This is a genomic window from Brotaphodocola sp., from assembly GCF_983179755.1.
This window is the reverse complement of sequence record NZ_CFAHBC010000013.1, coordinates 1-57,671: the sequence shown is the minus strand read 5'-3', so window position 1 is coordinate 57,671 and position 57,671 is coordinate 1. Positions and strand designations below refer to the sequence as shown.

The 57,671-nt window shown below is 48.8% G+C and carries 53 protein-coding genes and 1 riboswitch (1 of these 54 running past the window's edge); of the genes, 2 read left to right on the top strand and 51 right to left on the bottom strand.

Annotation, left to right across the window (positions count from 1 at the left end; genetic code table 11):
• From AC4EVX_RS06835 to AC4EVX_RS06685, 31 genes are all read right to left on the bottom strand, one after another.
• Nucleotides 1-1,082: the 5' portion of an NCS2 family permease gene (locus AC4EVX_RS06835; RefSeq protein WP_177977563.1), read on the bottom strand. 292 nt of this gene lie to the left of the window's left edge; the window shows 1,082 of its 1,374 coding nt (coding positions 1-1,082); it begins with the start codon at nucleotides 1,080-1,082; its stop codon lies off the left edge, out of view.
• A gap of 489 nt (nucleotides 1,083-1,571) precedes the next feature.
• Nucleotides 1,572-1,856, bottom strand: a complete 285-nt coding sequence (gene eutM / locus AC4EVX_RS06830) for an ethanolamine utilization microcompartment protein EutM (protein ID WP_027640772.1) — start codon at nucleotides 1,854-1,856, stop codon at nucleotides 1,572-1,574.
• 65 nt (nucleotides 1,857-1,921) lie between these two features.
• Nucleotides 1,922-2,581, bottom strand: a complete 660-nt coding sequence (locus AC4EVX_RS06825) for a phosphate propanoyltransferase (protein ID WP_490159850.1) — start codon at nucleotides 2,579-2,581, stop codon at nucleotides 1,922-1,924.
• Between the two features lie 42 nt (nucleotides 2,582-2,623).
• On the bottom strand, nucleotides 2,624-4,285 hold the full coding sequence (locus tag AC4EVX_RS06820; RefSeq protein ID WP_490159849.1) for an acetaldehyde dehydrogenase (acetylating): 1,662 nt from the start codon (nucleotides 4,283-4,285) through the stop codon (nucleotides 2,624-2,626).
• 82 nt (nucleotides 4,286-4,367) lie between these two features.
• Nucleotides 4,368-5,075, bottom strand: a complete 708-nt coding sequence (locus tag AC4EVX_RS06815) for a BMC domain-containing protein (RefSeq protein WP_490159848.1) — start codon at nucleotides 5,073-5,075, stop codon at nucleotides 4,368-4,370.
• Nucleotides 5,076-5,089: 14 nt separating this feature from the next.
• Nucleotides 5,090-5,761: a cupin domain-containing protein gene (locus AC4EVX_RS06810; RefSeq protein WP_490159847.1), complete on the bottom strand. Its 672-nt coding sequence runs from the start codon at nucleotides 5,759-5,761 to the stop codon at nucleotides 5,090-5,092.
• A gap of 71 nt (nucleotides 5,762-5,832) precedes the next feature.
• The gene (locus AC4EVX_RS06805) at nucleotides 5,833-6,099 is read right to left on the bottom strand and encodes a EutN/CcmL family microcompartment protein (RefSeq protein WP_308451318.1); all 267 of its coding nucleotides are present in this window, start codon (nucleotides 6,097-6,099) and stop codon (nucleotides 5,833-5,835) included.
• Entirely contained in the window at nucleotides 6,093-6,398 is a 306-nt protein-coding gene (locus AC4EVX_RS06800; RefSeq protein WP_308451319.1) for a BMC domain-containing protein, read from the bottom strand. Before AC4EVX_RS06800 ends, AC4EVX_RS06805 begins: the two co-directional genes overlap by 7 nt.
• Before the next feature lie 7 nt (nucleotides 6,399-6,405).
• Nucleotides 6,406-7,248, bottom strand: a complete 843-nt coding sequence (eutJ, locus tag AC4EVX_RS06795; protein ID WP_490159846.1) for an ethanolamine utilization protein EutJ — start codon at nucleotides 7,246-7,248, stop codon at nucleotides 6,406-6,408.
• Entirely contained in the window at nucleotides 7,233-7,991 is a 759-nt protein-coding gene (locus AC4EVX_RS06790; RefSeq protein WP_177977588.1) for a hypothetical protein, read from the bottom strand. The genes eutJ and AC4EVX_RS06790 overlap by 16 nt, the downstream gene beginning before the upstream one ends.
• A complete protein-coding gene (locus AC4EVX_RS06785) occupies nucleotides 7,988-9,130 on the bottom strand; it encodes an iron-containing alcohol dehydrogenase (protein ID WP_177977587.1) in 1,143 nt (380 codons plus the stop codon). Before AC4EVX_RS06785 ends, AC4EVX_RS06790 begins: the two co-directional genes overlap by 4 nt.
• A gap of 48 nt (nucleotides 9,131-9,178) precedes the next feature.
• The gene (locus tag AC4EVX_RS06780) at nucleotides 9,179-9,619 is read right to left on the bottom strand and encodes a EutP/PduV family microcompartment system protein (RefSeq protein ID WP_177977586.1); all 441 of its coding nucleotides are present in this window, start codon (nucleotides 9,617-9,619) and stop codon (nucleotides 9,179-9,181) included.
• The gene (locus AC4EVX_RS06775; protein ID WP_177977594.1) at nucleotides 9,616-9,951 is read right to left on the bottom strand and encodes a BMC domain-containing protein; all 336 of its coding nucleotides are present in this window, start codon (nucleotides 9,949-9,951) and stop codon (nucleotides 9,616-9,618) included. Before AC4EVX_RS06775 ends, AC4EVX_RS06780 begins: the two co-directional genes overlap by 4 nt.
• A gap of 43 nt (nucleotides 9,952-9,994) precedes the next feature.
• Nucleotides 9,995-10,924 (bottom strand): choline TMA-lyase-activating enzyme, encoded by a 930-nt coding sequence (cutD, locus tag AC4EVX_RS06770; protein ID WP_490159845.1) that lies wholly within the window; start codon nucleotides 10,922-10,924, stop codon nucleotides 9,995-9,997.
• A gap of 248 nt (nucleotides 10,925-11,172) precedes the next feature.
• Complete coding sequence (gene cutC, locus AC4EVX_RS06765) at nucleotides 11,173-13,734, bottom strand: choline trimethylamine-lyase (protein WP_490159844.1); 2,562 nt, start codon at nucleotides 13,732-13,734, stop codon at nucleotides 11,173-11,175.
• A 51-nt stretch (nucleotides 13,735-13,785) separates the two neighbouring features.
• Nucleotides 13,786-15,162, bottom strand: a complete 1,377-nt coding sequence (locus tag AC4EVX_RS06760) for an aldehyde dehydrogenase family protein (RefSeq protein WP_490159843.1) — start codon at nucleotides 15,160-15,162, stop codon at nucleotides 13,786-13,788.
• Nucleotides 15,163-15,315: 153 nt separating this feature from the next.
• On the bottom strand, nucleotides 15,316-15,624 hold the full coding sequence (locus AC4EVX_RS06755) for a BMC domain-containing protein (RefSeq protein WP_177977582.1): 309 nt from the start codon (nucleotides 15,622-15,624) through the stop codon (nucleotides 15,316-15,318).
• A 59-nt stretch (nucleotides 15,625-15,683) separates the two neighbouring features.
• On the bottom strand, nucleotides 15,684-15,980 hold the full coding sequence (locus AC4EVX_RS06750) for a BMC domain-containing protein (protein ID WP_027640757.1): 297 nt from the start codon (nucleotides 15,978-15,980) through the stop codon (nucleotides 15,684-15,686).
• 95 nt (nucleotides 15,981-16,075) lie between these two features.
• Nucleotides 16,076-16,354, bottom strand: coding sequence for a hypothetical protein (locus AC4EVX_RS06745; protein ID WP_177977581.1), 279 nt, complete (start codon nucleotides 16,352-16,354; stop codon nucleotides 16,076-16,078).
• Between the two features lies 1 nt (nucleotide 16,355).
• The gene (locus AC4EVX_RS06740; protein WP_308451327.1) at nucleotides 16,356-17,351 is read right to left on the bottom strand and encodes a DMT family transporter; all 996 of its coding nucleotides are present in this window, start codon (nucleotides 17,349-17,351) and stop codon (nucleotides 16,356-16,358) included.
• A 29-nt stretch (nucleotides 17,352-17,380) separates the two neighbouring features.
• Nucleotides 17,381-17,665: an ethanolamine utilization microcompartment protein EutM gene (eutM, locus tag AC4EVX_RS06735; protein WP_027640754.1), complete on the bottom strand. Its 285-nt coding sequence runs from the start codon at nucleotides 17,663-17,665 to the stop codon at nucleotides 17,381-17,383.
• A 558-nt stretch (nucleotides 17,666-18,223) separates the two neighbouring features.
• Entirely contained in the window at nucleotides 18,224-19,063 is an 840-nt protein-coding gene (locus AC4EVX_RS06730; protein WP_177977579.1) for a MerR family transcriptional regulator, read from the bottom strand.
• A 259-nt stretch (nucleotides 19,064-19,322) separates the two neighbouring features.
• Entirely contained in the window at nucleotides 19,323-21,398 is a 2,076-nt protein-coding gene (locus tag AC4EVX_RS06725; RefSeq protein ID WP_490159854.1) for an aminopeptidase, read from the bottom strand.
• A 140-nt stretch (nucleotides 21,399-21,538) separates the two neighbouring features.
• Nucleotides 21,539-21,871, bottom strand: coding sequence for a calcium:proton exchanger (locus tag AC4EVX_RS06720; RefSeq protein WP_177977578.1), 333 nt, complete (start codon nucleotides 21,869-21,871; stop codon nucleotides 21,539-21,541).
• A 90-nt stretch (nucleotides 21,872-21,961) separates the two neighbouring features.
• Nucleotides 21,962-22,111: a hypothetical protein gene (locus AC4EVX_RS06715; protein ID WP_177977577.1), complete on the bottom strand. Its 150-nt coding sequence runs from the start codon at nucleotides 22,109-22,111 to the stop codon at nucleotides 21,962-21,964.
• A gap of 11 nt (nucleotides 22,112-22,122) precedes the next feature.
• Nucleotides 22,123-22,803: an orotate phosphoribosyltransferase gene (gene pyrE, locus AC4EVX_RS06710; protein WP_308451330.1), complete on the bottom strand. Its 681-nt coding sequence runs from the start codon at nucleotides 22,801-22,803 to the stop codon at nucleotides 22,123-22,125.
• A gap of 129 nt (nucleotides 22,804-22,932) precedes the next feature.
• Nucleotides 22,933-23,835, bottom strand: a complete 903-nt coding sequence (locus AC4EVX_RS06705) for a dihydroorotate dehydrogenase (RefSeq protein WP_490159853.1) — start codon at nucleotides 23,833-23,835, stop codon at nucleotides 22,933-22,935.
• Nucleotides 23,835-24,602, bottom strand: coding sequence for a dihydroorotate dehydrogenase electron transfer subunit (locus AC4EVX_RS06700; RefSeq protein WP_490159842.1), 768 nt, complete (start codon nucleotides 24,600-24,602; stop codon nucleotides 23,835-23,837). The genes AC4EVX_RS06705 and AC4EVX_RS06700 overlap by 1 nt, the downstream gene beginning before the upstream one ends.
• Nucleotides 24,603-24,693: 91 nt before the next feature.
• Nucleotides 24,694-25,611 carry an orotidine-5'-phosphate decarboxylase gene (pyrF, locus tag AC4EVX_RS06695; RefSeq protein WP_177977575.1) on the bottom strand — a complete coding sequence of 306 codons (918 nt, stop codon included), beginning with the start codon at nucleotides 25,609-25,611 and terminating at the stop codon, nucleotides 24,694-24,696.
• 132 nt (nucleotides 25,612-25,743) lie between these two features.
• A complete protein-coding gene (locus tag AC4EVX_RS06690; protein WP_177977574.1) occupies nucleotides 25,744-26,433 on the bottom strand; it encodes an LrgB family protein in 690 nt (229 codons plus the stop codon).
• A 2-nt stretch (nucleotides 26,434-26,435) separates the two neighbouring features.
• The gene (locus AC4EVX_RS06685; RefSeq protein WP_177977573.1) at nucleotides 26,436-26,873 is read right to left on the bottom strand and encodes a CidA/LrgA family protein; all 438 of its coding nucleotides are present in this window, start codon (nucleotides 26,871-26,873) and stop codon (nucleotides 26,436-26,438) included.
• 453 nt (nucleotides 26,874-27,326) lie between these two features.
• Here AC4EVX_RS06685 and AC4EVX_RS06680 point away from each other — a divergent pair, with 453 nt between their 5' ends.
• Complete coding sequence (locus AC4EVX_RS06680) at nucleotides 27,327-28,280, top strand: GNAT family N-acetyltransferase (protein ID WP_490159841.1); 954 nt, start codon at nucleotides 27,327-27,329, stop codon at nucleotides 28,278-28,280.
• Nucleotides 28,281-28,524: 244 nt separating this feature from the next.
• On the opposite strand, the gene AC4EVX_RS06675 is transcribed toward AC4EVX_RS06680, so the two are convergent.
• A complete protein-coding gene (locus AC4EVX_RS06675; RefSeq protein ID WP_177977571.1) occupies nucleotides 28,525-29,364 on the bottom strand; it encodes a P-loop NTPase in 840 nt (279 codons plus the stop codon).
• Between the two features lie 378 nt (nucleotides 29,365-29,742).
• Between AC4EVX_RS06675 and AC4EVX_RS06670 the strand changes: the two genes are divergently transcribed.
• Nucleotides 29,743-30,447, top strand: a complete 705-nt coding sequence (locus tag AC4EVX_RS06670; RefSeq protein ID WP_177977570.1) for a GTP pyrophosphokinase family protein — start codon at nucleotides 29,743-29,745, stop codon at nucleotides 30,445-30,447.
• Between the two features lie 120 nt (nucleotides 30,448-30,567).
• On the opposite strand, the gene AC4EVX_RS06665 is transcribed toward AC4EVX_RS06670, so the two are convergent.
• The 19 genes from AC4EVX_RS06665 to AC4EVX_RS06575 all read right to left on the bottom strand — a co-directional run bounded on the left by AC4EVX_RS06665 (nucleotide 30,568) and on the right by AC4EVX_RS06575 (nucleotide 57,005).
• Nucleotides 30,568-31,125, bottom strand: coding sequence for a folate family ECF transporter S component (locus tag AC4EVX_RS06665; RefSeq protein WP_177977569.1), 558 nt, complete (start codon nucleotides 31,123-31,125; stop codon nucleotides 30,568-30,570).
• A gap of 66 nt (nucleotides 31,126-31,191) precedes the next feature.
• A riboswitch (THF riboswitch) is annotated at nucleotides 31,192-31,298 on the bottom strand.
• A 131-nt stretch (nucleotides 31,299-31,429) separates the two neighbouring features.
• Nucleotides 31,430-32,785 (bottom strand): MATE family efflux transporter, encoded by a 1,356-nt coding sequence (locus AC4EVX_RS06660; RefSeq protein WP_490159840.1) that lies wholly within the window; start codon nucleotides 32,783-32,785, stop codon nucleotides 31,430-31,432.
• A 93-nt stretch (nucleotides 32,786-32,878) separates the two neighbouring features.
• Nucleotides 32,879-33,463, bottom strand: coding sequence for a M48 family metallopeptidase (locus AC4EVX_RS06655; protein ID WP_490159839.1), 585 nt, complete (start codon nucleotides 33,461-33,463; stop codon nucleotides 32,879-32,881).
• An 80-nt stretch (nucleotides 33,464-33,543) separates the two neighbouring features.
• Nucleotides 33,544-34,845, bottom strand: a complete 1,302-nt coding sequence (locus tag AC4EVX_RS06650) for an amidohydrolase (protein ID WP_177978635.1) — start codon at nucleotides 34,843-34,845, stop codon at nucleotides 33,544-33,546.
• Between the two features lie 105 nt (nucleotides 34,846-34,950).
• Nucleotides 34,951-35,910 carry an ABC transporter permease gene (locus AC4EVX_RS06645; RefSeq protein WP_177978636.1) on the bottom strand — a complete coding sequence of 320 codons (960 nt, stop codon included), beginning with the start codon at nucleotides 35,908-35,910 and terminating at the stop codon, nucleotides 34,951-34,953.
• Nucleotides 35,910-37,058, bottom strand: a complete 1,149-nt coding sequence (locus AC4EVX_RS06640; RefSeq protein ID WP_177978638.1) for an ABC transporter permease subunit — start codon at nucleotides 37,056-37,058, stop codon at nucleotides 35,910-35,912. The genes AC4EVX_RS06645 and AC4EVX_RS06640 overlap by 1 nt, the downstream gene beginning before the upstream one ends.
• A complete protein-coding gene (locus AC4EVX_RS06635) occupies nucleotides 37,045-38,586 on the bottom strand; it encodes an ABC transporter ATP-binding protein (protein ID WP_177978640.1) in 1,542 nt (513 codons plus the stop codon). Before AC4EVX_RS06635 ends, AC4EVX_RS06640 begins: the two co-directional genes overlap by 14 nt.
• A 351-nt stretch (nucleotides 38,587-38,937) precedes the next feature.
• Nucleotides 38,938-40,146, bottom strand: a complete 1,209-nt coding sequence (locus AC4EVX_RS06630; RefSeq protein WP_177978642.1) for a BMP family lipoprotein — start codon at nucleotides 40,144-40,146, stop codon at nucleotides 38,938-38,940.
• 317 nt (nucleotides 40,147-40,463) lie between these two features.
• The gene (gene mtnA / locus AC4EVX_RS06625) at nucleotides 40,464-41,552 is read right to left on the bottom strand and encodes an S-methyl-5-thioribose-1-phosphate isomerase (RefSeq protein WP_490159838.1); all 1,089 of its coding nucleotides are present in this window, start codon (nucleotides 41,550-41,552) and stop codon (nucleotides 40,464-40,466) included.
• A gap of 219 nt (nucleotides 41,553-41,771) precedes the next feature.
• Nucleotides 41,772-42,743: an MDR/zinc-dependent alcohol dehydrogenase-like family protein gene (locus AC4EVX_RS06620; protein ID WP_490159837.1), complete on the bottom strand. Its 972-nt coding sequence runs from the start codon at nucleotides 42,741-42,743 to the stop codon at nucleotides 41,772-41,774.
• Nucleotides 42,744-42,856: 113 nt separating this feature from the next.
• The gene (locus tag AC4EVX_RS06615; RefSeq protein ID WP_490159836.1) at nucleotides 42,857-43,501 is read right to left on the bottom strand and encodes a class II aldolase/adducin family protein; all 645 of its coding nucleotides are present in this window, start codon (nucleotides 43,499-43,501) and stop codon (nucleotides 42,857-42,859) included.
• Nucleotides 43,502-43,910: 409 nt separating this feature from the next.
• Nucleotides 43,911-44,231: a cyclic-di-AMP receptor gene (locus AC4EVX_RS06610; protein WP_177978648.1), complete on the bottom strand. Its 321-nt coding sequence runs from the start codon at nucleotides 44,229-44,231 to the stop codon at nucleotides 43,911-43,913.
• 207 nt (nucleotides 44,232-44,438) lie between these two features.
• Nucleotides 44,439-47,642 carry a carbamoyl-phosphate synthase large subunit gene (gene carB / locus AC4EVX_RS06605; RefSeq protein ID WP_490159835.1) on the bottom strand — a complete coding sequence of 1,068 codons (3,204 nt, stop codon included), beginning with the start codon at nucleotides 47,640-47,642 and terminating at the stop codon, nucleotides 44,439-44,441.
• The gene (locus tag AC4EVX_RS06600) at nucleotides 47,642-48,733 is read right to left on the bottom strand and encodes a carbamoyl phosphate synthase small subunit (protein ID WP_177978629.1); all 1,092 of its coding nucleotides are present in this window, start codon (nucleotides 48,731-48,733) and stop codon (nucleotides 47,642-47,644) included. The genes carB and AC4EVX_RS06600 overlap by 1 nt, the downstream gene beginning before the upstream one ends.
• A 383-nt stretch (nucleotides 48,734-49,116) precedes the next feature.
• The gene (locus tag AC4EVX_RS06595; RefSeq protein ID WP_177978627.1) at nucleotides 49,117-50,601 is read right to left on the bottom strand and encodes an AAA family ATPase; all 1,485 of its coding nucleotides are present in this window, start codon (nucleotides 50,599-50,601) and stop codon (nucleotides 49,117-49,119) included.
• A gap of 92 nt (nucleotides 50,602-50,693) precedes the next feature.
• Nucleotides 50,694-52,352: a YecA family protein gene (locus AC4EVX_RS06590; protein ID WP_490159834.1), complete on the bottom strand. Its 1,659-nt coding sequence runs from the start codon at nucleotides 52,350-52,352 to the stop codon at nucleotides 50,694-50,696.
• Between the two features lie 404 nt (nucleotides 52,353-52,756).
• Complete coding sequence (gloA2, locus tag AC4EVX_RS06585; RefSeq protein ID WP_490159833.1) at nucleotides 52,757-53,149, bottom strand: SMU1112c/YaeR family gloxylase I-like metalloprotein; 393 nt, start codon at nucleotides 53,147-53,149, stop codon at nucleotides 52,757-52,759.
• 97 nt (nucleotides 53,150-53,246) lie between these two features.
• Entirely contained in the window at nucleotides 53,247-55,418 is a 2,172-nt protein-coding gene (locus AC4EVX_RS06580; RefSeq protein WP_490159832.1) for an N-acetylmuramoyl-L-alanine amidase family protein, read from the bottom strand.
• A 348-nt stretch (nucleotides 55,419-55,766) separates the two neighbouring features.
• Entirely contained in the window at nucleotides 55,767-57,005 is a 1,239-nt protein-coding gene (locus AC4EVX_RS06575) for a nucleotide sugar dehydrogenase (protein WP_490159831.1), read from the bottom strand.
• Nucleotides 57,006-57,671 lie beyond the last annotated feature (666 nt).

Sequence of the window (57,671 nt, the reverse complement as noted above, 5' to 3'; positions counted from 1 at the left end):
GGAGATAAGAACAGGGACAATCCAAACAGGATTCCTGCGACAGTCGCTGTCAGACCGGTGCGTCCTCCCTCTGCAACTCCGGAAGCACTCTCCACGAAGGTCGTTACCGTGGAAGTACCAAAGATTGCACCTGCGGTCGTTGCAAGTGCATCCGAGAGCAGAGCTCCGCGAATCTTCGGAAGGCGACCTTCCTTATCAAGCATATCTGCCTTTGATGCCACTCCGATCAGGGTTCCAAGCGTATCAAACAGATCGACAAACAGAAATGCGAACACGATTGCAAAGAAGTCCAGAGAGAACACCTTGCTGAAATCGAGCTTCATGAATGTCGGTGCCATGCTCGGAATCGCAATTCCGTTTGAGAAATCCGGCAGAAGACTGTATGCGCCTGCATCCGGATTGACCTGATAGATTCCGGTCAGCTGGCAGATGATTCCGAGAATCCAGGTGATCAGAATTCCCCAGAGAATGTTTCCCTTTACCTGCTTAACCAGAAGAATCGCACTGATGAGGATGCCGATCAGCGCAAGAAGCACGGTGATTCCCTCGCTCGAGAACGTTCCGTTCTGAACGGATGCCTTAAACGAATAGAAAGATACCAGCGTCGTGCTGTCCACAACAATCTTTGCATTCTGCATGCCGATAAATGCGATGTAGATACCGATTCCTGCAGATACCGAATGTTTGAGGTTCATCGGAATCGCATTGAAAATCCGCTCACGCACATTTGTCAGAGACAGAATGATGAAAATAATACCCTCCGCAAAGACTGCGGTCAGAGCCATCTCCCAGCTGTATCCCATCTGCAAAACAACTGTGTAGGCAAAATAGGCATTCAGACCCATTCCCGGCGCAAGAACAAACGGATAGTTCGCCATCAGCGCCATACAGAGAGTTCCGAGCAGGGCAGACACTGCTGTCGCAGTGAACACCGCTCCGCTGTCCATTCCTGCTGCACTCAGAATGCTCGGATTGACCGCCAGAATGTACGCCATCGTCATGAACGTGGTGACACCCGCCAGAACCTCGGTCTTTACATCCGTGTGATTCTCTTTGAGATGAAACACTTTTTCCAGACTCATAAATTTCCCTCTCTTCCCATATCTATCCTGATTTTCCAAAAATCAAGTCGATCGTCAAGTCAAGGTTCAAGAAGATTTCGCTCATGACTTGCCTCGTGATTAACTCTTGATTAACTCATAACCGACCCATGATCTGATTTCAATCAGGCACTTATCGTTTTGCGCAATTTTTCTGCACAACGTTTTTATTGTAGCATTTTATAAGAAGAAATACCAGTGTCAATTTCAGTCAGAATTGTACTTGTACCATTTTATTCGTTGCTGTTCACGCATTGCGCAAACAGCAACAAAAAGAGACAGATGCTCGTTTGTGGGGAAGCACCTGTCTCTTTTCAGTCAATTTTTACATAGCAGTGTTTGATTAGTTTGACATCACGTCAGTTAAAAATATATAGATTGGTTGAAGGAATTGTTTTTTAGTTTATATGAGATTTTATTTGTCACAGAAACGAAACGTTTTCGCGTATTAGTGTCTTTGTATTGGAGAGATTAGTTCTCGCTTACATGCGGAAGAATGGTCTCTACCTCTGCGTGCGGACGCGGAATGACATGTACGGAAACCAGCTCGCCAACTCTCTGAGCTGCTGCTGCGCCTGCATCGGTTGCTGCCTTTACTGCTCCTACATCACCGCGAACCATAACGGTTACCAGACCACCACCGACAAACTCTTTGCCGATCAGGGTTACGTTTGCTGCCTTTACCATTGCATCAGCTGCCTCAATAGATCCTACCAGTCCCTTTGTCTCGATCATTCCCAGTGCATCGTACTTCATCTTTGTTTCCTCCTGATTTTCTTTCAAATTTTATTGTTTCATATTTGTAATAAAACAAACATTTTTTAGCGCACAATTCTGACGGTTGAAGAAGAGCCAAGTCCCATTGCATTTGCCTCTTCCATATCCAGATGACATTCCAGTCCGGACTGATCCGTTACACGGATCACCGTATTTTTCAGAATACCTCCGCGCACTCCGTCCACCTCAAGGCAGACGCTCTCTCCATCATGCACACCGAAACGCTCTGCGTCGGACGGCAACATGTGAATATGGCGCTGTGCGATCATCACACCGTTTTTCGTCTGAACCGAGCCCTTCGGTCCGACAAGGGTGATTCCCGGAGTTCCCTCAAGATCGCCGGAGAGCTTCACCGGAGCCTTAACTCCAAGTTTGAAGCAATCTCCTGCAAGAATCTCTATCTGACTTGCCTTGCGGACAGGTCCAAGAATCCGGACTTTCTCGATTGCTCCCTTCGGTCCACACACGGTCACCGTCTCCTTGCAGGCGAACTGTCCCGGCTGGGAGAGATCCTTGAGCTTTGTCAGCTCATATCCTGCGCCGAAGAGCTTCTCGAGATCTCCGTCAGAGAGATGGACATGACGGTTGGAAACGCCGACCGTGATTGCTCCGCTCTCCGGCTTTTCCTCGGAAGCCGTCTTCGCGTCTGTGCCATTCCTGACTGCTTCCATAATAAGTTTCATAAGTGCTTCGCACTGATCCATGGATGACTTCCTCCCTGTATTTTTTCTTTCTTGCTTATTTCCTTATTTATTCATAGAGGAGATCAGCTGACGAACAAGATCTGCCAGATGAGCATCGTCTGTGAATCCGGCACTTGCCTGCTCCAACTGGTTCTGGCTGGTCACGGTCTGCTCCACAGAAGCTCCGCAACTGCCTGCGCAGTGGCTCTGCTTCTTCTCAAAGGATGCGACAATATCTGCCGGGCTGAACTCATGTGCACAGGATGAGGTTGCCGGTGCAGATGTGGTCTCACAGCAGGATACCGATGCAGTTGCCGTGTTTCCGGTTACCTCCGGATGATGGAAGGTGCGGTCATCCTCGATCAGAGTTGCGCAGTTCTTCAGTCCGTATGCGACTTTCTTGATGTTGATCAGATTTAACGGGCTGACATTCTCGGAAACAGAGCTTCCGCCACAGGTACCGCAACCCAGAGTGAAGGCTACATTCAATCCGGTGCTGATTCCGGTTCCACCCATGCTTCCACCGGTGTTGACCAGAATTCTGGATGCCGGTTTTACAGCGAACTTGCGGACAATCTCGTCATCCTTCGTGTGAATGCTCATCGTGTGACCGATACCATTCTGTAACAGATCCATGCTCAAATGGCAAGCCTCCTGCCAGTCCTTTACGGTGTAGAATGCGAGAACCGTTGTCAGCTTTTCATAGGAGAGCGGGTAACCGTCGCCAACGCCGTCCTGTCCACCGATCAGAACCTTTGCAGTCTCCGGAACGCTGATCCCTGCCGCCTGTGCGATTACCTGCGGGGTACGTCCAACAAACTTTGCGTTCATTGCATGACCTCCGTTCTTGAACAGCAGACGGCAAACCTTCTCGGTCTCCTCACGGGTCATGAAGTATGCTCCCTGACGCTGAAGCTCTGCGACAACCTCGTCGTGGTTGCACTCCTCACAGATGATCGACTGCTCGGAAGCACAGATCGTACCGTTATCAAAGGTCTTGCTCGCCATGATTGCGGATACGGCAGACTTCACATCAGCCGTTCTCTCGATGTATGCCGGAGAGTTTCCTGCTCCAACACCGATTGCCGGCTTTCCTGCGGAGTAAGCTGCCTTTACCATACCCGGACCACCGGTTGCGATGATCAGAGCCACTTCCTTGCAGTACATCAGCTCGTTCGTTGCTGCCATCGTCGGGGTGGAGATACATCCGATCACGCCCTCCGGAGCGCCTGCCTTCAAAGCAGCCTCCTTCATCAGCTCTGCTGCGCGCAGAGTACATTTTGCAGCAGACGGATGCGGGGAGAAGACAATCGCATTTCCTGCCTTGATCGCGATCATCGACTTATAGATAACCGTGGAAGTCGGATTCGTGGACGGAACGATTCCCATGATCAGTCCAGCCGGTGCTGCAACCTCAAGAATTCCTCTCGCCTTATCCTCTGAGAGAATTCCGACGGTCTTCATGTCTCGGATATCCTCGTAAAGCAGGGTGGATGCTGCATGGTTCTTGTAAGTCTTATCGAGAACCTTTCCAAATCCAGTCTCTTCCACTGCCATCTTAGCCAGACAGGAAGCGTGCTCCTCTGCTGCCTCAATCATACTGCGCAGAATCTTGTCAATCTGCTCTGCTGTCATACATGCCATCTTTTTTGCTGCCTCAGCACCCTGACGCGCCAGATTTCTTGCTTCCTGAACGGAACGCAAATCCAGATCAAAATTTTCCATTGTTTTATCCTTTCCTCTCACATTTTCTATCACAAATCCCCGTTAAGAGATTCTATATCTGATATCACTATATCTGATACCACTATATCTGATACCACTGTCTCAGCTCTTCCATCAGCTTTGACTTGTTCGCTCTCGAGATCTCTCTGCCCGCGATTCCAAGCTCCGGGTAATTTCTTGCCAGACTGCGAAGTTTTGTCACATGGGTCCTTTCAAGCTCCGAGAGAAGTGCCCCTTTGCCTTCCTCCTTCACGAGCCAATCACAGTACTCCCGGCTCAGCTCCCCATTTTTTCGCTCTGGAGCGGGTTTCTCTTCCGAATCACTCTCCGTTCCCGGTTCATCTGCCTTTGATGGCTTAAAATCTTCTGTTTTCTCTTCTGTCTCCTCAGAACCTTCTAAATTTTCTGAAGTTTCCGAGCTCGCCAAGTTTTTTAACTCTCCCAGATTCTCTAAGCCCTCAAATTTGACTTCTGCTTCTGCGGTTTCTTCCTGATCATCGGAAGGATCAGACGGATCTCTCGGATCGAACATCCCTGTCACTTCCTCATGCGGTCGTGCAATGATGTGACTTGTCACCAGATGTCCCTCCCCGAAACGCTCCACCGATGCCGTACCGGCATCGACTGCTGAATGAACCGCCGATACATCGCCAGTCACCGTGATTGTCACGAGACCGCCTCCGATTATCGTCTTTTCCACAAGAGTCACATCCGCACTCTTGAGCATCGCATCAAGCGCCTCAATCGCCGGAACCAGACCTCTCGTCTCAATCATTCCAAGTGCCTGCATGTGCTACATCCTCCTTACAGAAGATCTGCCCAGTTTGCCGGGTACGTGGAATAGAAGACTCTCGCCTTGTCCGGAGATCCCCAGACCACCTTTGATCCGGACGGAACAAAGAGAACATCACCGGCATTTGCCGTATATTTCTTTCCGTCAATCGTGACCGTCAGAGTTCCTTCTATTACATAGTCAATCTCTTCATACGTCAGCTCCCAGGCAAACTCTGAGTGATCGATCACAAGGAAGCCCGCACTCATGTGAGATTCCTCCTTGCTCACCAGCTCCTGATAGTAAGCGGTCGCATTCGGATCTCCGGTATCAAATACATCCATCTTGACAGTCTTTCCGCGAACGACTTTCAATCCATTCGCATGGGACTCGGACTCATACAGCTTGTTGTTACAGCACTTTAACAGCTCTCCAAGTAACCCCTTATCCATCAAAACTTTCAGCATCTGGTAGATCTGATCGCTCGTAATTCCATCTGCCCCACAGATCTCTGCCGGCGCCTTCTCAGATGAAACTGCCTTTACCGGCTCTGCCTTCGGTTCCTCATCACAGAAGGTAATGCCAAATGTATCTGCCGCATCCCGTGCTGCCGGTGTCACAATCGTCTGCGGTCCTACCACACAGACCTTTTTTCCCTCATTGCTCAGAGCCTCAATATCTCCGGCGCAAATCAGACGCTTCATGACTTCACTCCTCTCCATCTATCTCCCTGCCCTTTTAGGATTTATTTTTCAAAGATTCACTCTCTAAAGAATTATTCTTCAAAGGTACAGTCCTCATCGATAATTCCTGTTACCACCGCATCGACCGGACTCTCATCATTCTCCATCATGCGTCTCGCGGATGATCCGGTTGTCACGAGGACCCGGTCTCCGATTCCGGCACCGATCATATCGACGACGACAAGTCGCTCTCCGGCTCTCGTTCCGCCGATCATCTCGGCTAACATCAGCTTGCATCCGTTCAAGGCTTCCGCCTTTCGCGTCGCCCAGATGTTGTCTATCAGTCTCGCCGTTACCATTCCTCCCGGCCCTCCTTCTCCCGTCTGCGGATCTCCTCGATTGCCGCTTCCACCGAAGCGGTATCTCCAAAGATCGCAAGCATAATCATACTCTGGGGGCAATTTCCGCGAATATCCTCCACGGTCACGCCCACGGCTTTTTCCGCCACATCCGCCGCACAGACCATGTCGATCAGTCTTCCCTGAACAAGTCCGATGGCATCCACGCACTCAAGCGATTTTGCCATTCCGCTTCCCTTTCTCCTCGAGAGAATTTCCAAGGTGCCCTGACCGGGCGATTTGATGATCCGGTACTCCATACGGTTCTCACTCCATTTCCTGATCGGTACAGCTCATTGCAATTCCAAGCGGGGTTACAAACATCGGATTCTCCGGCTTGTATGTCGGGATTCCGGTCTTTTTCTCAATCACCGTCTCGATTCCGGACAGACAGCAGGTTCCGCCGACGAGGTAGAGACCATGAATCTCATAGCCCTGTACCTGACGGCTGATGATTGATGCCACCTTCTCAATGACCGGCTTTAAGACCGGAAGAATCTCCTTGTGATTTTTCGGATTTCTCTTGTAGATCTCCGCCTCTGAAAAAGGAAGTTTGTACGCCCCTGCCAGAACCAGGGAAAAATGCGTTCCACCTGTCGCCTCATCGTCGACGTTCACAACCTTCCCGTCCCTGAGGATGGAAATTCCGGTTGTTCCGCCTCCGATGTCGACGACAGCGCCATTTTTGATCTTCAGAATCTGGTTGGCTGCGGTCGGCTCATCGAGCAGGGCTGTGATCTCAAATCCCGCTCCCTGTACGACATTCTTGATTGCTCCTCCATCAAGTGCATCAGTTCCCGGAGGAATCGCCGCTGCCGCATAGATGAGTTCGGTTCCGAGTTTCTCCTCGAGTTCCTCCTTCATCTCGCGCACTAAGCGGATCGCACCGATGTAGTCGACAACCATGCCGTCCTTCACCACATCTGCATACCGGTAAGCACCCGCCACAGGACGGCGGTTTTCATCCAGAACGGCGAGTACCACACAGGCTGTTCCGAGATCCACGCCGGTATAATAAATAGAAGATTTCTTTTTTATCGGCTTTTTTACCACCTTTTCAAAGTCCCGCACCAGACGGTCACACTCTGCAAATGCTAATTCTTCTGACATATTTTTCCTCCAAATGTCTGGCATATCATCTGTGACAGCCTGTTGATTACCTGATTGGCTGTCCTCTTTTTCTCATCTGGCAGACGGATCGCAAACTCCCTCAGCGCACAGCGCAGAATGTGAAGTTTGACAATCTCTCTCCCCCTCGGTGACTGGGCATGAAATCCTGTCACCTCAAAGCAGTCCGGCATCGCCTCTCCTGCCCGCTCCGCTGAGATTCCACTGCACGTCCGGCAGATCTTCTTTTCATCCTCCCAGCCAATTCCTGCTTTTTCTTTTTCCGCTTCGTCTCTTCCGATCTCGGAGAGAATCCGCTCAAGCTCGAAGATTTCCTGTGCGATCAGCACATCCATCGCAAGAAGATCGATTCCTGTCTCGAGAAATCTTGCCTGCATGCTTTTGAGTCCGTACCGCCATTCCTGCGATCCGTCCACACAGGGACTTGTAAAACTCGTTCCAGATGTCCCCGTCTCTGCACCTGCCACGGCACTTTCCTGAGTTTTCAAAGCACTCTGCTCCATCTTCTTCTCGTCCGTCGCTTTCTGCCCGGTCTTCTTCTCACTTGTAAAACTTGTAAAAAATCGTTTCTTATATCCCTGTTCTTCTTCCGGCATCCGGATTCCGAGGTCGCTCAAATACTGTCTCGCTCCCGGGGTCAACCGGGTTCCGGGTTCCAGCCGGTAAGACGTAAAGTGCTCATTTTTATAACGCGCTCTCAAATCTTCCTCGGTGATAAATCTCATACAGGTCCCCCTTTGCAGAGATTCTTGTAAAGGTTCTCAAACTCTGATAAAGCCGGGGTTCTCGGATTCGTTGCCGTACAGTTATCTTCCATCGCACGCTTTGCCATCTCCGGGATTGCACTCTCAAATGCCTCGCGGTCTACGTTGAGATCGGTCACATATGCCGGAATGTGGATTCTCTGCATCAGGTTCTTGATCTGACGAATCAGACCGTAAACCGCAGCTTTCGGTGTTCCGCCTCCGATTCCAAGCATGTTTGCAATCTTCTCATAGCGAAGAAGTGTCTCCGTGTCCTCTACAAGCTCAAGTCCTGCATTGTAGCCGATCACATGAGTCAGCAGAAGGGCGTTCGCTCTTCCGTGCGGAATGTGAAAATGGGCTCCAAGTGCATGTGCCATGCTGTGGCAAACGCCAAGCGAAGCGTTGCTGAATGCGATTCCTGCCAGGCAGGAGGCATTGTGCATGTGCTCTCTCGCTTCCATATCAGATCCGTCTGCAACGGCGCGCTCAAGATACTCCCAGACAAGTTTGATTGCCTTCTCTGCACAGGCATCGGTGAAATCGTCTGCCTTCGTGGAGACGTACGCCTCAAGACCATGTGTCAGCACATCCATTCCCGTGTCTGCCGTGATGGACGGTGGAACGGATGCCGTCAGGTTCGGGTCAAGCAGTGCGACATCCGGGACGAGTGCCTGATCGACAAGCGCGTATTTTACTTTCGCCTGCGTATCAGAGATCACCGCGAAGGAGGTCACCTCGCTTCCTGTTCCGCTCGTTGTCGGAACGGCAATCAGCATCGGCTTCTCTCCGCCATTCATCGACGCATACAGATGGCTTGCTGCCTTTGCCGTATCGATCGCGGAACCACCGCCGAGTGCAAGGACGGCATCCGGCTTTAACGCCGTCATTCCCTGAATCGCCATCGTGACTACCTCGATCGACGGGTCCGGAACAACCTTGGAAAAGATCTCGGTTGTGGCTCCCGCCTCAGCGAGAAGTCTTGCAAGCTCTCCGGCTCTTCCGCATTTTTCCATGAACGGATCACAGATGATATACGCTCTGTGAACGCCGAGTCCCTTCACCTCTTCCATTGAGGATTCTCCCATATATACACGGGTACTCATCAAAAACTGTCCCATCTTCTGTCCCTCCTTTCTTCCAGTATTCGTTTGAATCGTTATAAATCATTATAATAAATAGGATAACAAAATTTCTTTTAATGCTCTCATGCTCTCCGGGTCCTGCCCGTTGATCTCGTAGTAGGGAGGAACCACTCCCGCCTGCATAAGATCCTGTCTTGCCATCTCGATGTCCGCCTCCGAAAGATCGCCTTTTGTGATGACTCCGAAGATCGGAACCCGAAAGGCTTTTGCAAATTCCGGGGGATAGGTAAAACTCTTCTCTGTCGCAGATGCAAGCATCGCGATACAGCAGGCATCCTGTGCCGATGCAATCAGATGCTGGTGCATCCACGGACTCTCAAGATAAGGTCCCGGAGTGTCAAGCGTCACAGAGCGGTAAACCATGTTGGGGATTCTGCGGATCGCCCCACCACCCTCAAGAAAGGAGGCGAGCGTTGTCTTTCCGCTTCTTCCTGCCCCGACAATCATAACTCGTTTTTTTCTCATGTTCTCGTAATCTCGGCAACGGTGAAGCCCAAGACCCTCTCAAGTGTCTCCGTGACTGCGTGAAGCGCCACATCCACACTCTCGACATCTCCGGAAATCACCACCGAACCGGTAAAACGGTCGAGAAATCCAATTTCCACATCCGACGCTTTTGAGGCAAGATCTGCCGCAATCATCGCCGTCTCGTAAGGAGAGATGGTCAGAATTCCGATTGCCCCTCTGCCCTCAATTCCCAGACATTCATAGATCTCAGGAACCGGAGAAGCGATCACATGAGCGATCGTAACCTGCTTGCCGGGAACGGATTCCTCCACGACCCGGCTCGTCGGCATCCATGTTTTCTCCACTTGACTCTCCTCCCAAAATCTCAATCTCTCAGTGTCTGACAACCGTCACAGGAAACTGGTACTCCTTCATCCAGCCCTCAATCCGGTCAAGATCCTCCTGGCTCAGGCTCGGATCGTCCTCAATCTGGTAGGGAATGTCGAGCTGACTGTATTTTCCCACGCCCATCTTGTGATAGGGAAGAAGGTCAACTCCCTCGAAGTTTGGATCATCCCGATATGGCAGAAGGAACTTTATGACCTGATCGATCTCCTCCTTGCTGTCATTGATTCCCTTTAACATTGGCATTCGCACCTTCACGCGGTAGCGACGTTTCAAAAGCTCCTTCAAGTTTTTCAGAATCTGCTCATTTCCGATTCCGGTCAACTCGTTGTGACGCTTCGGATCCATGTGCTTGATGTCAAAGAGGAACAGATCAACATATTGTGCAATCTCAAGCAGTTTCTCGGTCTTGATGTGACCGCAGGTCTCGATTGCGGTGTTGATGCCCTCTCCCTTGCATGCCATCAGAAGATCTCTCGCTGCCTCCGGCTGAGAGGTACACTCTCCACCGCTGAGCGTCACACCTCCTCCCGACATGCTGTAAAATGCCGCATCCTCCTCGACGAGTTTCAGAAGCTCTGAGATCGTCTTCGTCTCACCGGTGATCTCAAGTGCCGTCTGCGGACAGACACTCTTACATTTCCGACAGCCAATGCAGTCAATATCCCGGCGAATCCGATGAAGTCCGGTCTCCGGATCGATCACATGAATGTTCTGCGGACAGACCCCCACGCAGGCACCGCAGTTTGCGCAGGAGTTTTTTTTCAACATGACCTGATGCTTTCGCACCAGACCTTCCGGGTTCGCACACCATTTACAGCGGAGCGGACATCCCTTGAAGAATACGATCGTCCGGATTCCCGGTCCGTCGTACATGTTATATTTCTGTACATTAAAGATCAGAGCTTTTCTCTCCATGCTTTCTCTCCTTTTTCTTTCTCATCATTCTCTGTCTGACGACTTATCTGAAAAAAACGGTTATCGGGTTTCCTCTCATCCGCCAGACAGAGCACTCGATGAAAATTTGTAACTGTTCAGTAGGTCTGCGCACTTGCTGCGCTGACCGTAAGAAAACATAGGTTAGAAGGCAAAAATCCCATCGGCGTAGCCGATCTGGAATGGATTTTTGCTCGTAACTATGAAGGTACTGAATAGTTACGAAAATTTTAGAAATGAGTCAGCATCGTACGACTGATGATCTCATCCTGTACATCCTTACACAGCTCTACGAAGAATGCGCTGTATCCTGCTACGCGGACGATCAGGTCGCGGTACTGCTCCGGGTGCTTCTGAGCCTCGATCAGGGTCTTGTTGTCGAGGTAGTTGAACTGCATCTCGCCGTTTCCGAACATGCAGGCCGTTCTTAAAAGCGTGATCAGGCTCTCCTCGCCCTCCGGGGTATCCAGAAGACCAGCCATGATCTTGAAGTTATGTACCATACCGATATTCATGTTGTCGTTCGACATCTTGGAAACCGACTTGATGATCGCGGTCGGACCCTTGAAGTCTGCACCCTGGGTCGGGCTGATTCCATCGGACAGAGGCATCCAGGCGTGACGGCCATTTGCGGAAGCACCTGTCATCTGACCGAACGGGGTGTTGTTGGAGATGGACAAAGTACCATGGCTCAGTACGGAGTACAGAGTCTTGTACTTTCTGTGCTCATGCTCGGTGAAGTTGATCAGATCTGCTGCGATGTTATCGGCGTAATCATCATCATTTCCGTACTTCGGAGCATTCAGGCAGTCGGTGCGAACCTGCTCGTAGCCGACAAAGTCTGCCTTCAGTGCATCATTGAGTTCTTCCAGCGTGTACTTCTTGTCATCAAATACGAGCTTCTTGATCGCTGCCATTGAGTCTGCGTAGGTTGCAAGTCCTGACCAGACAACGCCCGGTCCGAAGTTGTACATGGCTCCACCTGCGGAAACATCCTTTCCGTGCTCCATACATCCCTCGTACATGATGGACATCAGTGGTTTCGGAGCGAGATCGCGGTGTACTCTCTGGGAGATTACGGTTGCAACGTCGGTCCATTTTGTGATGTACTTAATCTCTTCCTTGACAGCCTCTTCAAACTGCTCGTAGGTCTTGAACCGGCTTAAGTCTCCCATATCCGGGCAAACCTGCTTGCCATACCACAGCGGAACACCGTGATTCAAGACAAGCTCGATACAGATCGGCCACTGGGTGTAAGCGGTGGAAGTCCACTGATACAGACGACCTGCCTTCTGAGGCTCTACACATCCCATCAGACAGTAATCTCTTGCATCCTCGATCGAAACACCCTTTGCAAGCATCATCTTGATGTGGGTGTCATCGAAGTGACATGCCGGGAATCCCATTCCTGCGCGGACAACGTCAACGATCTTCTTCAGATAACGGCGCGGGGACTTGTTGTGGATACGGCAAGCCAGAGACGGCTGGTAAATCTTTACATGACGGACAGCATCCATCAGCAGGTAGGTCAGATCGTTCGTTGCATCGTGACCGGATCTTGTCACACCGCCGACACACATGTTGACGAACGGCTGATAACCTGCAAAGAACTTGGAACCACCCTCACTCGTGATCCACATCATCTCAGACATCTTGATCAGCATACAGCCCGCAAGCTCAAATGCCTGGAAGTTGTTCATACGGCCGGTCTCAATGTCTGCCTTGTAGAACGGATACATGTACTGGTCTACACGACCGATTGACATACCAGTCTGATTCTCCTCGACAACGAGCAGGGACTCGATCGTCCAAACTGCCTGAATTGCCTCCCAGAAGGTCTCCGGTTTGTGTGCCGGAACTTTTGCATTGACCTCAGAGATCTTGTACAGCTCTGCCTTTCTCTTCGGATCGGTCTCCTTCTCGGCCAGTTCCTTTGCGTACTCGGACATTCTTCTCGCATAGATCATAACGCCCTCAGTCGTATCGATCACGGACTTGTAGAAGTAGATCTTATCAATGTCCTCCGGGTTGTCGTAGTGAAGCTGTGCCAAATGCTCCTTTGCTTCATTCTGGATGTCGATCATGCCCTTCTTCATCAGGATGACATCGTAACCCGGGTTGGAATCTCCACCACCGTTGATTGCGTGGTAGGAACAGTCGGATACGAAGGACTCACCGGACAGCTCCCAAACGCCAGCCTCGCGGTACTGATCCTCACAGTACTCATCTACGGATTTGCCCTGCCAGAACGGGAAAAGCTCCTCGCGCATAACCTTCTTGTCTTCCTCGGAGATGTAGAACGGATCCTGCGGTCTTGTGCCAATCGTGTCGATCTCGTCCACCATCCAGCGCCATGCGATATCCGGGGAGAATGCGCCTGCTCTCGGTGCGCCACACGGTGCGCCGACGATCAGCTCGTTGTCCTGAATGACAAGCGGAGCAGTCTCACAGCAATAGCGGAAGCATTTTCCTCTCAGCTCGATCTTCGGCATTCCCGGATTCTCTTTTGCAATCTTGGTGATTGCTCTTGCGCGGTAGGTCGTGATCGACGGCTTCTGCTTTAAGTAGTTCTCCTTTAACAGTTTCAGTCTTCTCGTCATTCCGTCCGGGATGTCCGTACCCTCTGCCGGAAAGTCTGTGAGGTTCTTAGATTCCTCTGCCTTCTTACCCGTATTCTCTTTTGCGATCTCCTCGGAAACCGACTCAAACATCTTCATCAGAGAAGCCTTCTCCTCAGGAGTCATATTTTTGGTGGCTTCTGCAATTTTATCTGAAAATTCACGAATATCCAAAATGGTTCCTCTCTTTCTTTCCGAAGTAACAAAATACACTCTCGATTCTTGTTACTCCATCATCTTCTGGAAGCTGCGCACCCCGAAGGCCGCCTTTCTTCGGTAAATCAGATTCATCGGTGAAACATTCTCTGCGGTGATTCCCATTCCGGCACTCAGGCTTCCGAGCACCGCTGACGGGAAGAGATTCGTTGTCACTCCCATCGCGCCGACAGAGGATGGGGTGTTCACAAGCACTCGTCCCACCGGTTTTTTCAGTGCAAACTGGCGGATGATCTCGGCGTCGGTCGAGTGAATCGCCAGCGTATTTCCATGATTTTCTCCCATCAACAGCTCCATGCACTTTTCACAGGCGTGCGTCCAGTCACTTTCGATGTAGAAGACGATCACCGGACAAAGCAGGGCGTTCGCATACGGGTTGAAATCTGTGATGTAGGTCTGTTCGGATACCAGCACTCTCGTTCCCTTCGGAACCGAAAATCCCGCCTTTGTGGCAAGCCACTCTGCGCTCTTTCCGATGTACTCTTTCTCCGCACATCCCTGCTTCTCCCCGATTCCGAGAAGACAAATCAATTTCTTCTCCTCTTTCTCGTCCATAAAGTAAGCTCCACAGGAGATCATCTCCTGCTTTGCAATTTCTGCAATCCGACTGTCTGCAACCACATATTGCTCGGAACCGGCGACGATTCCGCAGTTGAAACTGCGTCCTGCGACAATGTCTGCAACCGCCTGCCTGACATCTGCGCTTCTCTCGATAAAGACCGGGGACGGAACGATTCCGCCGTAAATCACCGTTTTTCCCACCGGACTCTCCCGGTAAAGCGCTTCCTCACCCATGTTTAAGATCAGTGAGGTCTGCGGGTGGCCGAAAAGCTCGAGTGCTCCCTCCTTCGCTGAGGTCTCCATACAGGAGATTGCTCCGTCCGGAAGCCCCTCTGCAAGCACCACCTCTCTCAAAATCTGAACCGTCTTCTTCGTTGTCTCGACTGCTCTCGGATGCGGGGCAAACACAACCGCATTTCCCGCTTTCACTGCACTGACCGCTCCAAAGAGCACTGCGGACACCGGGCTGAGTGCCGGAACTGCCACAGCGATCACACCGAGCGGAACTCCGATCTCCAAGACACCCTCACCCTCACAGCTCTCAAGGATTCCAACGCATCTCATGTTCTCAAATGACTTTTCAAGCGATGCAATCAGAAACCGGCACATCCTGACCTGATCGGTGATCTCTCCATATCCGGTCTCACGGACTGCCATCTGCACGAGCATCTCAACTCGCTCTGAGCACGCCTTCATCATCGCATGAACAACTCTGTCCAAATTTTCCTGTTTCCATCTCCCGAGGACGGTCTTTGCCTCCCCTGCCTCCTCCATGAGGACGCGGGCTTCCTGAACCGCCATCAGGTCTCTGTCAACAAATTTCATCTTACGATCCTCCTGCATTACTGTTCACATACCCTGTAAACAGCAACGGATTTTGCCGATGCTTCGCATTCCAAATCGGCAAAATCTGCTACCGCCACGTTATCTTACGGCACTTTCGGTTCCAAAAGTGTCTGCCTTTGAGCGGTAACTGTTTTACTCTGCCGGCAGTAGATTCGTCAGGCTGTAACGTTTTACAATCTTTCCAAGATCCTGATGCGGTCTCGGGATTACCACGGAGCTGTAAACCTCTGCTCCCATGTTTTCGACTGCCTTCACTCCGGCATCCACTGCGGTACGGCAGGCTCCGACATCGCCCTGAACGATGACGGAAATGTATCCGGAAGCGACATTCTCGTAGCCGATCAGTTCGACATCTGCTGCCTTGCACATTGCATCCGCAGCTTCCAGAACAAATACCAGACCAAAGGTTTCAATCATTCCAATGGCTTCATATCTCTCCATACTTTTTCTCCTGTAAACGGTTTCTTACGCAAGTCCCTCTAAATACTTAAAATGACTTCTTACGCATCAATGTCATGAACGGACACGATCTCACCGACCGCACGGATCGGTCTCGGCATCACGTTCTTCGCTGTCAGCTTGCCGATCGCTGCCGCTGCCTCAGCTCCCGCCTCCACAGCAGAACGAACAGCTGCCACATCGCCCTTGACCATGATTGTGACAAGGGTGGAACCTACATTCTCGTAGGAAATCAGCTCGACATCTGCTGCCTTTAACATCTTGTCCGCAGCTTCCATCGCCGGAACAAGACCGAGGGTTTCCACGAGACCGAGGGCTTCTTCACCGTAATATCTCATTCTCCGATTCTCCTTTTCTAATTCTAAGCGATTCCATTCTCATTCCCCGAATCTCAATTTTTTAATCGGGAAAACTTTTGAGAACTTTTGAACTTTTATCGAAACTTTGCAGGCACATACTTATTTACGGCATCGCGTCCTGCCTCGTTGATTGCAAAGCGCATCGAGAGCTCTCCGTTTTTGTCAAGCTCATATCCGGTCAGCTCGCACATTCCGTTTGCTTCAAGCGCCATCGCGTGATTCAGATACATTTTCTTTGTAAACTGACCCTCGTTTCCATACTGGGACTTCATCGCATTCATAATCTCATCAACGCTTGCATCCTTCACTTTGTTTAAATAATTCAACACAGCCATTCTTGCAGGAAGTAACATCTTAGTTTTCCTCCTTCTTAAAGAAATCTAACGGATTCATCGTAACCAGGATTGCACCAGCGATGATGACAATCGATCCGATCACAATCGTCGGAGTCACTGCCTGACCTAAGAACAGGACACAGAAGAGAACTCCCCAGAATGCATAGGTGACATTCAGAGACATTCCGATTGCACAGCCAACGGTTGCATTCGCCTGATACCACAGCAGGTAGGAAGCACCTGCGCTCAGACCTGCGACAGCAAGCCAGAGAACCGGAATTCCTGCTGACAGCGTACCGCCGAGCAGTCCAAGACCACCGACAAGCGGAACGATGACAATCAGGTTTACAAGACCGGAGAACAGCTCTCTGATGTTTGTTGCCACATCAGTATCAACCATTGCACCACCGTAGCTTGAAAGTGTTCCCTCAAGTCCCCAGCAGACTGCTGCAAGAAGGGAACAGAGAATTCCGAGTGTAAAGTTCGGTGCGCCCTCCGGCTTCGTCCAGTTGATGACGATTGCACCGGCCACACAGATGACCATTCCTGCGACAACTCGCTTCGTCGGTTTTTGTTTCAGGAAGATCCATGCGAAGATCGCTCCGAAAAGACCACAGGTCGCGGAAATCGGGATCGCGTAAGCACCTGCAAGCGCGAGTCCTACGAGGTAAGCTCCGTTTGCGATCGGGCCTCCAAGGAAGGCTCCGAGAAGCATCATCTTTCCAGGGAAGGTGTTTAAGGTTCTTCCAATCTCTGCCAAACGTCCCATCTTGGCGTTGTAGAGTAACAGCCAGAGACCGGCAAACAGATCGTTCAGACCTGCACACACATAAGGGGCTGCAAGGAAACCAGCCGCTCCGGCAAGTGGTTCATAGTAACCAGCCACCATAACCAGCGTGGTGTAAATTCCGTAGGTCAGACCGGAAAATGCTCCAGTCATCAGTCCCGTCTTACGGAAACTTTTGCTGACCTGTTTCATCTTGGCATCTGCTAAAGATGCGTTTCCTCCGTTCATCGATTCATTTCTCCTTTGATGTTATTTCATTATTCGGTCTTTCCACCAGGAAGGATGGTCTCAACCTCTCCGTGCGGACGCGGGATTACGTGAACGGATACCAGCTCACCGATTCTCTGAGCTGCTGCTGCTCCCGCATCGGTTGCAGCCTTGACAGCTCCGACATCACCTCTCACCAGAACGGTGATCAGTCCGCCACCGACTTTCTCCTTTCCGATCAGGGTTACGTTTGCTGCCTTTACCATTGCATCGGCTGCCTCGATGGAAGCCACAAGACCTTTTGTCTCAATCATTCCAAGTGCATCATACTTCATCTTGTCTCTCTCCTTCTCCTTGGTTCTCTCCCACCCCTCAGACATTTCGTTTTTGTTTCGCTTTCTCTTGTTCAGGATTGGGAACTTTTACAGTTTTTTTCTTTTCTCTGAGCTCATCTTGTTTACAGTGCGCACAACATGCACAAGAAAAGTTTTCTCGCTCATGTTTTTCTGTGCATTTAGTATAGCCCTTGCCCCTCAGCGGAATGTCAACCCCTTTTTTCGATATTTTTTTCACACGCTGTTTTTGGGAACAATCCCTCGTTTTTCTAGCATCTTGTACAAATTCAGGAACAATTTCACAGCAGATTGTCCAATTTTTTGAACGAAATTTTTGTCCGATCTTCTTTGTTTCTCTTCGGATATGCAAAAAGCGGGCAAAATCATCCCTGATCTGCCCGCTCTGCCCTTCCCCCTAAGGGGAAAGTTTTCTCCCGCATTTTTTCATGCTTTCATTACATTTCTTTACATTTTTTGCGCCTGTATCTGTGCTTTTCTATTTGTTCCTATCTTTCTTATTCCTGTCTTTTTATTTTCCGTCTTTTGTTTTTTGTCGTCTTATTCTTCTGCCTCCTGCTCAAACGGAACCATAATCTCCGTCACAAACTCCTCCGTCTTTTTTGTCGACCAGTAGTCTGTCACAAACCTCTCATACGAATCCTTGGCAAGATGGCATCCGCGCTTTTTCGCCCACTCCCGGATTCTCTCATACTCCTGATCAATCGTTTCATGGGAGCCGATGTGATAGACGCAGACTGCCATTCCGCGCTGACGCTTTCGCTGGATCAGACTTTGTGGTTTCGGTCTGACTGCCTGTTGCATGATCCGCACTCGATGGCATTTGCCCTCCATCTTCTCTGCAAATGAGTCATAGTGCAAAATCACAGGTCCTGTGATCTCCTCCCCGTGCTCCTCAAGGTAATTCGTCCATGGAATGTTGATGACTGCCGGCGGATAATCATAAGTAAACTCCTGATCCATGTAACAAAAATCCATCTCCGGAAAATATTTGACTGAGATCTCACACGTCTGGTAGCGCAGGACCATCTGCGCCTCCTGAATCAACTGATACCAGTCCTGAATCGAGATCAGACTCTCCTGAAGCCTGCGCTTCTCCGCGGTCAGCTCCCCGATTTTTTCCGGGAACCATTTACGGATTCCGGCGAAATTCACATCGTCGAAAAGTCCCTGCATCTCCTCGAGCTTAAAGCCCATCTGTTTATAATATTTCAATACCGGCACATACAGCAGAGTATCCTCACTGTAATACCGATAACCGTTTTCCTCGTTGATATAGTCTGGCGAAATCAGCCCAATCTGATCGTAATAGCGCAGTGCCTTTCTCGAGACATTGCAAATTTTGCTCACTTCCCCGATCGAAAAAAAATTCTGTTCCATATCCCCTGTCTCCTTCTCCTTTCCACTTTTCTTCCCCATTTTTTGACAGTTTTGATTCTTTTTGTCTACTGTGACAAATATCTGTCTATATTATCAGATTTTGTGTGGCATTTCAACCAATTTCTTGTTGAAAACAGCACAAAAAAAGAAGACTCAGCGGAGCATCGGGAAATGCTCCCGTGCTCCACCCAGTCTCCATCTTCTGTTTATCGAACTTTTCGCGTTTGGTTTTTTTCTGACTTTTTATTGTGTTGTTTTTTTACTCTTCGTCAAGCGCACGGTTTAGCTCCTCAGTTCCGGCGACAACAAATCTTCCCTCGCGAATCACCGGAAGCTCTCTTCCATCCTCGCAGACTGCGGTGATGTCACCAAGCTCCGAGTACGGGATCGTGATGTCGAGATGACAGCCAAAGTATGCCTTCGATACATCTTCTTTTCTCAGAATCGAGATCTCATTGTCGCGCGCAATGACCTCGCGTCCATCCGGATTGTACATCGGGGAATCCTCGCTCCAGCTGTAACAGGTGTCACCGACTGCAAAGTGTGGTCCCATCTTCTCTGCAATCAGGATCGGCAATTTCTCCACAATGCCAAACTTCTGCGCCATCGCATATGCCGTCGTGTTCGTTCCGATCGCGAACTCGCCCATAGGGAGTGTATCGTGATTTTTGAGGATCTGCTGGCGGATCAGCTGATGTCCCTCCTCCGGATTCTCGAAATTGTCACAGCTGTACTCTGCAACCTTTCCGTCCTCAAAGCGGATTCTCAGGTTTTTAAACTGAATATCCCCGAGGTAGACCTGGCTCACATGCAGAAGTCCCGTCGTTCCCGCAAGAATTGGCGAAGTGAAGACTTCCCCGAGCGGAATGTTGACGTCGGCGACGCAGTTCTCAAAGTTTGTCTGCTTCGACGGATCGGAAAGTGTGTGAAGAGAAACGCGGATGTCGGTCTCGTTGCCGTTTCGTCCGGTCACATGCACCTGCTTTGCCTGATCGAGAACGTCAATGATGTGCTGTTGGATCTCCTTGTAAACCTCGTAGTCGAGCGTATTGATCCGAATCGTCTCCGCAAAGATCTGCTCAAAGTCAGCCCCGATCGCCGGAACCGGGAATGCGATGATCGTAAAGCTCGTCTCATCCCCCGGAATATAGTCGTTGAGTACCTGCATCGACTCGTTCGCATAGGCGATCGTCAGCTCTTCCTGCTTTTCGCCGAGTTTATATGCCTGCGGGCAGTTGACCGGGCAGAATCCGTCCTCACCGAACGTCTCCACGACAGCCGGACCAGCAAACCATCCTGCTTCCCTGCGGTAAGTCTCATACGCAGTGCGGAGCACGGCGAGCTTGCGCTCCTTGAATGCCTTGTCGAGGTAAATTGCGCTGTCATAACGATGATCGTAGTCGTACTGACGGTTTGCCGGAGTGCCGTGATAGCCGATCTTGCGGTTTGGATTCTTTGTCACCGACCACGATGCCGAGCGGTAGAGGATCGTCTCAAGTCCCATCTCGGAAAACTGGCGAATTGCAGAGCGAATCATGCGCTCAAAGCCGAGCTCATAGCGGATGGCAACCGTCTTTTTGCGGGACAGATCTCTTCCCATAACCTCAAATCCCTTGCGGTATCCTTCGGTGTACGTCGAAGCCATCTTCTCGATCGTCTCCTCTGGAAGCGTGTTCAAAAATCCCGCAATCTTTAACTCTGCATCTGAGATGTACTCTCCAAAGCGGTACAGATAACGCAGATCCGAAAGATCGCTCTCCATGATGATGTCACGCGCAAACGACAGAGACGGGTCGAGCTGTTCGCGAATCCGGTACGTCAGTGTCACATCTGTGTAATCGCTGAAGAACCAGTAGAGTACATCTCTCACTGCCTTCTCGTGCGGAACTCCCTCCTCAAAAAGATTGTAAATCTCAATCAGCGTCTCCGCGAGAATCGTGATGTCTGTCAATCGACACTCATAAGCAAAGACAATTGCCTCGCGAAACTGTGCATAAAAGGCAGACAGAATCGTGCCAAGCTCCTCCCCGAGCTTCTCCACCGCATACGCCGGATTTGCGTAGCTTTCCTCATAATGCTCCGGAAGTACATCCTCATAGAGCACATGGTTAAACGCTTTTAGCTCCTCAAGGGAATATCCTTCGAGTTCCTCGCGAAGCTGAAGTCTTGCCAGCTCCTCGATCTGACCGGCAAAATGAGCCAACACGGCAAAGTAATCCCGAAACGGCTCTGCAATTCTCTCCTCCGACGGAATCTGCGCAATCCGCTCCATCGCCAGATCATAGCGCTCACGGATCTGAGTATTCTCGTCATTCCATAATTCCCGATAATTCACAGTCGTCATATCCTTTCTTTTCTTGAAGCAAGTCACGCAGAGAAAAAACATCCTCCTCTGTGCAATTCACTCTGTTTTCGTTGCTGTTCACGCGTTGCGCAAACAGCGACACCGGAACCGTAACCTGTTTTACCTCTGTCCTACATCGTCAGGGACAGGATGCCCACAATCAGCATGCAGACCCAGAATACTGCCAGAATGGCTCCGGCGATTGAGGCAATCTTCGCCAAAATATAATTTTTTTCCTTTTCCCGAAATGCGGTGATCCCGTAGATCAGAGTCACCACGGTGAACGCAATCCCACAAAATCCCCATGCGGAGACATTTGCCTCCCCATTTCCCTGCGCGCGCACACTGAGAACAAGGCTGACAATCGTTGACGCAAGTGCTACAACCGCAAAACACGTCGCCGGAATGCTCCTGCTCGCAAGTGGTCTTCGGATATAGGAAATCCTGTATTTTTTTCTACGCACCCTGCGCTCCTTTCCAAAATGAAAACTCCGGAACGCAAAGAGGATGTCGCACTCCCGCAACATCCCCTTCTTCCGGCGTTTCCCGCCGATTTAAAATGTAATCTCGCCTTTGCGCTTGAGCAGAATGCTCCCACACACGATGGACATGATTCCGACTACCAGACCGGTCACAAGAACCACAATTCCCACCGCAATGCTACACGCACCGGTACGCTGCATTGTCTTATATACTTTCTCCATATGCAACTCCCTTACTCCTCAGCACCATACTGCTCATAGTAAGCGTCAATTGCTGCCTTTAAGGTATCATCGATCACGATACGACCCTTGTACGGCTTGTTGTAGAGATGCTCCACAACATCTGCCATCGTCACGATTGCAGTCGTCTTGAAGCCATACTTTCTCTCAATCTCCTTGAGTGCAGAGTGAGTCGTATCTTTTCCACGCTCCATACGGTCTACGGATACAACAAGACCGAGCACATCCACGTCACCCTGAGCTTTGATGATCGGCAGAGTCTCCTCGATGGAAGTTCCGGCAGTCGTTACATCCTCGATGATCACAACCTTATCGTTGTCCTTGATCGGGCTTCCAAGCAGGATTCCCTTATCGCCGTGATCCTTCACCTCTTTACGGTTTGAACAGTAGCGAATATCTGCATCGTAGAACTCGCTGATTGCCATCGTCGTTGCAACGGTCAGCGGAATTCCCTTGTAAGCCGGTCCAAACAGCACATCGAAATCCATGCCGAATGCACTCTGGATTGCCTTTGCATAGTACTCACCTAAACGGCGAAGCTGAGTTCCGGTGCGGTAAAATCCGGTATTTACAAAGAACGGGGTCTTTCTTCCACTCTTGGTCACAAAATCACCGAATTTCAGAACCTCACAGTCAATCATAAACTCAATAAATTCTTTCTTATACTGCTCCATAGCACGATATCTCCTCTCATTTTAATCTTATTGTCTAATCTTACTTACCAGTCTCAATGTCACTCTCACTTGTTGCTGTCCACACCTTTTACACATGGCGCAAACAGCAACGTAATTTCACTCTTGCTCTTACTTCACACAGCCGATCAGCTCATGGATATCCTCAACTCCATGCTGTTTCATGAAGTTCTCGATTTCCTCAGCGATCTGAACCGTCGCATACGGATTAAAGAAGTTTGCCGTGCCGACGGACACTGCGGTCGCACCTGCCATGATGAACTCCAGTGCATCCTCAGCCGTCGCGATACCGCCCATACCAATGATCGGGATCTTGACTGCCTGAGCCGTCTGGTATACCATGCGGACAGCAACCGGCTTCACTGCCGGACCAGACATGCCACCGGTCTTATTTGCGAGCGCAAACGTCCGACGGTTGATGTCGATCTTCATTCCGGTCAGCGTGTTGATCAGAGAGAGTGCATCTGCACCGCCTGCCTCCGCTGCCTTTGCCATCACTGTGATGTCCGTCACATTCGGGCTGAGTTTCATGATCACCGGCTGTTTTGCCTTCGCCTTGACTGCCTTTGTGATCGCCTCGACTGCCTTCGGGTCCTGACCAAAGGCGATACCGCCCTCCTTGACATTCGGGCAGGAAATATTGATCTCAAGAAGGTCAACCGACTCGTCTGCAAGACGCTCCACAACCTCAAGATAATCCTCGGTCGTCTTACCGCAGACATTGACCACGATCTTCGTATCATACTTCTTCAGGAACGGAATGTCTCTCTTTGCAAACACATCGATACCCGGATTTTGCAGACCGATCGCGTTGAGCATACCGCCGTAAACCTCGGTGATACGCGGAGTCGGGTTGCCCGGCCACGGCACATTTGCCACGCCCTTCGTCACCACAGCTCCGAGACGGCTCAAATCTACAAACTCACTGTACTCTTCTCCGCTTCCAAATGTACCGGAAGCTGTCATAACCGGATTCTTTAACTCAACACCGGCAATCGTCACCTTTGTATTCATCACAGCTCCACCTCCTGCGCAGGAAATACCGGACCGTCCTTGCAGATCCGCTTGTTGTGCACATGGGAATGGTCATCCACTTCCTTCGACTTGCAGACGCAGGCCAGGCAGGCGCCGACTCCGCATGCCATGCGCTCCTCAAGGGAGAGCCAGCACTCGATTCCGTTCTCCTGTGCATATGCCTTGATTGCGCGAAGCATCGGGGTCGGACCGCAGGCGTAGATCACATCTGCATCAAGTCCCTGCTCACGGATCGCATCGAGGACATTTCCCTTTGTTCCCGCACTTCCATCCTCAGTTGCCAGGTAAACAGAACCATACGGCTCAAATTCCTGGTTCAAGAACAGGACATCACGGTAGCCAAGCACCATCTGTCTCTCGCCCTTGAGCGTCTTTGCAAGCTCAAGCATCGGCGGAATACCAATTCCACCGCCAATCAAGAAGGCTTTCTTCGTGCTGTCCGTCGGAAAACCATTTCCAAGCGGTCCTAAAATTTCAATCTCATCGCCTGCCTGATAGGTGGCAAACTCCTTTGTTCCGGCTCCGACTGTCCGGTAAACAATGCGCAGACGTCCATTCTCACGGTCAATCTCACACAGACTGATCGGACGCGGAAGGAGCTTTGACTGATCCTTCGTATAGACAGAGATAAACTGTCCCGGCTTTGCCTGAGAGGCAATCTCCTCTGCCTGAATCCACATGCTGAACACATCTGAAGTCAGTGCTTCCTGACTGACCACAGATGCTGTCATCTTGATCTTTCCCATTACGACCCGTACCTCATTTCCAAGATTGTTGCTGTTCACACTCCCTGCAAACAGCAACGGATTTTTCTCACTCTGTTCTTACAGGAGGAAGTTACAGAACGCTGTTGATGTCTGCAACCATGTCCACAACTGCCTGTCTGGATGCCTCTGCGAAATGCTCTGCACCGAACTTTGCATACTTCTCCTGTCTGTATGCTGCGATGATACCGCGTGAAGAGTTGACGATTGCGCCGAGTCCGTCCTCATTGAAGCAAGCCTTCAGATCCTTTGCGGTACCGCCCTGTGCGCCGTAACCCGGAACGAGGAAATAGGTCTTTGGCATCAGCTTTCTGAGGATTGCGCTCATCTCCGGATAAGTTGCTCCGACAACGGCTCCAACATTGCTGTATGCGCCATCCATACAGTCTGCACCCCACTCTACAACTTTGTCTGCAACCAGCTCGTAAACCGGTCTTCCATCGACAAGTTTGTCCTGAAGCTCACCGCTGGACGGGTTGGATGTCTTTACCAGAACAAAGATTCCCTTGTTCTCTGCCTTGCACACATCTACAAACGGCTTCACGCCATCGGTTCCGAGATACGGGTTTACAGTGAGGAACTCGGTGTTGAATGCAGAGTACTCCTTGCTTCCAACCTTCACTTTACCCAGATGAGCGGTTGCGTATGCAGCGGAAGTAGAACCGATATCACCGCGCTTTGCATCGCCGATCACGATCAGTCCCTTCTCCTGGCAGTAGCGAACGGTGCGCTCGTAAACCTTTAAGCCCTCAATGCCAAACTGCTCATACATTGCAATCTGCGGTTTTACAGCCGGAATCAGATCCCAGGTATGGTCGACAATCTCCTTATTATAGTTCCAGACAGCGTCTGCGGCGCCCTCTAAAGTCTCACCATATTCTGCAAATGATTTCTTTAGAATGTGCTCCGGAATATAACTGACCATCGGATCAAGTCCCACACAAATCGGTGCCTTTGTTTTCTGAATCTTCTCAATTAACTGCTGAATCATCTTTGTCCTCCTCATACCTTGTCCGTTTTTATTTTGTTGTATTGCTTACTATACATCCGTATAACGGTGCATAACAATGTATAGCAGTATGTCTCTTGGAACATTTTAGCATATCCGCAAAAGCCTTTCAAGCTAAATCAACCCGGAAATCATCGGAACAATGATAACCGTAAGAAGTCCCGCAACTGCAATCGCAAGACTGCTCATTGCGCCTTCGACCTCACCGAGCTCGAGTGCCTTCGCCGTTCCGATCGCATGGGCAGAGGTTCCAAGTGCAAGTCCACGCGCAACCGGATGCTTGATTCTCGCAATCGCAAAGACAGCGTCTGCGACGATATTTCCGAAAATTCCGGTGATAATGATGCAGACAACAGTCAATGTCACAACACCGCCAGCCTGCTCACTGACACCCATTCCGATTGCTGTCGTGATCGACTTTGGAAGAAAGGTGACATACTCCTGATGGCTCAGACCAAATACCGTACAGAGCACGAAAATACTTCCCGCACTTGCAATCACACCTGCGATGATCGAGGCAATGACGGCAACTGCATTCTTCATCAAAAGCTCCAACTGCTTGTAAAGCGGAATTGCCAGACAAACCGTCGACGGAGTCAGCAGATAGCTGATGTATTTTCCGCTGTTGTTGTAAGTCTCATAATCGATATGGAAAATCTTTAAAATCGCAATCACAAGAATTACGGAAATCAGAAGGGGATTTAAGATCGCCCATCCGAATTTTTTCTTCAGCCATGCGCCAAACAGATAGGCGAGAAGGCTCAACACAAATCCCAAATATAAAGAACTCTGAACTGCACTCATGCCTATCTGCCTCCCTTATTTTTGTTGGTTCCAGTACTTCTATTGCTGTTATTCTTGTCTTTTTTATGATGTTCGTCATACTCATGAACTTCTTTTTCTCCAAATGCAAGGATCAGCTCTGTGACTTTTCCGGTTGTAATCATAACGATAATCGTCGAAACAGTACATACCACCAGCATCGGAACAAGAATTGCCCGCATGGCATCCACGCTCTCCATCAAGCCAACCGCTGCCGGAATAAACAGGATCGGCATGATCTCAAGCAGGAAATTTCCTGTCGCCTCAACCTGATCCAATTTAAGGATTCCACTGCACAAGAGCACAAGTAACAGCAGAAGTCCATAGACACCTGCCGGTACCGGCAACGGCAGTAGCAGATTCATCAGCTCGCCAACCAGCGTAATTCCGAACAGAATCGCGCTCTCCTTTACATACTTCATATCTTTCTCTCCTTTTGTACCACCCGGGGGAAGTGTGTTAAAATTTTGTTCGCATCCGTTTACGGAAGCGCTTCCTTTAAGAATTCCTCTTTTTAGAGTTTTTCTTTTTAGAAGTCCTCTTTCTTCTAAGGGCTTCTCCAAGGATTCTAAGGGCTCCTCCGACGAGTAAAGTTAGGCAAACACGTTCGCACTCCGGGTTCGCCTAATCTTTCTCGTCTCCGTCGCCTGCTTCTATCTCCTTAACACAACTTTCTTCTGTCACTCTCAAATGCATTGTCTGTGCATCATCAGATATTTTCTCACCGGGTCATGATGATCTGCGCCAAAATTGCACATCCCGGCTATTCTACCACCACCCCCGTCAAACTACAATCCCATTTCTTGTATTCTTTGTGTATTTTTATTATAATGAGAGAAACCTTGCCAGGTCACAATAAACGAAAGGATTTATTTATGAAAATTCAGAAAACCATCACATATACCGATTTTTCTATTGTCATAACCCAGACTCCAGATGCATCACAGCTATCCGCCATTGAGTCACTTTTCCTATCTTGTCATCAGAATGGGGAAAATGTCCCTGAATTTCCAGTCGCTGAGATCACAACCGATACGAATCATAACGAAGAACTTTATGCTTCAGCTGACTCCTTTGACGATGAAGAAAACATTTTTCTCTTTCTGATGCGTTCAGACGGTTCGATTCCTGCTGTTCTCTCCCTCTCGATTTTAGATAATGAGACCGCAGAATGTCGAGCTGTCACCAACCCCGCATTTCGCCGTCAGGGATATTTTTCTGCTTTGCTCGAGGAGGCAGAAACACTTGCTGGAGAACGAGACATTCTCTTCCCGGTCCCAGACTCCTGTACAGATGGTCTTGCCGTCATGCATGCACTTGAGGCAGAATGCCTCTCCGCTGAATATGAGATGGCATGCCGACTCGGCGCATCTATACACTCTTTTTCACATATTCATTGTAATAACCCTTGTTATACCAACCAGAACTCCACTCTCTTTGAGACTGCAAAATGGACTCTTGTCTCTGATAAAGGAAAAAACGAAGATTCATTTTCACTCCATGTTCGCGAAGAAAATGAAGAAGTAATTGTCAATGGTCAGACAACTTTCCATACGAATTCCCACTTTCCTACGGTTGATCTTATCGGTTCCTGCCTGACAACACGCACCTCTGAAACCTGTGTCTGCCTGCACCATGTCGAGATCTGTGAGAATCTTAGAGGAAAAGGATTTGGCACTATTCTGATTCGCAGACTTCTTGAAGAACTTGCTAATTTTGGTATAAAACGTGTCATTCTTCAGGTCTCTGGTGATAATACCCCTGCACTCTCACTGTATAAAAAAACAGACTTTGCAATCACACAAAGCCTGTCCTATTATTTGTATTAACCATTCCGTGTGAAACGTCGGTGCTTAGGCTATGTATTTTATAGCCTTATGCACCGCTACGCTCGCCCGGCGTATCGAGGAAGCGCCAGTGACGCTTCCGCTGATTTACCCGGAGCGAGAGCGAGTTTGCGTGACTTATTTTGCCAGTCGGAACCCCACCATTCACTATCTCAATTTCCTAAATCTCTAAATTCTTAACTTCTTAAATCTTTAATTTCTGAGTTCTCAATCCGACTCAAACCTTTTACAGAGCCAGCACCTTCTCGGCAGCGGTCTCCATCCAGTCTTCCTTCAGATACTCTACCGTACCTGCATCGACATTCTCTGCAATCTTCGGATCGATCGGGATTTTTGCAAGTACCGGAATACCATACTGCTCTGCAATCTCATCGATATGGCTCTCACCGAATACAGAAATCTTCTTTCCGCAATCCGGACAGCTCAAATAGCTCATATTCTCAACAAGACCAAGGATCGGAACATTCATCTTCTGCGCCATATTCACTGCCTTTGCAACAATCATCGAAACCAGCTCCTGCGGAGAGGTTACAATGATGATTCCGCTAAGCGGAAGAGACTGGAATACAGTCAGCGGGACATCTCCGGTTCCCGGAGGCATATCAACGAACATATAGTCCACATCCTTCCAGAGAGCATCGCTCCAGAACTGCTTTACTGCACCTGCGATAACCGGACCTCTCCAGATAACCGGATCGGTATCCTTATCGAGAAGCAGGTTTGCAGACATAATATCGATTCCGGTAGCTGTTGTTGCCGGAACCATCATGCCATCCTCAGTCACAGACAGACCATCTGTTCCAAGACCAAATGCCTTCGGAATCGACGGACCCGTGATATCTGCATCCAGAATCGCAGTATGTTTTCCCTTTTCATTTATTTTCACTGCCATCAGCGCGGTAACAAGAGATTTTCCCACTCCACCTTTTCCGCTCACAACGCCAATAACGTGCTTAACGCTACTTGCAGGATTCAGCGGTGCTAAAAGGCTGGTCGGCTGACCTCCGTTCCGGCTTGAACAGCTCTCTCCACAGCTGTTGCAGTCATGTGTACAATTCTCACTCATGTGAATTTTCCTCCAATTCTGATTCTTCTTATCTTTTTTTGTGCGTTCGCAATCCCCCAAATCAAGCAATTTCAAACATACACATTTTTTAGACCCTCGTTTCATTGTAGTTCATTTAACAGGCTTTTGCAAGCCTTTCTTTTTTCATAGTGCCTTCCCAATCCCCCTCTTCCGTCCCGTTCGCCCTCCCATTCTTTTTCCTGCTCTTTTATTTCCTGAATTTATGAATTTGTGAATTTTTTAATTTTTTCTCGTTTTATCGCTTGTCGTTTTAGTAAAAACTGCTTATAATGAACATGTATCCGGGTAGGATGTCACCCATGTTCCTGCTCCCTGATACAGAATTCTAAATTTATCGATACTAAGGGGTCTTAAAAAATGAATGTAAATATGAATCCAAACAGTGAGCTGATCCAGTCCGCCGTCAATGTTCCAAATCTTGCCCAGGTTCCGGAGGCACTGATCAGCCAGGCAAGACAATTCCAGTCCGCCATGATGATGTACACCTGCGCCATCCGTGAAGTAAAGACCAAGCTCGAAGTACTCAACGACGAACTCTCAATCCGTCACCAGCGCAACCCGATCGAGGTGATTAAATCCCGCGTAAAAAAGCCGACAAGCATTGTGGAAAAGCTGATCCGCCGAAATCTTCCAGTATCCGTGGAATCCATGTGCACAAATCTCGACGATATCGCCGGAATCCGCGTCATCTGCTCCTTCGTCGACGACATCTACACCGTCGCCAACATGCTCGTCAGTCAGGATGATGTGACCGTCATCGCAATCAAGGACTACATCAAGCATCCGAAGCTAAACGGTTATCGCAGTTACCACCTGATCATCGAAGTTCCGGTATATTTCTCCGAAGAGAAGCGAAATATTCGCGTCGAAGTTCAGATCCGCACGATTGCAATGGATTTCTGGGCAAGTCTCGATCATCAGCTCAAGTACAAGAAGGACGTCGACAATGCTGAGGAAATCGGCGAACAGCTCCGCCAGTGCGCCGAAGTCATAGCAGAGACCGATCAGCGTATGCTCTCAATCCGAAAAGATATTGAAGCAAAGACCGTAAAAAAAGAATAATAAGTAACGAGCTATATGCTCCGCGAGCATCTACTTGAATCATCCCAATAAAACAAAATAAAACAGAAAACCAGCAGAGAATTCCGTTTCCGGTTCCCTGCTGGTTTTCTGTTTGAGTAATCATATTTGCTCTTTCAAGAGGCGTACCACCCCGGCGCTCTCAAGAACCTTTCTCACCGTATAAAACAGAACGGAGTTGATCGGCCACATAATTATATTTTTAAATGCACGCATCGGAAGCAATGCGAGAAATCCTTTTCCATAGAGCATGCTCAGGAAATACGTGCTCATCAGCATGTTGCAGATCACACAGACCGTCAGCTCTGCGATCAGCACGCGCGTCAGCGTCAATGGGCGCTTGTAGTAGAAACATCCGTAAATCAGTCCTGCCACAATCGCCACAAGTGTGAATCCCGGGAAAAATGCTCCGGTCGGCTTGATCAGAAATTTCACAATGTCCATCGTGCCACCGAAGACGGCTCCGGCAACCGGTCCAAAGAGACTGCACACAAACTGATTGACGATCGTCGAAAAACCGATCTTGATGTAATCGCCGATCTGGATTGTGAAATATCCAAGAATCACGGACAATGCTCCAAACATCGCCATCGTCGTGATCGCACGAACGTGCTTGAGTTCCTGATGAGAACTGGTAAACAAAGAAATCATTTTACGCATAAAAAATACCTCCTTTGCAGACCTCTCGAACTACAAAGGAGATATAAGATTGAAATATATCCTCTTCGCAGCGGGATGCGGACTGTGTACCGCAAAGAACTCCTTCGTTCTTTTTCGTCCTGCCGGCAACTCCCTGTCCGGCTGGCACTTAACGCACACAGACCTACTCTGCTTCTCTTATTTATTTTTGTTTTATTTTATCACAAATTTTCCCTTTGTAAAGCATTTTTTTGCATGCAAAACGATTTATTTTGACGATGTTACTTGTACACGGAGCTTGCAGACTGACTGACTTGCAGCGCAACTACTTTTCCTGCTTTGCAAGAATCTGACTCTCCGTCTTTCTCATGATATAGAAGAAATATGGGATCAGCGGAATCAGCGCTGCAATCCACGCTGCCGGATCAGAGGCACAGGTCTCGACAAAACCGTAGCCGAGTCTTGCAACGACCATGACAACAAGTGATCTCGCTCCAAGCTCAAACACACCGCCCATCATCGGCACAAAGCCATGACCGAGTCCCTGAAGCGCATTTCGGTACAGGAAAATACTTCCGAGGAACGGATAGCACCACGAAACCGTGCGGAAATACGATCTCGCCGCCTCCGTCACTTCCGTCTGACTTCCATCGATGAAGATGTGGATCAGCGGATCTCCAAAGAAATGGATGATCAGGATCATAAGCACCGCACTGATCAGAATCATAATCTGCGTGTCCCGAACGCCCTGCTTGATGCGGTCAAATTTACCTGCTCCCCAGTTCTGTCCCACATACGTTGCCGTCGTTGCTCCGAATGCGATAAAGATTGAGGTGACAAGGTTCTGGAGCTTTCCTGCCGCCGCAAATCCCGCAATATAAGTAGATCCGTAGCTGTTGACTGCACCCTGCACAATGATCGTTCCGAGTGCTGTGATCGAAAACTGAAGTGCCATCGGAATACCGATTCCCATGAGTTCTGCCATCATCGGGAAATCCAGACGGAAATCCTCCGCCGAGAGCTTCAAAATATGGAACTTGCGGATGATATATACCAGACAGCAAAGCGCCGAAACGCCCTGCGCAATCACGGTTGCCCACGCACAGCCCTCAACGCCGACATGAAGTTTGATTACAAAAACCACATCGAGAATCGCATTGAGGACAGCGGAGATAATCAGAAAATAAAGTGGCGACTTGCTGTCTCCAAGTGCACGAAGCACCGCTGCGAGCGCATTGTAGGCAGCCGTCACAAAAAGTCCCGCATAGATGATCGACAGATACGATGCTGTCTGGTCGATAATCTCATCCGGGCTGTTCATCAATCTCAAAACCGGGTAGTTAAATGTCAGAAGCGCCAGCGTCATCACGACAACAAACGCCACACAGAGTTCAATCGAAACGGCTACATAGTGACGCATCCTCTTATAATCCTTTGCACCGAAACTCTGCGCCACCATGATCGCAAATCCGCTCGTGAGTCCATTGAGCCATCCGATCACCAGAAAGTTGAGTGAAGTCGTGCTTCCGATTGCTGCAAGCGCATTTACACCGATGTAACGTCCGGCGACAACGGCATCTACCAGATTATAAAACTGCTGAAAAATATTCCCCAGATATGCGGGAATCATAAAAGCAAGGATCAGCCGTACCGGACTTCCCTTTGTCATATCATTTGTCATAAAACCTTTTTACCTGTCTTTCTATCCTGTTCTTTTTATCCTGTCTGTCTTTCCACTCAGTTTTTTGTTTTTCCCCAAGATAAATGGTCTTTTTCAGCGCTCAAGAAGTGCCAGTCCGTTCTCCTTTAACCATTCCTTGCTCTTCTCGTATTCCGGAAGCACCCGCTTGACTTCTGCCCAAAACCTTGCGGAGTGGTTCATCTCAAGCCGATGACAGAGTTCGTGCACAACAATATAGTCGAGCACTTCCTCCGGTGCAAGAATCAAACGCCAGCAGAAATTCAAGTTGCCCTGATAACTGCAACTTCCCCAGCGCGACTTCGTATCCTTGATCGTGATTTTTCCGTAATCCACTCCGACCTGCTCTGCAAATAATGCAACTCTCTTCGGGATTTTTTCTTTTGCAAGACGGCGAAACTCCCGCTCACTCTCGGGGGTAATCTTCGGAAACTGCTCCTGCTTTTTCTCACATTCTCTCTTCTGCGCGAGAAATTCTGCTCGTTTCTCCTCAATCCACTCTCTGCGATCCCGAATCAGATCATCGATCTCTGCCTTCTCGCAATCTCTCGGTGCTCTTACGGTAACATCGCCATCCAAAGTAATCTGGATGGCGATCGTCTTCCTGGATGTTCGGATCAAATCATATCCGCCCCAGGTCTTCTCTGTCTGCTTTTTCATATCAAAACCCTAATTATGACTACCTACTATCTGTCAAAGCCAAACTCTGATTCTCAAATTTTCGAAAATTGGCGCATGTTTTAGTTCTCGCGCATGCGTGTGATGATGGCATTTGCTCTCTCGTAAAGCTCCTCCGGATCAACGCCGATCGAGAACTCACCGTTCTCATACAGGATCTTACCATTTACCATCGTCAGCCTCACATTCTGCTTGCTTCCGCTGTACACAAGGTTCTTTGCGATATTGTTGAGCGGTTGCATGTTCGGCTGGTGGAGATCAATCATGATCAAATCAGCAAGCTTGCCCTCTGCAAGGCAGTCACAGTCCGTAAGACCCATCGCATACGCACCGCCGGAGACTGCCATCTTGAGCACCTCATCTGCCGGAACCGCCCCTGCATCCTTCTCACGCAGTTTGCCAAGTCCTGTCACAAGGAACATCTCGCGGAACATATCGAGACAGTTGTTGCTCGCCGGTCCGTCCGTTCCGATTGCGAGGCAGATATTCTTTTTCAGCATCTCGGAGATCGGCGCAATTCCGCTCGCAAGTTTCGTATTTGATCCCGGGTTTGTCACAGCAATCAGATGTTTCTTTGCAAAAATATCGAGATCCTCCTCACTCATCCAGACGCAGTGGTAACCGCCACCGCCGTACTCAAACATGCCGAGAGAATCAAGAAACGTCGTCGGGGTCATGCCATAACGTCCGACGCACTGAGCCACCTCCGACTCCGTCTCGGAATTGTGCATGAAGACCGGAGCCTTATACTTCTGGGAGAGGTTTGCAACGCCCTCAAGCAGCTTTTTCGAGGTCGTATACTCCGCGTGGAAACCGAGGCTGTACTTAATCAGCTCATCGTAGTTGTTGTAAGTCTGATACTCCTCCTCCATTGCGGAGAGAGAAGAAGAAAAATCATTGAGACTGCTGACAATCACGGTTCTGAACCCACTGTCAACCGATGCCTTTGCAATCATCTCCGGGTGGAAATACATATCAAAGTTTGCGGTGATTCCACTTGTCAGATACTCGAGAATTGCAAGACGGCTCAGCCAGTAGATATCCTCTCCCTGAAGTTTTGCCTCCATCGGGAAGATCTGCTTGTTCAGCCAGTCGAGAAGTGGCATATCATCTGCGTAGGAGCGCAGAAACGTCATCGCAGAGTGCGTGTGCGCATTCTTAAATCCCGGCATGATCAGGTTGCCCTTTGCATCAATCTCACGATCCCAGATCGGCTGTTCCAAAATCTTTACAGAATCCGCACCACTGACATTGACCGGTCCGACATGGGTGATTCGGTTTCCCTCCACCCAGACTTCTCCTTCCAGAATCTCCGTATTCTGATTCATCGTCAGAATTCTCGCATTATAAAAACGAATGTTCATCTGTGATCCCTCCTTTTCTCCTTTTCCATTTTTTCTTTTTTCTTTCTTTTTCAGCTCTATTTCTCTTTCCCAGTCTGATTTCTCTATGTGTTCCAAAAAGAGTTCTTATCGCTTGCCCTTATCGTAGATCTCACCGAGCGCACGCGGGGAACGATTGTACTTCGAGAAGAAAATCAGAAGCAGAAGCGTCACAACATACGGAAGCGTCATCACGAGATCCGAGTAACTGCTCGGCATCTGAAGTTTCTGCACAAGGAAATATCCGCCGGAACGCGCAAATCCAAACAGCAGACAGGAACCGAGTGTCGGCAGAATCGTCCAGTTTCCGAAGATCAGCGCTGCAATCGCCAGATATCCGTAGCCGACATAGATGCTCGAGGAGAAGTTTGCGGAGATTGAGTACGCAAAGCTGATTCCTGCAAGACCGGAAAGACCGCCGGACACCATAACGGCAATCAGGCGAACCTTTGCCACGTCGACACCGGCTGCATCAACTGCATGCGGGTTGTCACCACAGGCGCGAAGGTTCATGCCGTAAGGAGTCTTGTACATCACATACCATGCGATGATTGCCACAACGACAATGATAACCTCAAACGGGTAAATATCCTTGAAGACTGCGCCGAGCACCGGAATCTGGGACAGACCCGGGATCGTCCATTTTGCAGATACGCCAAGCACGAACTTATCGGAAGCTGCGCCAAAGACACTGCGGTTGATGTACTTGGTTAAGAAAGCCGTCAGCGCGGATGCCAAAATATTGATCACGACACCACTGATGACCTGGTTTGCCTTAAAGCGAATGCACAGAAGTGCGTGAAGCAGGGAATAGAGCGTTCCTCCAATCACGGCAAACAGAAGGGCGACATAGTAAGGCACCTGAGAATTTCCCGAAAAATTTCCTGCAATGCTCACAGCGACAAGCGCACCGAAGAATGCGCCCACACCCTGAAGTCCCTCGAGCGCAAGGTTTGTGATACCGCTCTTCTCACTGTAAATACCGCCGATCGCCATGATAAACAACGGCAGGGAAAACGAAAGTCCGTCTATGATAATTCGTTCCATTAGCGGTTCCCCCTTTCTTCGCTTTCCTTGAGTTCCTCTTTCATACTCTTGACCTTATAACGGATGAATGCACCGCACGCGGAGAACAGAAGGATCACACCGGTGATAACAGATGCAATCTCCGATTCGAGTCCGGACGCAGAGTTCATGTAGGTACTTCCCTTGCTGATTACCGTGATCAGGAAGGAGGAAAAAATGATACCGATCGGATTTGAGTTTGCGAGCAGAGAGACTGCAATCGAGTCAAATCCCGTGCTTGCAAGCACCTTCGGCTGAATCGAGCCAAAGTATCCGAGATAATAGGTCACACCGGCAAGACCGGCAAGTGCTCCCGATACGACAAACGCCATGACCATACTGCGTCCAACCTTGATACCTGCATACTTTGCGGCATTTCGGCTTGTTCCGACACTCTTGAGCTCATAGCCGAATGTCGTGCGGTCAAGCAGGAACTTTACTGCGATCGCAATAATGATCGCGAGGATGATTCCAAGCGGAATATCCATCTTGAGATCTCCGACTGTCGTATCCATCAGCGTCAGTCTCGATGCCTTTGAGACCGGATTCGACTGACGGGATACCGGGTTGACATAGTAGGTATTGATAAAGAAACTGATTACATACTGTGCAATGTAATTGATCATAATCGAGGACACAACCTCGTTGATGTTAAACTTCTCTTTCATCCATCCGATCAGTGCACCGACAAGCGCACCTGAGATAATTCCACAGATCAGAACGAGCGGTTTTGCAACCGGAGCCGGAAGATCGCTATAACCGACGAGCAGAGTTGTCACAAAACCGGCAACCAGCATCTGACCGGAGACACCGATATTAAACAGACCGGCACGCAGGGCAACTGCGACTGCGAGAGAAGCAAAAAGCATCGGCGTCCACGCGTTCATGAAGCTCATGAAATCCGTCAGCATGCTCTTATGACCTGCATACGTCGCCTTCGGCAGAATACCGGAACCCTGAAGCAGGTTCTGGTAAGCCACAAGCGGGTTCTTTCCGAGTGCGAGAATCACGACCGCACCGGCGAGAAGGCTCAGCACAATAGCAAACAGCGGAATCGAAACCGCCTGATAGCGCTCATTTCCGAGAAGGCGGACGAATCCTTTTTTGATTGTATGATTATTTTTCTGCATCCGCTTTTACCCCCATCATAAATTCTCCGACCTGATTCGTCGTCAGTGTCTTGGCGTCTGCAATCTTCTGAATCTGACCGTTGTAGATGACACCGATCGTGTCGGCACAGTCCATGATCTCATCAAGTTCGAGAGAAATCAGAAGAATCGCCTTGCCCGCATCGCGCTCCTGAATGATCTGGCGGTGAATGTTCTCAATCGCACCGATATCAAGACCTCGCGTCGGCTGTACAAAGATCATCAGCGGGGATTTCAGCTCGATCTCACGACCGATGATCGCCTTCTGCTGGTTTCCTCCACTCATCGAGCGCACAATCGTCTTGATGCCCTGACCACTTCTGATATCATAGCGGTCGATCAGTTCCTTTCCGTACTCATCAAACGCGCTCTGATTCAGCACTCCATGATGAGAGAACGGCTCCTTGAAATAAGTCTTTAATGCCAGATTTTCCTCAAGCGTAAAGTCGAGGACAAGACCGTAGCTCTGGCGATCCTCCGGGATGTAGGAAATGCCCTGAAGGGTTCTCTTTCGGATGCTCTCATGCGTGATGTCGACGCCGTTTAAAATGATCTGTCCTTCGGCTGCCTCCGCAAGTCCCGCAATCGCATCGGCGACCTCGATCTGACCGTTTCCGGATACACCGGCGATCGCAAAGATCTCACCGCCATGAATCGAGAACGAGACGTTCTTCACAACATCGAAGTGATCCTGGTTGCGCACCGTGAGGTTCTTGACCTCAAGCACAGTCTCGCGGAAGTTTGCCGGCTTCTTCTCGACCTGGAAACTAACCTCACGACCGACCATCTTGTTCGCCATCGTCTTCGTCGAAGTCGTCGCCACATCGAGCACATCGATCAGACGACCACGGTTCAGAATCGCACAGCGGTCTGCAACCTGCTTGATCTCCTCGAGCTTGTGCGTGATCAGAATGATCGTTTTTCCGCCGTCACGCAGTCCCTTGATGATCTTTAAGAGGAACTCGATCTCCTGAGGAGTCAGCACTGCCGTCGGCTCATCAAAGATCAGAATCTCCGCCTCACGGTAGAGCATTTTCAGGATCTCCACTCTCTGCTGAATCGAGACATTGATGTCCTCGATCACATCAGTCGGATTGACCTCAAGACCATACTGCTTTGACAGCTCGGCGACTTTCCTGTCCGCCTTCTTTAAGTCCACCCACGGCAGGAAACCAAACTTTTTGTCCTTGTTCTCCAATCCGAGAATGATATTCTCCGTGATTGTGTAGTTGGACACCAGCTTGAAGTGCTGATGCACCATACCGATATTCAGTTTCGTCGCATAGCTCGGAGAGGTGATGTTCTCCTTCTTTCCGCGGATCCAGATCTCGCCCTCATCCGGCTCATACATGCCGAACAACATACTCATCAGCGTGGATTTTCCCGCTCCATTCTCTCCCAGAAGAGCAAAAATCTCTCCCTTCTTGATCTGCAACGTCACATCCTGATTCGCCACAATGCCGGGAAAACGTTTGGTGATGTGCTTCATCTCAATGATGTACTCCGACATAAACCGACCTCCTTATCTCCATTTTCTTGTTCCCTTTTGAATACCCAGATTTCTGATTTCCCGCTTGATTTTCATTTTTCTTTTTCACGTTTCGTTTTTTCATTTTCCTGTAAACGCATAGGTGTCGCAAGCCAGCACCTCTGCTGTCATGCGACACTTATCTGCAACCTGCATCTGAGGCATTCAAAAAGGCCGGCTTCTATGAGTCCTGATCAGGGACCCATAAAGCCGGAACCCTTATTGTTCTGTTGAGACCGTCTTTCTTCTCCAGTCTCTTCTCAACTCAAATCTCTTATTCAGATCTCCGAATTTCATCTTTTACCCGAAATTCACTCGAAACTTATCCGAAATTTACTTTAAACCAGTAAAATCCTCCGGAGTCTCACCGTTGAAATTAGATGCCGGAACGATGGTTCCGTCCTTCACGAGCTCATAAGCCTCATCGAGCTTGCTGATTGTATCCTCAGACATCTGATTTCTGCCCTCTGCCTTTACAAAACCGGTAGAATCGGTATCTGCACCCAGAACCACGTTCTCACCCTTGAAAGAGCCATCCTTAACTGCATTGAGCTGTTTTTCTACGTTCATGCTCATAACCTTCAGAACAGAGGTCAGGATTACGTTGTCAGAACCATTTGCACCGTCATCGTACTGGTCTACGTCACAGCCGATTACCTTCACACCGGTTGCTTCCTTTGCTGCGGTGAAGACACCATTTCCGGAACCACCTGCTGCAACAAAGATTGTGTCAACGCCCTCATCGATCAGAGCCTTGCCGACTACTTTACCGGTTGCCTCATCTGCGAAGCTGCCTACATAGTTACCGCCAACATTTGCGCCGGTCACATCAGTACCTGCGTAGGACGGAAGCTCTACAACCTCAGCGCCAGCCTCAAACTTCTCGTTTGCGTAGTTGACACCAGACTCAAATCCGAACTGGTAGTTTACGTTGGACGGATATGCGATACCGTTTACAACTGCAACCTTCTTGGACTGAGACTCAAGTGCTGCTGCCATACCTGCGAAGAAGCCACCCTCCTGCTCCTTGAAGGTCATTGCGTAGATGTTGTCACAGCTAACCTCATTGCCCTCTGCGTCAGACGGGTTGGAGTCAACCAGAATGAAATCTACATCCGGGTTGTCCTCTGCAAGGGTACCGATTCCTGCGAACTGGTAACCACAGCATACGATAACATCGTAATCTGCAACGATATCTGCAACTGCCTGAAGAGCTGCTGCGGTATCACCGGTCTCCTCGCGAACCGGGGTAACGGTTGCGGACGGATTCTCCTCGATAAATGCCAGAACACCGTTGTAGTTATCCTGGTTGAAAGAACCGTCATCTACACCGGACGGACTGCTGACAATCGCAATCTTCAGCGCATCGCCACCTGCCTCAGAGCCACCCTCTGCCTTGCTCTCGCCCTCTGCACTTGCAGTGGTCTCATCCTTTGCCGGTGCTGTGGTCTCTGCGGAACCACCATTGCTACCGCCACATCCGGTTAAAAGCGTACTAGCTACTACTGCTGTGCTCAGCGCTATACTCAGAACTTTTTTCATAATCTGATTCTCCTTTTTTGTTGTTCTCTCTGCACCTGTTTTCTATGATCCTCATCTCGATACAGACCGCACTTTCCAGTCCGTCTCCGAACCGTTCCCCCTGTCTTTTCACGCACGAAATCCACATCTTTTTGAGAACTAAAAAATGGTTACATGTATATTTTTACTACAAATCACGGCGAATATCAACCAATTCTTCTAAACTTCTTCTTTTCCTCTCACTATTTATTAATTTTTTTAATGAATATTTTCATTTTTTCAAATTAATCCCGTTTTGAACCTCAGAGTTTTATCTTTCTCCGAATCGACTTAAATTTTTAATCCTCAAACAGTTTTGCAAGACTCTCGGTGTACGGAGCACGGCAAATGCCCTTCTCCGTGATGATTCCTGCAATCAGCTCATGATCGGTCACATCAAATGCCGGATTGTAGCATTTTACCTTCTCAAGTGCCATCGGCTTCTCATAGAATTTCTTCTTGATCTCATCCGGATTGCGAAGCTCAATCTTGATGTCCGCACCTGTCTTACAGTTCATATCAATCGTTGAGGTCGGTCCAAGCACATAGAACGGGATTCCATAATATCTTGCCAGAATCGCAACTCCACTCGTTCCGATCTTGTTCGCTGCGTCTCCATTTGCTGCGACGCGGTCACAGCCAACAAAACATGCCTGTACCCAACCGTTCTTCATCACGATGCTCGCCATATTATCACAAATCAAGGTCACATCGATGCCTGCCTTCTGAAGCTCATAGGAAGTCAGACGCGCACCCTGTAACAGCGGTCTCGTCTCATCAGAGAATACATGGAAATTCATTCCGCGCTCTTTTCCGAGGAACAGCGGACCAAGAGCCGTTCCATAGCTTGAGGTTGCAAGCGGACCTGCGTTGCAGTGAGTCAGAATTCCATCGCCATCCTTGATCAGGGACAGACCGTACTCGGAAATTGCACGGCACATGCGCTGATCCTCCGCCTGAATTTCCTTTGCCTCTGCACCAAGGATCTCCACGATCTCCTCAACACTTCTTTCCTTGTTTGCAACCACGGTATTCTCCATGCGGTTCAGCGCCCAGCTCAGGTTAACTGCGGTCGGACGGGAAGAATTCAGATATTCTTTCTGCTCACGGAATTTTGCAAGAAATCCCTCATAATCTTTCGTCTCCTCTGCAATCTGACCGGAGAGCACATACATGCAATATCCGGCACAGATGCCGATCGCCGGTGCTCCACGCACCTGAAGCTCAAAAATCGCATCGTACATCTTCTTCGGAGTATCAAGTGTCAAAAACTCCGTCACATTCGGAAGCTGGGTCTGATCCAAGATCACAACCGCCTTTCCATCCTCACTCAATCTCACATTCTCCGGCTGTGCCATCTCGCCGTCTTCCATTAAAAACTCCGCCATTGTTCTGTCCTTTCTATATAGCAATTTTTATTTTTTATGCTACTAATTACTAGCAGGCTCCCGAAGCAAAAAAGTTTCTGTAAACCCGTGTGAAACGTCAGTGTTTAGGTCGCGTACTTTGCGACCTTATGCACTGCTACGTTTAACCCGGAGCGAGAGCGCGTTTATAGAACTTATTTTGCGAAGGGAGCCCCTGTCTTGCCTTTATTAAGATTAATACTACTTCCCAATCCGAAATCCCGCTTTGAACGCCCGAGACCCAAACGCCTTCTCATAATCTTCCAGCTCATAAAACTCCACCGGCGGTAACTTCACAAGTCCCTGCTCCAAAAGGCGCAATGCCGGATCAAACGGACCACATCTGCTTCCCTTGATCGTGATCTCATTGACCGCATAGAAGCTCATATCGACATTCGTCTTTCCCGCATAAGTGCTCTTTAAGACGATCGTACCCTGCTTTCGCACAATCTTTGCTGCAAGCTCAAGTCCTGATGGCGCACCACATGCCTCAACAACGATCTCATAGCTTCCCTCACCGGATTCCAATGCCTGATCGGCAAGATTTTCTGCCTGCTCGATCGTCATTGTCCGACCAAACGATTCAAACTGGGCGAGTTTCTCCGGATGCTTTCCAATCACCGTCAGGTTCGCTCCGGTCAGGCGCAAAACGCTTGCAACCTGATAAGCCAGTCGACCGTCTCCAATCACAGCAATCGGAAGATCCGGCTGGATATGCACCTGCTTCGTGACCTGAAGTGCAGCCGCAAGTGGCTCTGTGAGCAGTGCTGTCTCCGGAGCCAACGTAGACGGAACCTCATGCAAGAGGTGAGTCTCAAGCGTCATATACTCTGCAAAACATCCATCCTTTTTCTCCATTCCAATCACCCGACGCGTCAAACAGTGTTTCTCACGCCCTGTCCGACAGTAAATACAGTGACCGCATCCCGCATTCAACTCTCCGACCACAGTCTTTCCAACCCATGACAAGTCTGATGATTCCTCAACAACTCCGACAAACTCATGTCCCATCACACCGCGAAATGAGGGGCGATATCCTTTTAAGACCTCTCGATCCGTGTTACAGACACCTGCATAAAGAATCCGAATCAGACTCTCCGTCGCGGACGGAACCGGCTTTTGCAGATCATCTCGAAACTCCGCCCCTGTTCCGTTAAAATAAACTCCACGCATTTCCTTTCTCTCCCCTTATCTGATGTTTCCTAATGCTATTTCTAATATTTCCTATAATTTAATCTATAAAAATCTTATAAAACAACACTTTTCGGCACGCTTGCGCCGTAACCTTATTTTTCTTTCTCATATCCCGGAATCTCAATCGGTGTTCCGACACTCAGTGCCATATGATAGATCTTTGCGGTATCCTCCACATAAACGCTGTTGATATAAGCCTCCGCCATCGTCGCGCCAACTGCGACAACACCGTGGTTTGCCATCAGGCAGGCATTCTTGCGCTCGAGAATCGGAACCGCATTCAGTCCAACCTCGGCACTTCCCTGCGTCGCATACGGGCTGACCTCAATGCTTCCCTTGAGGAACGGAATCATCTCGATCAAAATAACCGGAATCTCCTGATGCGTCACCGCAAACGAGGTCGCATACGGAGAGTGCGTGTGCACGATCGCGCCGACATGAGGCAGGTGACGATAGATCTCTGCATGCATCTTCCACTCGGAAGACGGGCGGTGACAGCCCTCAATCACATTTCCGTCGAGGTCAATCACAACAATATCTTTTTCCTCCATGATGCTGTAATCATAGGAACTCGGCGTGATTGCCATCAGTCCACAATCCGGACAGTACACGCTCATATTTCCGCTCGTGCCCGCCATCAGCTTCTCGTCATATGCCTTCTTTGCAGTCAAGAGCACCTCTCTCTTTTTCTCCTGCATGACTTCCGGACTCATTTTTCCAGTTTTTTCTTCTGTCATTTTTCTTTCTCCCATACAATTCTGAATCTTTCTTCTCATTCTTCCGCAAAATATTCGCAAGATCTCCTCATAAATTTCGCACAGAATCTCATTTCAAAACACCTCGGATAACTTTCCAGATAACTTTCCGCAAAACTTTTTAAGTGTACAAATAATTGCAGAAAAAACGTCACGATATGATTAAATTGTACACGAATTTTTCCGATCTGACAACATCTGTTTTTTACAAATTCCTTGGATTCTTTTTTTGACATTATTTTGAAACTAAAACACAAAAAAGAGACTCCACCTCCAGTCCCCCTTATCCGGAACTGTCCGTGAAGCCTCTCCTTCGCACTTTTCTCTTCTTTTCTTTATTTATGTTTCTTTATCTTTATTTCTCAATTATTCAGAACGTATCAATCAATAATCAATATTTCAGAACGCGATCCACATCTGAAATGATAACGGTTGCCCCTCCGATCTTGATGTTTCGCACGACATCGACCATCGTTTTTCCGTTGTATTCCCAGACCTGACGATCCTCATAACGCTCCGTACAGCTCTGGCGCACATACTCGAGAACTTCACGCTCACGCTCCTTCTCAATACAGATCATCAGCGTGATATTTTTCTTGTTTGTGTAAAGTCCTTCCGTCAAAAACTTTGTCGCAAGAATCCGATTGCGGATCAAAAGTCCCGCCAGTTTCTCGTAGTCCTGCTCCTGCACGATAATCATCATCATTTCCATAGCGAACACCGTCCTTTCTGAAAAAGAATGTGCCTTGGCACATTCTCGCGCCGAGGCGCGGTTGCTTCGGCAACCATCTACTCCTGCGCCGAGTGCGCATCCTTGCGGAGCATTTATTATTTCATAGGACGCAATTTCCTATGAAATAATAAATTACCACGCCTGAAGAGACTCCTCAGACGTGGTAATCTTATAGGAAATAAAGTTCTAGCGACCCTTCACAGTTGCAATATCAATCAGAGTCAGCTCTTTTGCACGATTCTCAAGGCTTGTTGCAAGTGCTGCGGCCGTATCAAGGCTCGTCAGTACATGAATTCCGGTCTCGATTGCATTTCGACGGATCACGAAACCATCGTGGCTTGCCTCTGCGCCCTGGTGCGGAATATCGATGACGAGATCGATCTCGTGGCCAAGGATCAGGTCGAGGATGTTCGGGGACTCCTGCTCGATCTTTCTAACCGGAAGCGCCTTCACACCGTTATCGTTGAGCACTTTTGCGGTTCCGCGGGTTGCGAAGATCTTGTATCCAACATTCTGGAAACGTCTTGCGATCGGAACAACATCCTGATGCTCGGACTCACGAACCGTGATGATCATGTTCTTGTGCTTCGGCAGTTTGATACCTGCGCCCTCAAATGCCTTGTACAGAGCCTCGTTGAAGGTCTTTGCGATACCAAGACACTCACCTGTGGACTTCATCTCCGGTCCAAGGCTGATATCTGCGCCACGGATCTTCTCAAACGAGAATACCGGCATCTTGATTGCAATGTACTCGGACTTCTTCTGAAGACCCGGCTCGTAGCCAAGCTCGCGGATCGTGTGACCACAGATCACCTGAGTAGCTAACGGAACGATCGGGATTCCGGTTACCTTGCTGATGTACGGAACGGTTCTGGAAGAACGCGGGTTTACCTCAATGATGTAGACATCCTCGCCATCAACGATAAACTGGATGTTGATCATGCCTTTTACATGGAGGGCACGAGCGAGCTTCTGAGTGTAATCAACGAGCTTTGCCTCGACAACCGGAGTGATGCTCGGTGCCGGATATACGGAGATACTGTCTCCGGAGTGGATACCGGTGCGCTCGATGTGCTCCATGATACCCGGGATCAGGATATCCTGACCGTCGCAAACGGCATCAACCTCGATCTCTTTACCCATGATGTACTTATCGACGAGGATCGGGTGATCCTGTGCGATCTGGTTGATAATTCCGATAAACTCATCCACATCGTGATCGTTGATACAGATCTGCATACCCTGACCACCGAGAACGTAGGACGGACGAACGAGAACCGGATAACCAAGCTGTTCTGCTGCCTTCTTTGCCTCCTCTGCAGTAAATACGGTGTGACCTGCCGGACGCGGAATCTGGCACTTCTCAAGGATCTCATCAAAGAGCTCTCTGTCCTCTGCCGCATCGACATCCTCTGCTGCGGTACCAAGGATCGGAACGCCCATCTTCATCAGGGACTCGGTCAGCTTAATTGCGGTCTGTCCACCGAACTGAACGACTGCGCCATCCGGCTTCTCGATGTCCACGATGCTCTCAACATCCTCCGGGGTCAACGGCTCAAAGTACAGCTTGTCAGCGATATCGAAATCGGTACTTACGGTCTCCGGGTTATTGTTGACGATGATTGTCTCATAGCCTTCCTTTGCAAACGCCCAGGTGCTGTGAACGGAACAGAAGTCGAACTCGATACCCTGACCGATACGGATCGGACCGGAACCAAGAACGAGTACCTTCTTGCGGGAGTGCTCCTCCTCAACCTCGCTCACGCCATCAAAGCAGGAATAGTAGTAAGGAGTCTCTGCTGCGAACTCTGCCGCACAGGTATCTACCATCTTGTAAGCAGCGCGGATGTTGTTTGCATGACGCATTGCCTTGATCTCATCCTGCGGTACACCGCTCAGACGGGAAATTACGTTGTCCGGGAACTCGATGCGCTTTGCTTCTTTCAAAAGCTCCGGAGTCAGCGGTCCCTTCTCCAGTTTATTCTCCATCTCAACGATAATTGCGAGCTTATCGATAAACCAGAAGTCAATCTTTGTGATCGCATGGATCTCCTCGTAGGAAATGCCACGGCGCAGTGCCTCTGCGATTACCCAGATACGACGATCATCAACCTGTGCCAGCTGTTTCATCAGCTCATCATTTGTCAGATCAGTGAAATCGTAGGAGCGCAGGCAGTCTACATGCTGTTCGAGGGAACGGATTGCCTTCATCAGACCACCCTCAAAGTTCGTGCAGATACTCATAACCTCACCGGTTGCCTTCATCTGGGTTCCCAGCGTTCTCTTTGCACTGATGAACTTATCGAACGGCAGACGCGGCATCTTAACAACACAGTAGTCAAGCATCGGCTCGAAACTTGCGTAAGTCTTCTTGGTTACGGCATTCTTGATCTCGTCAAGCGTGTAACCAAGAGCGATCTTTGCAGCTACCTTCGCGATCGGGTATCCGGTTGCCTTGGAAGCCAGTGCAGAAGAACGGCTTACACGCGGGTTTACCTCGATAACACAGTACTCGAAGCTCGTCGGATGAAGTGCATACTGTACGTTACATCCACCGGTGATACCAAGCTCGGTGATGATGTTCAGTGCGGAAGTACGGAGCATCTGATACTCCTTATCGCCTAAGGTCTGGGACGGAGCAACAACGATACTGTCTCCGGTGTGAACGCCGACCGGATCAATGTTCTCCATGTTACATACGGTGATTACGTTTCCTGCACCGTCTCGCATTACCTCGTACTCGATCTCTTTCCATCCTGCGATGCAACGCTCTACAAGAACCTGACCTACACGAGAGAGACGAAGACCATTCTCAAGGATTTCACGGCACTGCTCCGGGTTATCTGCGATACCGCCACCGCTACCGCCAAGCGTATATGCCGGACGAAGTACAACCGGGTAACCGATCTGCTCTGCGATGCGAAGACCATCCTCAACGTTCTCAACAATGTCAGACGGAGCAACCGGCTCACCGATCTTCTCCATCGTCTCCTTGAACATCTCACGATCCTCTGCCTTCTTGATCGTCAGGGCCGTCGTACCGATCAGGCGAACGTTGTTCTCCTTTAAGAAACCAGCCTCCTCGAGTTCCATTGCCAGGTTCAGTCCAGCCTGTCCACCCAGAGTCGGAAGAATGCTGTCCGGACGCTCTTTCTTGATCAACTGCTCAACAACCTCAACGGTCAACGGCTCAATGTAAACGCGGTCTGCGATGTCCTTATCGGTCATGATCGTAGCCGGGTTGGAGTTTAACAGAACAACCTCAATGCCCTCCTCTTTCAGGGAACGGCAGGCCTGGGTACCCGCATAGTCAAACTCGGCCGCCTGTCCGATGACGATCGGGCCGGAACCCAGAACCAGAACTTTCTTGATACCAGGAATCTTAGGCATTATTCATTTCCTCCCATCATAGTGATAAAACGATCAAACAGGTACGAAGAATCCTGCGGTCCCGGACAAGCCTCCGGATGGTACTGTACGGTGAAAATGTTCTTTCCAACGTAGCGCAGACCCTCGTTCGTTCCGTCATTGACATTGGTAAATGCCGGCTCAGCTACCTTCGGATCCAGACTCTCCGGATTCACTGCATAGCCGTGGTTCTGAGAAGAGATGTACACTCTTCCGGTGGAGAGATCTTTTACCGGATGGTTGCCACCGCGGTGACCATACTTCAGCTTGAAGGTGTCAGCGCCGGTTGCCAGTGCCATCAGCTGATGACCGAGGCAGATTGCAAAGATCGGCACATTGGATTCATAGAGCTTGTGGATCTCCTTGATGATCTCGACATTCTCCTTCGGGTCTCCAGGGCCGTTTGACAGCATGATGCCGTCCGGGTTCGATGCCAGAATCTCCTCTGCGCTTGTATCGCACGGATAGATCGTCACCTCACAACCGCGCTCTGCAAGAGAACGGGCGATGTTGCGCTTTGCACCGAGATCGAGAAGAGCGACTTTCTTGATCGGCTTCTCAAATTTATCAGACTGCTTGAGCACATACTTCTCCTTGCAGGAGGTTGCCTTAACCACACCCTTTACGGTGTAAGCCTTCATGCGGGCAATCGGCTCTGCTAAATCAGCGTACTCCTTCGTCGTGATCATGCCGTTCATGGTTCCTTTTTCTCTTAAAATCTTTGTGAGGGCTCTTGTATCGATGCCACTGATACCGGGAATGTCATACTTTTCCAAGAAATGCTGGATGGTATCCTCGCTGCGGAAATTACTGGGAATCCGAGATAATTCACGAACAATATAGCCGTCCGGCCAAGGCCGTCCCGACTCCATGTCCTCATAACAAATGCCATAGTTGCCGATGAGCGGGTAAGTCATTACAACTGCCTGTCCCGCGTAGGAGGGGTCTGTGAGAACCTCCAGGTAACCGGTCATCGAAGTATTGAACACGATTTCACTGATTACTTCTCTGGTAGAACCGATGCTTGTTCCTTCAAAAACGGTGCCATCTTCCAGAATGAGAAATGCTTTCATATACGGGGTACCTATCCTTTCTTTTTGCAGGCTCTTTCGTATTTCAGCCCAAATTGATAAGATTATACATGATTCTCTCAATTTTTGCAAGTACTAATTAAGTACTAAATTTAGTACGTTTCATCTTTGCAAATACTAATTTTGTACTAAGTCTAGTACGCTTTCTCTTTGCAAACACTCATTTTGTATTAAATTTAGTCCTCTGTTTTTTATTATAACGTGTTCTGTTTTCTGATGCAATCCACTAAAGAAATTTTTCTCAAAACAATATATAAAAATCCCCGGCTCTCTCCATCTCAGGAAAAAGTCGGGGATCAATCTATCAAAAATACGATCTAGGTAAAATCCAAGTACTCAAATAAAACAAAATCATTCTCATAAGCTTATGAGAGCAATTTTTTTACCATCTCGGCAGTGAAGACCACTTTCTCAAGATGATCAACCTCAATCTGATAGAGGGCATTTGCCGCAATGTGCTCTGCTGCCTGCTCAAGATCACGGATTCCGCTTGTCTGCATATGAAGCTCGATCACAGCATCAAGACCCTCATCGGTGAGAATGCACTCCTCCGGGCGCAGGCTCATCCGGCGCAGAACCTTCGGCAGAGCATAGCGCGAGAAGATGATTTTCTTCTCCTCCACAGTATAGTCCGGAATGTCGATCACGGCAAAACGGGACATAAGCGGTGCACTGATCTGAGACTTATCGTTTGCGGTCGCGATCGGGTAAACGCCTCCGGTCGGGATCATGCACTCCATGTAGTTATCAGTAAATCCAAGGTTGTCAAGAAGCGTCAACAGTACATCTGCCGGGTTGCCGTTTCCCTTTCCGGAAGCTGCCTTGTCAAGCTCATTGATGATGAAAACAAGATTGGACTCTCCCGCCATCGAGAATGCCTCCATGATGATTCCCGGCTTCGCATTCGCGTAAATTCGGGAGCTTCCGGTCAACTGCTCCGGATCGTTGATCGAGCTCATGTCGAGCGTCGTCCACGGCAGTTTCAGAATTCTTGCCACGGCATAGGCGATCTGGGACTTTCCGGTACCAGCCGGACCGACAAGCAGAAGGCCGTAAGCCGGAAGCGTGTGCGTGCGGTTGATCTGGATGATCGTCTCAATGATTCTCTGTTTTACGCGCTCCATGCCGTAAAGCTCCTCATCGAGGATTCTGCGTGCCTCCTTCGGGTCAATCGACTCAAAGTAATTGTTCTTCCACTGGATATTCATCATGATTGAGAGGGCGCGCTGTGCGTGACGGCGTTCCTCCGGGGAAACCTCATGGGAACGTGCCACCGCAAGATTTCGGCGTGCCCACAGACGAATATTCTCCGGCAGGGTTCTTCCTGCACAGGTCATAAAGTCCGTGATGCTCTGAAGACTTGTGAGCTTCATGTCATCGCCGAGCTCATCGGTCTCCTCCTCGCTTTCCTCCTCTGCCGGTGCACTGCTTGCCAACAGGCGCTCAATCATAAACTGCAAGAAACCATCCTCCGCAGACAGCTTTGTACCGCCTCCGAATGCAATCTCCCGAATCTTGTACACTGCATAGCCGTTCTCCTGGTTCTCACCGGACAGGCGCACCGTGATGTGGTTCTCACCCAGCCACTTTAACAGGCTGACAAAACGCGCATCAATCTGCAAAATATCTGCGCTGACTGTTCCGTCCTCCTCCTCAAACTCAAATGCAGTCCGCTTCACCGGATTTGTGAAACGTCCGCAGGAATGATGTTGCCACTTCCGTTTTTGATTGTCCAAAACCATAATCGGCTGTTCCGGTGTCGGATTCGAATTATTGGAAGAAAACGTCGTGTAAGTACACTCCGCTGTTCTCTCCTTCTCCGGGACATCATTAAAATCAAATACTGGCATGACAGACCCCCCTCTCCGCTTTTTCACTTACTTAACTTTCTCTCACTTGGCTTTGCGTTTAATTTACTTGGCTTTACTTTTTTGTCTTAGTTTTACTGAAGACGTCCACAGCACTTCTTATACTTCTTACCGCTTCCACACGGACACGGATCGTTCGGGTAGATCTTGCGGATGCCCTTTGCCTGTGCCTTCATCATCTCATCAAGGGTGTAACCACTGCAACGGAACATTCTCGTATTTGCACAAACCTCCTGATACAGGGTGCCAAAGGTTTCCTTTACGCTCATGGAGAACTCCATTCCCATCTCGGTCAGCTCATGAAGAATCTCATCACGGCTGTATCCCATTGCGGTCATCTCCCAGACAGCTGCGACAGCCTCCTGTGTCCACGCACCGCGCAGTCCCATCTGCTCTGCAAAGAACGTTGCGAGCTTCTGGTAGGACGGATTCTTGGACGGATAGCCGTGCTTCTCACAGTCACGCACTTCCTCTGCGGACGGAATTGAGAAATCCTTCATCCGGCGTCCCTGCTCGATCTTGCGGTAAAGATCATCATGAAGCACATCCTTCTGAATCACGCGGTCATCCTTGATCACGCACGGGTTCTGATCCGCCGGAATTGCCTCAAAGATCTCCATAAACTGCTTCGGAGTTACCTCAAATCCCTCTCTGCCACGGTACATCTGCACCATAACCGAAACCGGAACAGTTGCATAGATCATGCGGTGCATATACAGGCAGTCAAGCATCCAGATCACCTCTGCTCTGCGGTGATGGAATTCCTTCGTGTTGATCTGCGCGTAAACATCCTTTACCTCTGCCGGAATAGCAGCCGTACCGTTCTCATACAGCATCACATAGCCGTTCCAGTAAAACGGCATCAGAGCCTCAAGCTTATCACGCTCAATCGCAGCTGCACCCTCATTCTCCAATACCTGCTCCCAGACATGGATCGAGATATCCTTCATCGTCACAAAGTTCTGGCGCATATTTTCCGGCTGAAGAACGATCTCAGCAAGTTTCTGCGCAAGCTCCTCCTTTGTCGGATCTGCCTCCTCCTCCTTTGTTGGAGCGAGATGCCATTTCTTTGCCATATTCTTTAAGGCATTCATCTCCTGATTCAGAAGAATCCACTCAGTACTCAGCACAACACCCTCCTGCATTGCAGACTGAGCGTCTAATGCTTCCTCTTTCTTCTCTGCGGTTTCTGCAATCTTCATTGCCTTCTCGACCTGTGCAATCTCATCCGCATTCTGGGTAGCACCATTCGCTCCTGTGTTTGCCTCTGCATTTGCTTCTGTCTTGGAAATGGCAAACTCGGTAGCCAGCTTCTGATTCAGGGCATCCCTTGCACCCTCTGCATCTGCGCTCTCTGCGTCCTTAATCTGAAGCACAACCGGGCTCTCTGCATCCACACTTTCCTGCTGTTTCTCAATATCTATGCGATACTTTCCGTCTTTTCCAGCAAAGAAGCTGAACCACTCTTCCGTGTTCATCAGCTCATCTGCGGATGTCTGTGCATCCTCCATCGTATAAGCTGTGCTTGCGCCAAATACACCTGCCCCGCTCTCCTGAATCCGTACTTTTTTATGATAGAACTCAAATCCGAAAGGCAGAGCCTGATCCTGCTCTAAAACCGCCAGCAAGATCTCAGCCAGTCTGGTGTAGGTCAGACCTGCCGGAACCTGACAGCGTCTCCATGCAACCGGTTTTCTGTTCTTCTCGGTGATTTTTATCTGATATGCGATCATGTCCTAATTTTTCCTCCTTAATTCTGTCCCCTAAAAACGACAGCCATCCGAAACCATTTCCGGACAAATTCACGAATTTTCTTTTTTCCTTCAAATATTCCTCAAATATTCTACTATCAAATACAAAATTCTTCAACTGTTTCTTTCCCTGCGCCGACAAAATCCGCCCAATCCCAAAAGAAAAGGCAAACTCCTCGCAGACATTTTCTGCCCCAAAACGCCAGGAATCTCAACATCTAAAAACAGACAGACCACCCGCCATCGCTGGCGAGCAGTCTGTCTTGTTATTTTCATATTTTCCATATTTCCATATTTTCAAACCATGAAACAACTCTGGCGAATTGCGTAGATTTGGTGAATGTTATTCTCCTTTATCCACGCTCATAATTATTCATAACTATTAACTACTCATGAAGTTCCAGTGGAAGTCCATCCGGATCAAAGAAAAACGTCATCTTCTTATCCGTGTAAGTGTCCCGCCGAATCGGTTCACACTCGATTCCGAGCGTCTTTAACTCCTGAACCACCTCCTCAATATCATCCACACGAAATGCCAGATGGCGAAGTCCGCAGGCTTCCGGCCGATTGACACGTTTTGGCGGATTCTTCTCCGCAAAAATCTCAAGCTCTGTCGCATCCGGTCCATCTCCGATTCGCAGATCCAGCTTCCAATCCTCCCGCTCCTTGCGGAAGTTCTCACGGATCACCTCAAATCCGAGTTTTTCCACATAGAATTCTTTCGCCTTTTCATAGTCCGAAACAATGATTGCAATGTGGTGAATTGCTGACAACTGCATAATTTCTCTCCTTTGTATTCTGGTAAATTCCCGCCAGACCGATTTTTGCAAAACGACCAATGACTCATTCAGGAAACAGAGTTCTTACCAATCTTCATCAATCCCTGTCGTCGCCCTTCTGCCATGCACGAACACTCGGTGCAAATGCGGTTCTTCTGTCCTGACTTCCATTCTTCGTGATTGCGCCCTTGTCATCTGTTGTCCACTCATTGCCGTCTGCATCCGTCACAGTTTGACCGACTACAATCTTGCCTGCCTCATCAACGAGTTTCGTACTTCCGTCCGGAATCGAAATCGCCTCATAGCCCTTGCCTGGAAAGGCTTTCTGCATTCTTCCCTTATAATACAAGGAACCATCATAAACACCCGTATAAGCAGAACCTGTCTCTGTAAAGTAATAATCCGTCACTCCATTGCCATCATCAATCTGAATCTTTCCAGTTGCCGCTGCATTCTTGTCATCCATATTGAAATAATAGGTAACGCGGTTGATCTCCCAGAATCCGTCGAGAGTACGTCCATTCTCATCAAATGCATACGTCTTTCCGTCAAATTCTTTCAGAACAATCTCATTTCTTCCTGCACGCACTGCCATTCCATTGCTGTCAAAACGATACCAGTTCTCAGTCAGCTCACCGACCATATCATCCGCTCCGAGCGTCTTTACCCAGCAATCTCTTGCGCGCTCACCCTGAGCCAAGGTATCGGTTGCCTCCGGCATATAATAGCGGAAGCCGTCAATCTCCGGGGAAGTATCGCGGAGCTTGCCCCAGCCTCTCTGCATGATTCCACGCTTATCCACGCAATAATAAGTTCCATTGACATTGATTTCTGTATAATTTCCAGATAAACTGCGCGTAAGCACACCCGTGGTCTCATCAAAATAGAAATAAGCGTCGCGTCCGTTCGCCTTGACGTAACGACCGACAATACCGTTTGCATCCCAGTCCACCGGAATCTTGAGCATCTGCCAGCCGGTTGCCACAGCACCGTCCTCACCACAATAATAGCGGTCTCCGGTCTTCATCGTATACCAGCCGGTAAACATCGTTCCGTTATTATTGATGAAATAGCGCTTGCCATCGATCGTGTAGATTCCACGATTCAGGCGGTAACCATTTTCATCTGCATAGTACCATTCCGTGTACGGTGTTCCATCTGCCTTTGTCTTATCGAGTGAAAACCAACAACTTCTCTGCATCACGCCATTCTCATCAAAATACTGACGCTTGCCATTCTTCAGATTCATCCAACGGCTCTGGTATCTCGATCCATTCTGATCAAAATAATACGTCTTTCCATCGAGATCATAGTAACCGTTCTTGAGTACCTTGCCGTCCTCATCGCCATAATACCAGTGATCGACATTCGCTCCGTCCTTATTTACCGTCGGAACATTAAACCAGCCCTTTTCTACCTTTCCATCCGCATTCAGATAATAACGATTTTTCTCATCATCGGAAAACCAACGCGCACGAAAACTCAAACCATTCTGGTCAAAATAATAGGTATCCTCTCCGATCTGAGAAAATCCGGCACGTCGAATATCACCGTCTGCCTCTGCATAATACCAGTTTGTGTACTCGTCACCGTTTTTATTGATTCCGGAAACGGAGAACCAGCCGTTTTTCTCCAGTCCCTTCTCCCCAATGTAATATCGCTTCTCATCCAGGTTTACCCAGGCATTTCTTGGAGCGTTACCCCACTCATAGAAATAAAAGCTACCGCCATCAATATCAAACCAGCCATTGCAATACAAAGAGCGATCGGCAGATGCATAGTACCAGGTTGAATAGGAGACACCCTGATCATTCGTGCGGTCAATGTGGAACCAACCGCCACTCATACAACCATTGTCCTTGGAAATATAGTATTTCTTGTCATCAACCGTGATGATTCCATCAAGCGTACAGTTCCCGCCCTTTCCAAAGTAATAGTCATGACCGTCAATCGTGTACCAGCCATTTATATAGATCTTTCCATCCGAACCGGCATAGTACCAGGTATAACGGATCTTGTCCTTCGGCTCCGTCGGAACAGACGCAATCGAAAACCACTCGTTCTCCTTGCGGTATCCATTCTCATCTACATAACAACGACCATCGGTGACATTCACCCATTTGTCCTGAGCAATCGCGCCATTCTCCTCATACTGCCACTTTCCCTGCGCATCCTGCTGCCAGTTGCCCGCTGCCCACGCCGGAAACGTCGCCGCCGATAAATAGAGGATCGCTGCCGCCGTCGCCGTGATCAGTTTCTTGTTTTTCATAATTGTATTCTCCTTTGTTTCTTTATGCACCCATTTTCCCACTCTATATGCTTATTGTATCTCTTATATTCAGCAGAATCTTCTGCGTATATCTGATCTTATCTAGGATTTCTTTTTCTGATTGTAGCATTGAATGGAAAACTTGACAAGGTCTACATAAAAATCCAACACCATTCTCACTATTTCAGTGTTACAATTCATGCGTTGCACAAACTGTAACTGAAATTCTTCGTCACACCCAATAATATATAAAACCATTTGATTTCCCTATTCGGAATCATAAGTGCAATTGTTCATCCTTTCTCAATAGCCATGCGTCAATGAATATCTTTGACAATACCTTTTCCTTTAATCTCTGCCGTACAGATCTCTTGTATACACCTTATCTTTCACATCATCCAAACACTCATCATATCGATTTGCAATAATCGCATGGCTTTGCGCTTTAAACTTCTGTAAATCATTTACAACCTTACTTCCAAAGAACGTTGTACCGTCTTCCAATGTCGGCTCATAGATAATCACAGTTGCGCCCTTTGCCTTGATCCGCTTCATCACTCCCTGAATCGAAGACTGACGGAAATTATCCGAATTTGCTTTCATCGTCAACCGATACACTCCAATCACAACATCCTTTTCCATCGAAGCATCATAGGTATTTTCATCATCATATGCATAATATCCCGCTTTTTGCAATACCCGGTCTGCGATGAAATCTTTTCTCGTTTTATTTGACTCCACAATAGCCGTCATCATATTCTGCGGAACATCATCATAGTTTGCCAAAAGCTGTTTCGTATCCTTCGGCAGACAATAGCCACCATATCCAAAAGATGGATTGTTATAGAAAAATCCAATACGCGGATCAAGGCAAACACCATTAATAATCTGCTGGGTATTGAGTCCCTTTATTTCTGCGTAAGTATCCAGTTCATTGAAGTACGATACTCGCAAAGCCAAATACGTGTTTGCAAAAAGTTTTACCGCCTCAGCCTCAGTAAATCCCATGATCAAAGTATCAATATTTTCCTTGATTGCGCCCTCCTGCAAAAGTCCCGCAAATGTATGCGCTGATTCTATAAGTCTTGGATCTTTCATATCCGTACCAACAATAATGCGGGATGGATAGAGATTATCATACAAAGCTTTACTCTCCCGCAAAAATTCCGGACTGAAAAGAATATTATCACAATGGAATTTTTCTCGAACTGATACCGTATATCCCACCGGAATCGTGCTCTTAATCACCATCATCGCATTCGGATTAGATTCCATCACCAACTGGATAACAGATTCAACCGCTGATGTATCAAAAAAATTCTTTCTGCTGTCATAATTCGTAGGTGCTGCAATCACCACAAAGTCCGCATCACTGTAAGCCTTCTTCGCATCCAGCGTCGCAGTTAAATTCAAATCCTTCTCAGCCAGATATTTTTCAATATACTCATCTTGAATCGGAGATTTTCTGTTATTGATCAAATCAACCTTTTCAGAAATAATATCCACTGCCATAACTTCATGGTGTTGCGCAAGCAATGTCGCAATCGAAAGCCCCACATATCCCGTTCCTGCCACTGCAATTTTCATAGTATTCTTCTCCTTTTTCTTCGCTTCTGTTGTACTTCGTTGAAACACAATCTTATATCAAATTTCTCATACGCCCCTCTTAGAGCATTTTACTTTATGAATTACCACGTCTGAAGTCTACGTTTTCCCATGGCTCCAGTATATCACAGGTCAGAGAACAATTCATCCCTGTAACAAAATTTGTTATATTTCAGTCTCCAATTTTCAACAAATACTTTACATCTTTTCTTATAAAAGGCAATGCCATCGTCAACACACAGAAATACCGGTTGTGTCTGTAAGGAATCTGGTATCAACTTTAATGCAATTCGGGCAGTGGTATTCATAAATCTGGAATAATTAACCTTTGCATAGGAGCATGCATAATAAAATACATTCAATGATTTTTCTGTTATTCCAGATAAAAAGTGCCGATACAGGAACCTGATAGAATGAGCAGATTCCAATGTCAGTATGGATAGTATCAGCAAGAACAGGGTATCCGCCGTCGAAACAGAAAAAGTTTCAAAATAAATCAAAAAATTTTGATGAAGTCTACCAATTATTGTCTTTTCGTTGTATAATGTTTTTGTCGTACAGGGTCACTTTCCTTTGTAATGTTTTCGTCAAACTCATTATACATCAGAAAGTCCTGTACGATATTTTTTTATGAAAAAGTTGTAAAGT

Coding starts and splice junctions, on each gene's coding strand:
- AC4EVX_RS06620 (WP_490159837.1), bottom strand. CDS start 42,743: ATGCGTGGAGTTTATTTTAACGGAACAGGGGCGGAGTTTCGAGATGAT.
- AC4EVX_RS06705 (WP_490159853.1), bottom strand. CDS start 23,835: ATGAATACAAAGGTGACGATTGCCGGTGTTGAGTTAAAGAATCCGGTT.
- AC4EVX_RS06760 (WP_490159843.1), bottom strand. CDS start 15,162: ATGAAATTTGTTGACAGAGACCTGATGGCGGTTCAGGAAGCCCGCGTC.
- pyrF (WP_177977575.1), bottom strand. CDS start 25,611: ATGATTCAGCAGTTAATTGAGAAGATTCAGAAAACAAAGGCACCGATT.
- AC4EVX_RS06630 (WP_177978642.1), bottom strand. CDS start 40,146: ATGAAAAAAGTTCTGAGTATAGCGCTGAGCACAGCAGTAGTAGCTAGT.
- AC4EVX_RS06790 (WP_177977588.1), bottom strand. CDS start 7,991: ATGAGATTTATCACCGAGGAAGATTTGAGAGCGCGTTATAAAAATGAG.
- AC4EVX_RS06745 (WP_177977581.1), bottom strand. CDS start 16,354: ATGTTACTTCCTGCAAGAATGGCTGTGTTGAATTATTTAAACAAAGTG.
- AC4EVX_RS06730 (WP_177977579.1), bottom strand. CDS start 19,063: ATGGAACAGAATTTTTTTTCGATCGGGGAAGTGAGCAAAATTTGCAAT.
- AC4EVX_RS06635 (WP_177978640.1), bottom strand. CDS start 38,586: ATGTCGGAGTACATCATTGAGATGAAGCACATCACCAAACGTTTTCCC.
- AC4EVX_RS06590 (WP_490159834.1), bottom strand. CDS start 52,352: ATGATCGCATATCAGATAAAAATCACCGAGAAGAACAGAAAACCGGTT.
- AC4EVX_RS06755 (WP_177977582.1), bottom strand. CDS start 15,624: ATGGAGAGATATGAAGCCATTGGAATGATTGAAACCTTTGGTCTGGTA.
- AC4EVX_RS06800 (WP_308451319.1), bottom strand. CDS start 6,398: ATGGAGTACCGGATCATCAAATCGCCCGGTCAGGGCACCTTGGAAATT.
- AC4EVX_RS06690 (WP_177977574.1), bottom strand. CDS start 26,433: ATGAGTGCAGTTCAGAGTTCTTTATATTTGGGATTTGTGTTGAGCCTT.
- AC4EVX_RS06655 (WP_490159839.1), bottom strand. CDS start 33,463: ATGAAAAAGCAGACAGAGAAGACCTGGGGCGGATATGATTTGATCCGA.
- AC4EVX_RS06660 (WP_490159840.1), bottom strand. CDS start 32,785: ATGACAAATGATATGACAAAGGGAAGTCCGGTACGGCTGATCCTTGCT.
- AC4EVX_RS06780 (WP_177977586.1), bottom strand. CDS start 9,619: ATGAGAAAAAAACGAGTTATGATTGTCGGGGCAGGAAGAAGCGGAAAG.
- carB (WP_490159835.1), bottom strand. CDS start 47,642: ATGCCTAAGATTCCTGGTATCAAGAAAGTTCTGGTTCTGGGTTCCGGC.
- AC4EVX_RS06680 (WP_490159841.1), top strand. CDS start 27,327: ATGAAAATTCAGAAAACCATCACATATACCGATTTTTCTATTGTCATA.
- eutJ (WP_490159846.1), bottom strand. CDS start 7,248: ATGTCAGAAGAATTAGCATTTGCAGAGTGTGACCGTCTGGTGCGGGAC.
- gloA2 (WP_490159833.1), bottom strand. CDS start 53,149: ATGCAGTTGTCAGCAATTCACCACATTGCAATCATTGTTTCGGACTAT.
- AC4EVX_RS06825 (WP_490159850.1), bottom strand. CDS start 2,581: ATGGATCAGTGCGAAGCACTTATGAAACTTATTATGGAAGCAGTCAGG.
- AC4EVX_RS06750 (WP_027640757.1), bottom strand. CDS start 15,980: ATGAGATATTACGGTGAAGAAGCCCTCGGTCTCGTGGAAACCCTCGGT.
- AC4EVX_RS06810 (WP_490159847.1), bottom strand. CDS start 5,761: ATGAAGCGTCTGATTTGCGCCGGAGATATTGAGGCTCTGAGCAATGAG.
- mtnA (WP_490159838.1), bottom strand. CDS start 41,552: ATGGCGGAGTTTTTAATGGAAGACGGCGAGATGGCACAGCCGGAGAAT.
- AC4EVX_RS06600 (WP_177978629.1), bottom strand. CDS start 48,733: ATGAAAGCATTTCTCATTCTGGAAGATGGCACCGTTTTTGAAGGAACA.
- AC4EVX_RS06645 (WP_177978636.1), bottom strand. CDS start 35,910: ATGGAACGAATTATCATAGACGGACTTTCGTTTTCCCTGCCGTTGTTT.
- AC4EVX_RS06675 (WP_177977571.1), bottom strand. CDS start 29,364: ATGAGTGAGAATTGTACACATGACTGCAACAGCTGTGGAGAGAGCTGT.
- AC4EVX_RS06640 (WP_177978638.1), bottom strand. CDS start 37,058: ATGCAGAAAAATAATCATACAATCAAAAAAGGATTCGTCCGCCTTCTC.
- pyrE (WP_308451330.1), bottom strand. CDS start 22,803: ATGGAGCAGTATAAGAAAGAATTTATTGAGTTTATGATTGACTGTGAG.
- AC4EVX_RS06650 (WP_177978635.1), bottom strand. CDS start 34,845: ATGAACATTCGTTTTTATAATGCGAGAATTCTGACGATGAATCAGAAT.
- AC4EVX_RS06815 (WP_490159848.1), bottom strand. CDS start 5,075: ATGCAGGCACTTGGAATGATTGAGACGAGAGGTCTGGTTCCGGCGATT.
- AC4EVX_RS06775 (WP_177977594.1), bottom strand. CDS start 9,951: ATGCCGACGAGCCGGGTCGTGGAGGAATCCGTTCCCGGCAAGCAGGTT.
- AC4EVX_RS06820 (WP_490159849.1), bottom strand. CDS start 4,285: ATGGAAAATTTTGATCTGGATTTGCGTTCCGTTCAGGAAGCAAGAAAT.
- AC4EVX_RS06715 (WP_177977577.1), bottom strand. CDS start 22,111: ATGGAGAAAGTATATAAGACAATGCAGCGTACCGGTGCGTGTAGCATT.
- AC4EVX_RS06805 (WP_308451318.1), bottom strand. CDS start 6,099: ATGGTAACGGCGAGACTGATAGACAACATCTGGGCGACGCGAAAGGCG.
- AC4EVX_RS06685 (WP_177977573.1), bottom strand. CDS start 26,873: ATGAAGTATGTAAAGGAGAGCGCGATTCTGTTCGGAATTACGCTGGTT.
- AC4EVX_RS06595 (WP_177978627.1), bottom strand. CDS start 50,601: ATGCCAGTATTTGATTTTAATGATGTCCCGGAGAAGGAGAGAACAGCG.
- eutM (WP_027640772.1), bottom strand. CDS start 1,856: ATGAAGTACGATGCACTGGGAATGATCGAGACAAAGGGACTGGTAGGA.
- AC4EVX_RS06610 (WP_177978648.1), bottom strand. CDS start 44,231: ATGGAAATGATGATGATTATCGTGCAGGAGCAGGACTACGAGAAACTG.
- AC4EVX_RS06615 (WP_490159836.1), bottom strand. CDS start 43,501: ATGACAGAAGAAAAAACTGGAAAAATGAGTCCGGAAGTCATGCAGGAG.
- AC4EVX_RS06580 (WP_490159832.1), bottom strand. CDS start 55,418: ATGAAAAACAAGAAACTGATCACGGCGACGGCGGCAGCGATCCTCTAT.
- AC4EVX_RS06575 (WP_490159831.1), bottom strand. CDS start 57,005: ATGAAAATTGCAGTGGCAGGAACGGGATATGTGGGGCTTTCGATTGCG.
- AC4EVX_RS06740 (WP_308451327.1), bottom strand. CDS start 17,351: ATGAACGGAGGAAACGCATCTTTAGCAGATGCCAAGATGAAACAGGTC.
- AC4EVX_RS06785 (WP_177977587.1), bottom strand. CDS start 9,130: ATGGGACAGTTTTTGATGAGTACCCGTGTATATATGGGAGAATCCTCA.
- AC4EVX_RS06665 (WP_177977569.1), bottom strand. CDS start 31,125: ATGCGTAAAATGATTTCTTTGTTTACCAGTTCTCATCAGGAACTCAAG.
- cutD (WP_490159845.1), bottom strand. CDS start 10,924: ATGGAGAGAAAAGCTCTGATCTTTAATGTACAGAAATATAACATGTAC.
- AC4EVX_RS06700 (WP_490159842.1), bottom strand. CDS start 24,602: ATGGGAAAGATCAAGATGACAGCATCTGTGGTCAGTCAGGAAGCACTG.
- eutM (WP_027640754.1), bottom strand. CDS start 17,665: ATGAAGTATGATGCACTTGGAATGATTGAGACAAAAGGTCTTGTGGCT.
- AC4EVX_RS06670 (WP_177977570.1), top strand. CDS start 29,743: ATGAATGTAAATATGAATCCAAACAGTGAGCTGATCCAGTCCGCCGTC.